This is a genomic window from Runella sp. R5_40, assembly GCF_057652295.1.
In genome coordinates, this window is record NZ_JBYFCH010000033.1 from 1 (window position 1) to 57,671 (window position 57,671).

Here is a 57,671-nt window from a genome sequence, read left to right on the forward strand (position 1 = left end):
CTCTGGTACTGTTTGTTAAAAATACTCAATCTTGAAATTTTACCATAGTACAAACCTAAAGGGCGACCCCGTCTGCACTCTCCACTCGACACTAAAAACAACCCATTTTTATCGCAGGGCTCTTCGATAAGAGGCGTTAACGCCGCCATTTCGACGAGTAATGGAATTGACATAAATCATTTTATTTGCACAATAATTGGATTTAATTGTATATTTCTAAACCTGTTTACGATGAAAACCTTTAATTCTTCTACCGAAAAAGAAGCGTATTACGCCAAACGCCGAAAGAAAGGCTTTGTCATTGGCGGAGTCGGAGCTGCCATTTTGGGCGGCGGATTTATTCTTCAGTACATTTTGTACATGACGGGCCACTCGTTTAATGGCGTCATGTATTCGCTCACTACCATTGGAATATGCCTCGTCATGTACGCTGCTGTTGAAATATTTGGGTGGTAAATTAGTCCATTGCTCCCTTTTTTTTGCTTTTACAGATAATTTTTTGGCATTTTGGAGTTCTAAAAGAAAAGACTACCGTGATGCCAAAAAGTTATATTGTTGTGGGGTGGATGTTGGGATGGATGCTGTTTTGTACCCCTGCGTGGGCACAGACCGAACGAACTACGTTACGGGCTATGCTTGCGCTGAAGACTCCCTCGTCTCAAAAAACATATTTAGTGACCGATGTGGGCAAAGAAGGAGAATGGCGCTACGACCCTAGCGACAAAGACTCTCCCGCCAACGGTGGAACGGTGCTGGAAAGCGCTAACCGAGCGGTGCAGGGACGATTCAAACGCCAATTTGACCCCAGCGCAGGAGTGCATATTGATTGGTTTTTGGACAAGTCGATGGCGACAATCAACGGCGCTTTGCTGGAGGCCGTGAAAGTGAGCGAACGGGTAAATTTTGGGCCTAAAGTCTATGTCATTGCCCCAATGGTGTTAACCCCCGATGCGCTGTGGTCGCCGCAGCGATTACGGTTGCATTTTCAAAATACGACCCTGCAAGCACAAAGTGGAGTGAAAGTCGTCAAAATCTTAGAACTGCGAGACATTCCCGAACTGGCGCTTTCAGGGGTTGTTTTTTTGGATGGTAACGTGAAAAAAGCACAAATTGCGCAACCTCTGAATGAAGGCGGCAACGCATTTTTGACCATTGTAGCCCCGTCTAATCGTACCACTTCTCGTTTGGAAATTGGCTCGTTGACCATCCAAAATATGCCCATGTGCGGTGTGAACATTGTCACACATAATGATGAAATGGACGAAGGATACCGCCGTGTTTTGGTAAAAGCATTTCGAGAAATCAATGGTTATAACGGGCTCAATATCCAGAATGATGGATTTGCGGTGTGGGGTTTCAACGTCAAAGGAGCACATCGTTCGGTGGTGATAGACTCGCTGTATGCCCTGCAAGACAATGAACCTTGGGGCGACGCGCCGATTGAAAAATCGTTTTATACCTTCACGTTTGAGAACCAAGTAGATCCGCAAGTTCATAAGCGAAAAGATACACTCTACATTAAAAACTTGTATGCCAAATACCCTTGTTCGTTGATTTTATACACCCAGGCAGTCAATAACGTACTGATTGACAACTACGTAATGGATGGTGTTCTTAGAAAGCCTGCGGTGGCCGATGAGAAAGCATACCCAACCATGCTACGAAAAAACTTGTCGTGGGTTGGTTCCAAACATACGTGGACATCGTTTAAAAGCCCGAAGAGTAGTTTTCGAGTCAAAAAATTGCGGATTCAGGACACCAATAAAGTGTTTATGAGCGAATCTTCCATCAGCGACATAACAGGTTTATGGCTCAACAAAGGCATTACGGGAGCCATATTTGATTCCGTAGAAACGGATGTTCGGATCAAACTCCACGGCGATGGCTATTACTTTGGCTTTCCCAATGTACCCGATGGTCGGCACCGAGTGGGGACGTTCATTAGTCATATTCCTGCCAAACGTAATTATGTACAGCCGTTGAGTGCCGATTTGACGATTGATAAATTACACATTGGAAATGGCTCAGGGGTAATTTTTGCGATGGGAAATGCTAAAATAGGAAGTATTACGCAAGACAACGATAGCCGTGGAATTTTTGAAAGTCGAGAAAATAGGTTTAAAAATACCGATATGTTGTACAATGGGTTTATTGTTGATAAGTGCCAAGCGACGGATATTCTGTGGCGTTTTAATTGGTTCGTTAACCAAAAACAATTGACGGACGAAGCGACCGTTCAGGCGGGAGAACGGTATGAGTTTAAGAATTTTACGGGCAACAATTACCTAGAATCACACACGACATTTACGGCTGCCAACGAAACTTCATCGTACGTAACTGCGTACCGCTACGATGGCGATGCGACGATTCAGCGCAACGTAGAGCAGTTTCTACAGTTTGTTGAATTTAATTGGACCAACGTCAAAATGAAATTGATTGATGGGGCGCCTAGCAATTTTGCACGGCGTTTTATGCCCACCAAATACACCGAAAAACCACTGCTTCTGAACCTGTCTCGTAAGCCTAGACCTGTGAAAGGCTGGAAGATGGATTGGAAAACCAGCGTGTTTACGCAATGCGTTATTGAATAACTGCCCATAAAAAAAGCTCCAATCGCCAAAACGATTGGAGCTTTTTAACAACTTCCCGAAAGTTGAAAACTTTCGGGAAGTTTGCCAGATTCCTAGTTAGGATAACCTGGGTTTTGTGGTTTCAAGTTAGGGTTGTTAAGCATTTCTTGCTTTCCTAACGGCAACAACAAGTGTTTTTCTTGCAAAGCTTGGTTCGAGCTTAGGTTTACGTGACCAACGAAGTTGTCGAAACCGTTTGTCTTCTCGTTATATACTTTACGAAGACGTACCATGTCAAACCATGTGATTTGCTCATAGCACAACTCGTGCCAACGCTCTCTCCAAACCGCCTCGCGGAAAGTAGTTTGCGTATAAGTACCAAGTGCAGGAGTCGTAAGTTGGGCACGATCTCTGATGCGTTTGAAGGCATCGTAAGCCGCTTGTGTAGGCGCTCCTAGTTCGTTTTGAGCCTCAGCAAAAATCAACAATACTTCGGCGTAGCGGATTTGAGGCACGTTCAAGTTGTTTTGACGAGTACCTGCTGTACCAGAAGTTCCGTTTGCTGTCCGGTTGAAGTGCTTGAAGATATAAGGGGCACCTAAGTCGAAACGAGCACCGTTTCCGTTGGTAAAATACGTAGTGTAGAAATACCCGTCTTGGTCTTTGGCACGCAAGTCACCTGCTTCATACGACTTGTAGAAGAACGAAGTAGGTACCGTACTTCCCGTTCCTGATGGACCGTTGTAGGTTACAGGTTTGAAGTTGGGGAACATATTGTCCATTGGGTTACCAGCTACCGACGTGTTGTATTGAAGCATGAAAAGGTGCTCAATACGGTTCTTTGTGCTTTCCTTGTGAACGTCCTCGTAGGTAGTGAAGAGGTTAATCGTTCCAGGGTTTGCATTGGCGTAAGTGATTACTTCCAACGCTTTGTCTGCCGCTAGTTTATAGTGAGACGCACCTTTGCTAAGTGGGAAGCCAGCCATTGTTAGATATACGCGAGACAACTGTGCTTTTACCGCCGCCAAGTTAGCGCGTCCGCTGGCATCCATCCAAGCCAAACCAGCACCTTCTGCTGCTACAAGGTCATCTACAATAAGCTTGTAAATTTCTTCTTGTGGTGCACGGCCTGGTTGGAAATCTTCCGAGCTTGCTGTTTGAGGTTTTGTTACCAATGGAATATCACCCCACAAACGTACCGCCGTGAAGTAAGCAGTCGCTCTCAAGAAGCGAGCTTCTCCCAATACCTTCTTTTTCTGCGCATCTGGCATCGTCGTGATACCAGGTACTTTATCAATTACTTGGTTAGCTTGCGCAATTACTTTGTACAAACCATTCCAATAGTTGACAACGTGCGCAGTGTTTCCGTCGTGAACCAACCCGTAAAGGTTGTTCAAGTCAGAGTTTTGCGCCGTTTCGGTAGTTGAAGTTCCCGTAAGAGCTTCCAACAATTGCCAGTTTGACGAGAAGATACCCGCACCATCGCCCATGAAACGCAAGTCAGCATAGACAGAGGCCAAAGCCGCTTCTGCGTGGTCTGGAATGGTATAGAAGTTATCGGGAGTAAGGTTTGAAGGGGCTTGTTCGCTCAAGAAATCCGAACAGCTCGAAGGCCCGATGAGAACGGCTCCGATAAGTGCGGCTTTTCCTAGGTTCTTTATAATGTTTAGTTGCATGATAATGTTCAATTTAAGTGAAAGAGTGTGAATTAGAAACCAACCTGAATACCCAACATGTAAGTAGTAGGTTTAGGGTAGTTGTGCCAAATCATCCCTTGTGAGAAAGCACTGTTACCGTCTCCTTGGTTGGTTGGCGTAACTTCTGGGTCACCAACAATCTTGTCTTTCAATGCCAAGAAGAAGTTTTGGGTAGTAGCATACACTCTTAGACGGCTCAACTTCAATTTGCTTGTTACGTGGCTAGGAACTGTGTAGCCCAACAAGAGGTTTCTACCACGAAGGAACGAACCATCTTTGATCCACCATGAGTCAACGTTAGTTACGTAACCTGCACGTGTGTCACGGATTTCAGCAATCATTGAGTTTTGGTTTTGTGGAGTCCATGCGCCCAATACCGAAGTATAGCTGTTTGCCAATGCCTGACGGTCTTCACTTGCGTGAAGGTTCATCATCATAACGTCGTTACCGTACGAGAATTGAAGTTCAAGGGTAAGGTCGAAGTTATTGTAACGGAATGTGTTTGTCATTGCACCCCATGATTTAGGGCTACCATTTCCGATGATGCTACGGTCAGCGTCAGTAATGGCTTTGTCACCGTTTACGTCAAGGTACTTGATGTCACCAGGAAGAATTGTCAAACCGTTACGGTAGCTAGTGTATTTAGCCGCTTCTTCGCGCTCAGACTCGCTCCATACGCCCAAACGAGTAAGTCCCCAGAACGAACCTACTGGCTCGCCAATACGGATGACGTTGGTTGGGTTGGTAAAGTTAGGACCACCTACGTTGAAGATGTCAGAAGGCGTTGCCAACGAAAGTACTTTGTTACGGTTAAATGAAATGTTGAAAGTTGTATTCCACTGGAATCCACCACGGTCGATGTTTACAGTGTTGATACCAAGTTCAAATCCTTTGTTTTGCATCGAACCAACGTTTTTACGGATAGTTCCGTAACCGCTTGTACGTGGTACTGGAGCATCCAAAAGCATGTCAGTTGTCTTACGATAGTAGTAGTCAGCTTCGATTGATACTTTTCCTTTGAAAAGAGAAATCTCTGCACCTACGTCAGCTTGAGCTGTTTTTTCCCAACGCAAGTCTGGGTTTGCCAAACGAGAAATACCTGTACCCGACACACGTGAGTCGTTATAGATAGTAGCATAGTTAGAGCTCAAAAGAGACAAAGAAGAGTAAGCTGGGATTTCTGAGTTACCTGTCAAACCGAAGCTAGTACGTAATTTCAAATTAGAAATAAACGAGTTGTTTTTCAAGAACTCTTCTTCAGACACACGCCATGCCAACGCTCCTGATGGGAAGAAGGCAAATTTGTGGTTTTCCCCGAATTTCGACGAACCGTCGGCACGTCCAGTCACTGTTACCAAGTATTTGTTGGCCAATGAGTAGTTGATACGTCCAAAGTATGAGTTAAACGCAAAACGAGACGCTCCTGAGCCTACGCCTGGGTTGGTCGCACCCGCACCCAAGTTATTAAATTCAAAATAATCGGTTGCGAAGTTGTTGATGCTGGCACTCATAGAGAAGAGGTTCGTTTCTTGCCACGAAATCCCCAAAAGGGCTGTCAACGAGTGCTTGTCACCAAACTGTTTGTTGTACGTCAAGTAGTTTTCCAACGACCAGAAGCTCTCTTTACGGTTGCTAGTAGAGGCGTTACCGTTACCACCGATGTTGAGCGTACGCGTTTGTGACTGGTTGTTTTCTTGTGTTTGTACGTTGACACCAAATACCGTACGCATTTCAAGACCTTTAGCAAGGTTGATGTTTGAGTACATGCTTCCTACCGTAGTTTGGGTATTTAGGATATACTTACGACCCATCAAACGGTGCAACGAACTCATGGTTCCTTCGGCGTATGGATAATCGCGGTTGTTGGCATAGGTTCCGTCAGCGTATTTAGTAGGCATGAACGGGAAGTCTTCCACAATCTGACGAGCTACGGCATCACCTTGATCGACAATGTTTTCGCTTTGGTTATTGTAGCTCAATGTACCCCCAACTTTCAACCATTTTTTGATTTGATCGTCGATGGTAAAACGTCCAGAATAACGCTTCATGTACGAAGTTTTGAGGAGCCCTTGGTCGTCGCGGTAGCCCAATGAGAATGAGTACTGCGTGCGCTCGTTACCACCGCTGAAACCCAACTGATGGTTTTGAGAAAGGCTATTTTGTGACGTTTCTTTGAACCAATCGGTATCGTAAAGTGGGTTACCGTTGCTGTCAAAGATACGTGGGTCAGTGCGGCGGAGTTTAGGGTTTAAGTACGCCCATTTACCCGCTGCCCAACCTGTTGGGTCATACTTAGCCATGTTTGCCCATGCCAAATCTTCAACGGCAAGGTATTCTTTGGCGTTGAGTACTTGCGGACGGTTTGGCCCGATGGTATTTACGCTGAAATCGGCATTGTAGGTAACAGTACCTTCACCTGCTTTTCCTTTTTTGGTAGTTACCAAGATAACCCCGTTGGCGCCACGTGCCCCGTAAATCGCCGTAGAAGAAGCATCTTTCAATACTTCTACCGACACGATGTCGTTCGGGTTGATGTAGTCAATCGCTGAGCTAAATTGGTTTTGGTTTCCTTGTGGAAGCATCACCCCGTCCACTACATAAAGTGGGTTGTTTGACGAGTTGATAGAGCTAAAACCACGAACACGAATCGTAGTACGACCACCTGGGCGACCAGAGTTAGTGTTTACTTGTACCCCTGGCATACGTCCCGAAAGGGCTTGAGTCAACGAAGGCGCAGGACGCTCCATGAGTTGCTCGGCTTTTACCGAACCTACGGCACCTGTTAAGTCAGATTTCTTCAACGTACCGTAACCGATAACGACGATTTCTTCAAGTACTTTGCTGTCCACTTTCATGGTCAGGTTAAGCACGTTTTGGTTGCCCACTAGTACCTCTTGTGGCTCATAACCAACAAAAGAGAGCACCAATGTTGCTTTTTCAGGTACATCAAGACGGAACTGACCGTTTGCGTCAGTTACAGTTCCTTTTTGAGTTCCTTTAATGACGATACTAACCCCTGGAAGAGGACTGTTGGTTTCATCCACAATTTTACCTGTGATGGCCTTGTCCACAGCAGTGGCTTCAACAAGAATGGCGTGATTCCGCGTTGGCACTCCTGCTACAGGAGCTGCATAAGCGAAATGGAGGCAGGAGAGAGATAATAGGAGGGGCGCCGAAGAATTTCGTGCCATCCTAACCACCCGCCGGTGTGGTTGTAGTTTTCTTTTCATACAAGTTAGAATTCTGTGCTGGTGTGAGCAGCGTTTAGGGTGGAAAATAGGTTAAAGATATAAACTATCACCTCATACAAGGGACAAAACTAGGCAAACTACTCTATTGTTTTATAAAAAAAGTGTTAATAGATATAGGTATAATTTAATAATTTTATTAACTGTATGTCTTTTTATTTCCCCCCTACTTTGCCTATTTTAAAATTTTATGGTTTAATAGATATGAGGGTGTTTTGGTATAAATAGTATAAGAAAAGAAGCTAATGGGTTAAGAAAGTACATTGATATACCTTATTTTGATAGTGTTTTGAGTGTATTGGTTCTGTATTGCTCAAAAGGCAACAAGCAAAGTCTAGTGCTGGGTGTAATATTCTGAATTTTATTCGTCAAATTATGTCTTTTAGTGAGTAAAATTAGATAGCATTTTTTGCAAAAAAAGGTTGCATATTTTGCAAAGTGTAAGGGTGGATTGATTAATTAGTAGTTAAAGTATAGAATATTGTACAAAATGAAGCTAAGGCAGGTGAAATAGGAAGTAGAAGAGATTTATAAGAGAGTAAATTTTGCTAAAATTGAAAATAGCACTAAATAATATATGTCTTATAATTGGAGTTTGTGTAGAATAATAACCTATTCAAAAAATACTGTTATATTGATTTTTAATGAAAAATTAGAGGAAAAGCCAGTAGTCATTTATCGTTTTTAACTAAACACAGGTTTTATATGAGGGTGAGGTTTGTCTTGTTGGTGGTTTTAATGGCATTTTTGAGGGTGGAACTAAAAGCCCAAGTGTCGATAGTGAAAATTCAATTAGAAACGCCCGAAAAAAATGGCAGAATGGTGAGTCTTCCTAATAGCCAAGGGGTTCAGAGAATTGTTGTGGTACAGGAAGGGAAAACGGCCGTTGTCCTCCGAACAGTGGATTCGACGGGGTATTTAGTAACGTATCAGTTTCAACAGATGAAGAAGGCTAGTTTGGTGTTCATCAGTTATTTTAAAAGTGAAACGACTCTAACAATGCAAAATATATTTCTGACCCCTAATGATACACTTGTATGTTTGGAAAGAAAAGGGCGGTTGGTTTTTGAAGGCAAAGGGTCAACGGTTGTGATCAATCGTTTTCTGCAAAAATACCAACTGTTGGAGCGGGATTCGTTGCAGCGGCGGCCATTGATGCGGAATGTTTCGGAAGAAATATACAGGAACCTTATGCGAGATATTGCCGACCGACAGTGGGCGGAGTATCAGGGCCTCCAACGTAGTATAGGCGAGGCTCAAAATGCGTTTGTTCAAGCAGCTATCGAAAGCCAGTATTATCATCGAGCCGCTTTTTACAATGCAACCAAAGATTGGACAGACGATATGTTTGATGACTTGCAAAGCATACGACAAGTGGAGAGTAGTCCCAAAAAATACAGAGAAGGTCTCTCTCCACGATTGAAATTATACATTGTTCCGCATGAAGATGCGTGGATGTCGCCCAACTACCGAAGCGCACTGTTGTCATTTTTGGGAGAAAAGTATGTGGTAGATGAACTTGCGCCTAAAGAGCCCTCAAAAATGATGGATTTTTATAATGATGCAGACAAAGCCCTCGCTAACTTACCCAAGACGCGGGAGGAAATTCTGAATTTGGCTTTAGCAGAAAAAGGTTTTTGGACATCGGAGTCAGAAAAAAGGCCTTTCATTGAACGTTTTGAGCGAGACTTTCCGCAGTCAAACCATTTGCCCAGTATTAAAATGCGGTATTGGAAGAATATACGAATGGTAGTAGGAACTCAAATTCCTTCGTTACCTGTCTTTGAACAAGACAGCACATCGACGACGCTTCAACGTCTTGTTGGGAAGAAAACCCTTTTACTACTTTGGAATACGTGGGAAGATAGCTGCCAAGCGGCACTTGCTGCATTCGGAACGTTAGGGCAAAAAATAAAACAAACAAATGTTCAGTTGGCTACGCTTTGCTCCAAAAATCGTTTTGAAAGTTGGAAAGATGCTTTGCGTAGCTATCCAATCAATAAGGCCAGTGAACATCATTTTTATGCTGATTATCTACTAGGAGATGTGCTAGAGGCAGTTTTTATGACTAAACGCCCATTGATGGTTCTACTGGATAAAGAAGGGAGATACTTGGATGCTGGAAGCCCCTTTGATGGTCAAAAAATAAGCCGATGGCTGAAAGAGTAATTGACTTACCAAGTTTTCAAATACTTGGTAAGTCGGTTACGCTAGGTTATAATTTCTTCAAAAAGAAGGCCGCAATGGCTTTGTTGACGTTGACCTGATTTTGGTGTTTCATAAAATGGTGGGTATCATCGACAATCACCAGGGTTTCGTGGTAAATGTCTTTGTCTTCTAATCGGCGAACAAGGTCGGTGCTCTGGCTAAAGCGTACATTGCGGTCGTCGTCGCCGTGAATGATAAGTACGGGCGATTTCCACGTATCCATATAAGCAATGGGTGATGATTTCCACGCCACTTCGAGGGCATATTGGGCGTCGGGCGCGCGGTCGTATTGGTCGGGAAGTACTAGGTTACGCGTACGCTCAATGGTGCGGTCATGTACGCCGTGGACATCCACGCCCGCGGCAAAAAGCTGTGAATCTTTACCCAACGCCATTGCGGTCAGAAATCCACCGTACGAGCCACCATACACCCCAATTCGCTTAGAATCGACTTGGCTTTGTTTCGCAAGCCATTCGCCAGCGGTCTTGATGTCAGTGTATTCCGAAGCACCATAACCGCCTCCATTTTTGGGGTTATGAAACTCAAATCCGTACCCAATTCCCAAACGATAATTGACCGAAAGAACCACAAATCCCAAACTCGCCAAGTACTGATTCATGGCGTAGGCATTGGCATAGTAGTCGGAATAGTGCCAACCAAGCAGCATTTGGCGAGGTGGCCCGCCGTGAACATAAACAATGGCTGGTTTTTTGGAAGGCCCTCCTGCTTTTTCAAAAAGCTGTGCATGAACGGTAAAGCCATCGGGGGTTTTGAAGGTAACTTGTTTGGGCGTCACCAATGCCGAAGCTGGATATTGAGCAGGAAGTTTATCGGCCGCGAGGAGCTGAGGAGTGGCTGAGGGAGAGGTAGCAAGTACGTGGGGCATGGGGGGGCGTTGGGAAGTAGCGCCAATGAATGCTATCGCTGCGCCATCGCCAGTTAAAACAGGCGACCATTCCAAGCCTGAGCCTGGGGTAACGACTTGCATATCGGCGCGGTCAACGGATACTTTTACCACGTGGCGGCGGTCGATGTCGAGCGGGTCAGTACCTGCATTGGCCGTAAATAACAGCGTTTTTTTGTCAGAACTCAGTTGAATGTGTTCACACATAAAATTGCCAGGAGTGAGTAAAAGGGGCGCACCTCCTGACTCGGCCAACGAGTACAAATGTGGCCAACCGTCGTGGTACGATAAAAAAACAATGCGGTTTGCCGCCCAGTGCAAATTGGTAGTACCGTGGGTGGTGGGAAAGGTACCGTTCAGGCGCTTGGGCGATGTCCAGAGGGGCGTAGCTTTTCCCGTAGTTAAGTCAAAGGTAAGAATCGACCACAGATTCGGGCGGCGGGCCAAAATAGAATCTGGTTTTCCTCCTGAACCATTGGTGCGAACAAAGGCCAATTTCTGTCCGTCGGGCGACCAGCGTGGCGATTGGTCACGCTTGAATTGCGGGTCAATCCACCGAATAGGCGTTTGGGCATCGGTATAGACACCAATAAACTGGTGATCGGTGCGGTTGGATTGGAAGGCTATGCGGCTACCGTCGGGCGACCAAACGGGCGAACTATTGGTGCCACGGGCCGTAAAAAGAACCGTGGCAGGAGCGGTGCCGTCGATGGGTACGGTGTAAATCTGCCCCCCTTTACTATAGGCTACTTTATCACTTTTGGGCGAAATGACGGGGTTTTCGCCTTCGCCTAGCGATTTGGGTTCCCCTCCCGAAAAAGGTATACTCCATACTTGGACTTTGGTAGGGACGGGATGAAAGCTAGGGTTGACGGGGAGGTCGTCGTTCCAGTTGGAACCGTGGTCGCCCCCGCGAACATAAATAACCCATTTCCCGTCGGGAGAAATTGCCACACTACTAAGTTCTTGCCCATCGTCTTGGAGATAATTAGTGAGACGGCGAGCGGTAAACGTTGGTCCTTCGGCGACGTAAATGTTGCGTTGACCTTGTTCGTTAAAGGCCCAAGCAATGCGAGCACCTGTGGCGGCAGCGGTGAGTTCGTTGGGAAACGGGTACGCTTTGAGGGCGTCCATGTCAAGTTGTTGGGCAAAAAGGGCCATCCAGCCACCCAAAATGAGGTGAATAAAGAGGGTGTAGAAAAATTTCATACGATTAGGTTTGCGATGTTTTCAAATGTACAAAATAAAGTAGTACCATCGGAGGTAAATTCAACCCTTTAGGAGGTAGTATGCGTAGCGGCTTTGCTGTATTTTAAAAATTAAGCCGTATTTTTCGGACTTATATGTCACCAAACTGATGAAAACGTTTCAAGTCATTTCTCCTGTCGATGGCTCGGTTTATTTAGAACGCGAGTACGTTACAGCTTCCCACATCGAAACAGTATTAACTACTGCCAAAGCTGCCCAAAAAGTATGGAAAGCCGTTCCTTTGTCGGAACGAATTGCCATTTGTGAACGAGCAGTTGCTTATTTTATCGAGCACGCCGACGCCATCGGTACTGAGCTAACGTGGCAGATGGGGCGCCCCATTGCTTACACGCCCAACGAAATCCGTCGAGGTTTTCAGGAGCGAGCGCGTTATATGATGCAAGCCGCTATAGGGGCTCTGTCTGACATATCGGTCTCTGAAAGAGACGGTTTTCAGCGTTTTATTCGCCGCGAAGCCCTCGGGACAGTCTTTGTTGTCGCTCCTTGGAACTACCCTTATTTGACCTCGGTCAATGTGGTTATTCCTGCTTTGTTGTCTGGAAATACCGTTATCCTGAAACATGCGCAACAAACACCCCTTTGCGCTGAGCGCTACGCCGAAGCCTTCAAAGCGGCGGGCTTGCCAGAAGGCGTGTTCCAATATATTCATACGACTCACGACTACGTAGCACGAATCATTGCCGATTCTCGCGTTGATTTTGTGGCGTTTACGGGTTCGGTATCGGGTGGGCATGCTGTGCAGCGAGCAGCGGCGGAGCGTTTTATTGGAACAGGGTTGGAGCTTGGTGGAAAAGATCCAGCCTACGTTCGAGCGGATGCTAACTTAGCGTTTGCGGTTGAGAATCTTGTGGACGGTGCTTTGTTCAATTCGGGGCAGTCATGCTGCGGAATTGAGCGTATTTACGTCCACGAAAAAGTCTATGATGAGTTTGTACACGGTGCGGTGGACTTGGTCAACAAATACATTTTAGGTAATCCGTTTGACGCAGGCACCCACCTTGGTCCGATGGTGCGTACGTCGGCGGCGGAGTTTGTGCGTGAGCAAATCCGCGAAGCGGTAAGCCAAGGTGCTGATGCACTGATTGATCCTTCGTTGTTTCCAAGCAATCAGGTGGGGACTCCTTATTTAGCACCTCAGTTGTTGGTCAATGTCAGTCACTCGATGCGTATTATGACGGAAGAAACGTTTGGCCCTGCCGTCGGAATTATGAAAGTAAGCAGCGATGAAGAGGCGATTGCGTTGATGAACGACAGTGACTACGGGCTTACGGCGTCGGTGTGGACGGGAGATGCGGATGCGGCACTTTTCATTGGCAATCAGATAGAAACAGGTACGTGGTTTATGAATCGTTGCGATTATCTCGACCCAGAATTGGCGTGGACAGGGGTGAAGGATTCGGGGCGTGGTTGTACTTTATCGGCCTTAGGTTACGAAGCGCTTACACGACCAAAGTCTTTCCATTTGCGCGTGGGAGGGTTTTAGTGGTAGGTAAATGAGCAGCAGCAGCATGCCACGAAAGTATAGCATCTTTAGCCCTGATTTTGAGTATATTGATATGAAAAAGTCAGGGCTGAAGCCTCGTTGGTATTCCTTTTTTAGCGACCCCAGTCTAAAGACATGGGGTTAAAAGAGGATTAGTGATAAAATGTCAAAAACAACTTCTATGAACCACGTTTTGAGAACAGAAAGAGATTATGACGTCGCTCTTCGTCGAATTGATCAAATTTTTGATGCAGCTCCAGGTACGCCAGAAGGTGACGAGGCTGAGTTACTTGTAGTTTTAATAAAAGATTATGAAAATAAATATCATCCCGTTCTACCTCCTGATCCAATTGAAGCAATAAAATTGACATTGGAAGAAAGAGGAATGAAAGCAAAAGATTTGGTAGGACTGATTGGTTCCAAAGGATATGTATCACAAATACTAAACCGAAAGAAACCACTAACGGCTGAAATAATGCGGATATTGAATCGACAATTAGGAATTCCTGCTGACATTTTACTTTCGTAGCCACAATAAGTCTTTATGAAACGACTTTTGTTACTTTTCTGGATAATTGTCTTGGCGGAAGTGGGGCAGGCTCAACAGCGCACCACCCTGTTTTTTGAAGGTTTAGGAACTGGGTTACTTACGTCGATTGGGGTTGACCAGTTGGTAAAAATCACCCCTTCTTACAAAATAGCCGTCAATGGAGCGCTTGGCTTTTTTCCACTCAATGGACGAAAAATGTATTCTGTTCCTGTTTCGGGGAGTTTATTGTTTGGAAGAGCATCTCATTTCTTTGAGCTGGGAATTGGAATGGCATATACGCAATTTAGACAGCATTGGAAAAACCCAATGATATTGTTGAATGATGCAGGCATGTATCCTACATCCGAGAAGTATCATGTGAATAAACTTGTAGAACGAGAACAGTATCTCTTCGTTACCACCCGTGTGGGGTATCGTTTTCAAAAGCCAGAAGGTGGATGGTTCTTTAAGGTTGGGATTACTCCATTAAGTTCTATTTTTTGGGAAGATAAAAGTATTTACAAGGGAGACAACCCATACCCTTCGATAACACATCGTAAAAGTTGGGGGAAAATCGACCGCACTTTTTTGCTGTTGGGTGGAGTGGGGGTAGGTTATACATTGAAATAAGTGATATACAAAGTGAAAAACACCATAAAAATCGGCCTTTTAGAGTGCGACCACGTTCGCGATGAATTTCGACACATTGCGGGAGACTATCGAAATATGTTCCCTGCTTTGTTTCTACCCCTTGCTCCCGAATGGGAGTTTACTTTTTATGACGTTTCCAACGGGCATTTTCCTGCATCAGTCGATGAGTGTGATGCGTACTTGAGCACAGGTTCTAAGTTTTCGGTCTATGACGACGAACCGTGGATTCATACCCTAAAGGCATTTGTAGCAGATTTGTATGCGCACCAAAAAATCTACGTAGGCGTTTGTTTTGGGCACCAACTTCTGGCGGAAGCATTGGGAGGGAAAGTACAAAAATCGTCGGTGGGTTGGTGCGTGGGTGTGCATCGGTTTACGGTTGACGGGTTACCTTTGGAGGAAAGTTATCCACAATGGATGCAGCCTTTTCAACAAAACGTCAATTTATTGATGATGTGCCAAGACCAAGTACAGGTGTTGCCTCCCGACGCGCAGGTACTTGCTACTGCTGCCGACTGCCCAGTGGCGATGTTTCAAGTAGGCCAACGGATGCTCGGAGTGCAAGCACATCCCGAATTTACGGTTCCTTACGAAGAAGCGTTGATGCGGTCGCGGGTAGAGCGAATTGGCGAAACCAAGACCCAACAAGGAATAGAAAGCTTATCCCAGCCCTTAGATAGTGCCTTGGTGGCGCGTTGGATTGTTGAGTTTGTGGCGTCAAGGTTGTAAAAAAAGCGCGAAAGCGCGTTATTTGCCGCTTTAATTTGTCATAACACCCCACTACATGGTTTTTGCGCAATTTCAAGTCAGCGAGCTGGCAGAGTTTCTCAAGTACGGTATTTCAGGATTGAGCGCGATTGCGTTTATTTTATCGTTTTTTTTGCTCAATCGTGAAAGTAGCCGTCCTAAGCCACGCCCCGAAATGCTGCGTTCGATTCGGATGTTTATGGGGCTGACGTTGGTGCTGGGGCTGGTGTCGGGCGTTGCGGCCATTATGAACCCCGAAAGCTCACCCAAACCAGAAAAAACAAAAACGACGACAACACCGACGAAAAAAGCCTCATTGATTAGTAAAATTACGAGTCCGCGCAAAGAGTGGGTCGTTGAGGTTTTTTATGATGCAGGAGCGAAACCATTGGCCGATCAACTGGCTGAGGAGTTGGCCGCTTATAAAGAATATGAGGTGAAAACAACGCAGTTGTCGTCATCACGAAAAAAAGAATTAAAAATAACCCGTAGTCAAATTCGTTACGAACTCGTTGAAAAAGAGACGGCTACGCAGTTGCAAAAACGTTTGGTTAAAATACTTCCCCAAGACGTAAGCCTCAGTCTAAAACAGATTACTTCATCGTCGCCCGATTATTTAAGCATCTTTGTATGCGATTAATGCGTAGAGAACGTTAAAAAGACCAACCGTTTGACTTTGTAGAAAAAAAGGTTGTTTGATTCGTAAAACTTTTAATTTTTAATACACCCATGATGAAAAAAACGCTCCTTACTGCGTCGCTCGTCGCTTGTGCTGCTGCTGCTTTTGCACAAGGTTATCCAAGTACTCCTCCTGCGGTTTCGCCCATGCCTATGAAACCCGAAATGACCGAAATTTGGGAGCCCGAAGTAGCGACTGTTACTCCAGCTAAAAACCTTGGCGAAGCACCTTCGGATGCTATCATCCTTTTTAATGGTAAAGACTTATCTCAGTGGGTTTCTGCCAAAGATGGTGGCCCTGCCCCTTGGAAAATTGTCAACGGCGATTACCTCGAAGTAGTGCCTAAAAGTGGTGACATCAAAACCAAAATGAAATTTGGTGATTGCCAGTTACACCTTGAGTTTAGCGCGCCTGATAAAGTAGAAGGCGTTGGACAAGGCCGTGGTAACAGTGGGGTTTTCTTCCAAGACCGTTATGAGCTGCAAATTTTGGATTCGTACCAAAACCGTACCTACCGTAACGGACAAGCAGGAAGTATTTACAAAGACCACGCGCCGCTTGTAAATCCAATGCGTAGCCCGTCGGAGTGGAACGTATATGATGTGGTATATACAGCACCGCGTTTCAAGCCAGATGGCCGTTTGGATTCACCTGCTCGTATCACCGTATTTTTGAATGGTGTGTTAGTACAAAATAATACCACCATCAACGGTTTGACGCTTTACATTGGCCTTCACCACTACCCAGAGGCGCATGGTGAAGATGTGATTCACCTCCAAGATCACAATAACGCGACTCAGTTCCGTAATATCTGGATTCGCAGACTGTAATCGTTACAAAAAAATACCTATGCAGCCCCGAAAAACGCATTTTTCGGGGCTGTCTTGTTTCATAACCTATCAATTTTAACCAACGATCATGATGAAAAAAATGCAGAGTATTGTGCTTTTGTTGTGGGCACTAACTAGCCAAGCCCAACAAGCGGAATATTGGCTTACAAAGGCAGATAAATCGGTTCTTTTTCAAAAACAACCCGAGAAGTTGTCGTTTGTTACGACGACTAACACGCTTCCCAGTATTTACGTTGACGACACCAAGACGTTTCAACAAATGGACGGTTTTGGCTATACGCTTACGGGAGGGAGTGCTCAGTTGCTGGCGGCGATGAAGCCTACTGAGCGTGCAAAATTGTTGAAAGAAATTTTTGCCACGGATCAAAACAACATTGGCGTGAGCTACTTACGCATTAGCATTGGAGCATCCGACCTGAGCGATCATGTGTTTACGTACAACGATTTACCCGCGGGCCAAACCGACCTCACACTGGCAAAGTTTACGTTGGCAGAAGAAAAAAAGGAACTGATTCCTGTGTTGAAAGAAATACTTGCAATAGCACCCTCGCTCAAAATTTTTGGCTCACCTTGGACGCCGCCCGCCTGGATGAAAACCAACGCGGCCTCGAAAGGAGGAAGTTTGAAGCCTGAATTTTACGATGTGTATGCCCGCTATTTGGTGAAGTATATTCAAGAAATGCAAAAAGAGGGGATTCGGATAGACGCAATGACGGTGCAAAATGAACCCCTCCACCCAGGCAACAATCCAAGCCTATTGATGCCGCAAGACGAACAAGCGGCATTCATTAAAAAGAGCCTTGGGCCAGTGTTTAGGAAGGCTAAAATTGCTACAAAAATCTTGATTTATGACCACAACGCCGACCGCCCTGATTATCCCATCAGCATTTTAAACGACCCAGAAGCGCGTCAGTACATCGATGGTTCGGCGTTTCATTTGTACGGTGGAAGCGTTGAAAGTTTACGGGATGTACACGAAGCCCACCCTGATAAAAACCTGTATTTCACAGAACAATGGATAGGTGCACCTGCCAATTTTGGAGGTGACTTGATGTGGCACCTTAAAAATTTGGTCATTGGCGCTCCTCGCAATTGGTGTAAGACGGTCTTAGAGTGGAATTTAGCGGCCGACCCACAGCAAAAACCTTATACCGAAGGTGGATGTACCGCTTGTTTGGGCGCCCTTACTATTGGCGAAACGATTGTTCGTAATCCAGCTTACTATATCATTGCGCACGCATCAAAATTTGTCCGACCCAATTCTGTGCGTATAGCATCAAACGTCACAATGAGCCTATCAAATGTCGCATTTAAGACACCAGATGGCAAAACGGTACTCATTGTTATCAATGAAAGTGATAAACCAATGACGTTTAATATTCGTCATAAAAACAAGCAAACAATGCCTACTTTGGAAGGTAAATCAGTTGCTACGTTTGTTTGGTAAATAATTAATAACTAATAACGGTGTGTGTAAGAGGAACGCTTAAAAGTGATTAGCTGGCGTATTGGAGCTGGTACTTTTTAGGCGTCATACCAAAGTGTTTTTGAAACATTTTGTTAAACTTGATGGCCGAATTACTACCATAGCCGACCATTTTGGCCACTTCATTGCACTTGAGCCCTTTACGGAGAAGTTTGCTGGCGTACTCCATGCGTTTTTCAAGGTAAAGTTGATAAAACCCTTTGCCGTAGATTTTCTTAAAAAGACTGCGGAATTGACTGGTCGCTATTTCTAACTGTGAAGCAATCTCCGTTTCCGCAGGGACGTTTTGGGTATGTTTTCGTTGAATATAATAGTCGTAAGCCCACTCAATTTTTTCACGTGTACTTAGGTGAGAAGATGGGATGGCGGATACTGATTCTTCCTTTGGTACATAACTAGCGGATGGAAATACAGAAGCTCCTCCTTTAAGGGACGACGAAAGTACAGGATGATAGACTAACTCAAACGAAATTTGTTTGGACAACAAGAATGAAAGAAGGGTCTGGGTGTCTTGTTGCTCAATCTGTAAACACACGGTTAAATCCTGATTTTTAGGAAGCTCATGGGCTGATGTGATAGGATGAGAGTTCATGGTTTTCAAAGTTTGGTGAAAAATAAGGCATAATCTATAATAGGTAGATGGATGACGTGGATTAGTATCTTTGGTCACATGAAACCAAAACTTTTTTTTACTATTTGTAAAAAATCTGATCTTGACATACCAAAAGAAATATGCCTATTATCTTGTCGTCCAATTAGATTTGAGGATATAAAAAACAAAAAGTCCCCAACAGGAAAATTCCGTTGGGGACTGAATAAGAGGGGGATAGTATAATTGAAGACAGGCAAGTTTATTTTTTTGACCCTCGTTTAATGGCCTGTAGCAGCGAGAACTCATCGTTGGTATCGCACGAAATTTCCCAAATCATGACACCACCGCATCCTCGGTCTTTGGCCAGCTTGGTTTTAAGTTCAATCGTATGAATACCGTTATAAAAAGCGCCTTTCCAGTAGTCATCGTAAGGACTTGCGCCGTCTTTTAACAAACCTTTGTAGTCGGGGCCATAATTTCCCATTCCTTTTTTAGAATAAAATGGTAGTCCCAGAATGGCTTTTTGGGCGGAAACTCCGCGTTCTTTTGTCCAATAATCTAAGCTTTTAACGGCCAAAGAATAAGGAGAATGGGCACGGATGTAGTTGGGGCCGTAGTCGTCGTCGTAAGCCATCACGTTGACCCAATCCATTTTATCAAGGGCTTCTTTTTTCATTCCATAGCCTTTTTTGCCGTATGAAATCACCGCCGCCGTCAGTTTTTTACCTTGAGCGTGGAGTGAATCACCGAGTTCGCTCATGAGGGCTACGTAATGGTCGGCTGAGGGGGAGTCTTCGTCGGGGTATTCCCAGTCTAAATCCACGCCATCTACTTTATAAGTACGAACAAATTTCATGACGTGCTGAACAAACGTATGACGACCTTCGGCGCGTTCGGCCATTTTGTGAAAGCGGGTATCATCGCCACCGCCGTCGCCAATACCCCAACCACCGATGGAGATAAACACTTGGATGTTGTGTTTGTGCAAATACCGTACTAAGCTGTGAAGTGCCTCGGGATTTCGGAGTGGTTCGAGGGAATCGCCCGTTTTGGCAGGAATTGCAAACGAAAAATTGACGTGGGTCAGAACATCCACGGGAATTTGTTCAGCAGGGATGTTGGGGACGTAATAGCCAATAACTTTAAAATCATTTGATTTTTTTTGAGCAAAAACGCCCAAACTTAGCGCTACCAAAGCGCTCGAAATAAAGGGTTTGATGTTCATAGAAACGGGATTTGTGAGAGGATAGTTGAAGATGAAATGGGTTTATACGCTCAAATTTAGCCTTTTTGGACGGAATTGGCTATTTCTTTCCTATTTCAATTGCATCGTCAACGTTTGTCCTTCTTTAAGCTGATGGTTTGCTTCAAAAGTTTTGGTTAGTTTACCAATTGAAAACTTTTCTAACGCAACGTCTCCGTTTAAACTGGAGAGTTTGATGCTAAAGCCATTTCCCATTTTTTTGCACTGAACGGTTCCGTAGGCATACCCATTTGACCAAAAGAAGGTCCCTTCTTGAGAATGAAAAGCCATCGTTTTTTTTACTCCCGAATACTGAAACCCTGAAAGAGCTAATACGGCCCCCCAGCTTGTCATGGCTCGTGCGTAGTGGTGACCACATTCGGCTTCATCAAAAGGGCTACGCTTAGCTCCGTCGTAACGGTCCCGTATATTTTTGATGCAGAGCAAACCCGACTCAGTCTGACCTTCGTAGAGCATTCCGATGGCAGCCGTATATTCAAATCCTGTCATGACTTCTGAAAAATAGGGAAATGGGATTTGCGGACGCTCACCACGCGGATAACTCGCCATCAACAAGGCGGCCTCGTCACCCAAGGCGTACGAACGCATATTGTTAAAATGATTCAGCATACTGGAGCGATAATTGTATTTGAGGATGCTTTGAAGCGTTTTTTGAGCATTTTCGGGCTTTATCAGATACCCAAGCCCATAGACGTGAGCCATGTATTGCCCAATGAGCTGGTCAACCAAACAGCCTTTCCCTAATTGATAGGGTGGGTCTTGGGTGTAAGCGCGGCCGCTGGCTACAGTTGCCATCAAGATTTGGTCTTTATGAGCTGCTGTCTGAACGATTTGTTCGTAATATTCTCCATTGAATAGACGTTCATCGGCAAACTTTTTTCCTCGTTCAAAAAGCTGCCGACATTCTGCGGCAAACATAGGTTCGTTCATCGCATTAGCCATTTCTTCCATCGCACGTAAGGCTCCCAAGTACCAAATTTGCATTTGAGGATTAGGACCATAATATTCTACGTCCATCGTATTGTGTTGACACCCTTCCATGACGCCATCTTTGTCGCCGTCCCAACCTCCTTTAAGCCACGCAAATTGTAAGCTGCGTTTAACTGCGGGATAAAATTGTCGGAGAAATGACGTGTCGCCAGATAGCTGCCAATCGCGATAGAAGCGCATGATGGTGCCCATCTGCCCATCGGCGGCGGCGGCTTTGTAGCGTTGGGCGTTGGTGGCTAGTGGTAACCCCACCCGAAAACTCATAAAACCAGTTTCATCGAGGGCGGGTCCAAACTCCGTTTTGCGCATAGTTTGGGCCAACTGGCCAAATAAAAACCCCGTTGCCTGTTCGTAATTCCATACGTGAGTGCAGGAGCCCTGACACGAGCCGTAGTTGTCCATGCAGCCTTCCCAGCCCATCATGGTGCCATCTTTGATTCGGAAAACAGTTTGTGAACGTAGCGTGCTGAGGTTGAAGAGAGCGGCTTCTTTCACTACCTCAGGTAGCTTGCTTTGCATAAAAGCCCTGACAAACTCAACGGTTTTTTGCTCCAGTTGGGGTAATCGTTCGGCGGCTTTTTGGGCTACGTCCCAAGCGTCGGTGTATTGGGTAGCATAGTAGTTGCCTATATTCTCAGACGACCAAGCAAAGCGGTTGGGAAAATGCCAAGTAATGTAAAATGTATAAACACGGCTTTGATTAGCAGGGATTTGCATCTTTACTGCTAGTGATGCCTGAGGGTCATTATCTACCAGTTTTTCCTTGTCAGTGAGTTCGCCATCAGCACTGAAATCATCCCAAAAATCCAGCAGGGCGTTTTCCCAGTCGTTGCTTCTGGACGAGCGTCGGTACGTGACTCCTGTTTGAGCGGGAGTTACCAGTGCCATTGTGCCCCATTGTTCTGCTGTTTTCTTGACGCTGTCGGAGTACATGAAAATTCCTTGCACTTGACCTGACGTACGGAAGCTATTTTGGTTGTTTTTGGCGCCAATCGGAATCAAATCACCTTTCCAATCCATCCGTGTTTTTGAGCCATCATTACCAATAAAATTACGCATTAAACCACATACCGATACCGTAATGGGCTGATTCGTGGTGTTTTTTACTTCGTATTTTAGTACGGCTAACGGCATTCCGCTGGCATCGGCATCGGTAGGAATCAAAGGGTTAAATGCTTTGAGCCGAACGCTGACGGGGAGGTTAGGGTCAGATAGATTGACTTGACCAAAAGGGTAAGTAGCATCAAACGAAGCGTTACGAAAACGCGGAATACCGTGGTTATCCACTGGGCGCCCCTCTTTGTCCTGATAATCGACGGGGTCGAGTGGACCCATTAGCCCTTTGGTATGCGTTTTACCGTTGGTTTCTCTAATAAAAATAGAAAAAAAAGGCACTCCATTTCCCATCTGCCCCCCACTAAATCCTTTGGCGGGTCGATTCATAATTTCCCAATCTCGGAGTTCGCCTTTGCCCGAAAGAGACACCGTTCCTGTGCCAATACCTCCGAGGGGAAGAGCGATTCGGTACAGGTGATTTTGGTCATAATGCTTCAAAATAGGTACATCTTGTGCGCATACTTGTGGAATAAAACTCCCCAAGAAAGCAATCAGAAAATAAGATTTCATTAGTGAAATGGGGGGATAAAATGTTACTTCTTCAACAACTCCTGCTCTAAGCGTTTGCCTGCTTCTTCATAGCCCGCCGCATTGGGATGAAGCCCGTCGGAGAAAAGGCTTTCATTGATTTTTCCATCTTTTTGTAAAAACACTTTACCAATGTCCGAAAAACCTACTTTTTCGGCTTTGCTCATGGCTTGGATGGCTTTGTTAAGCGTGGCTACGCGGGCCTCTTGTTCGCGACGAGGATAAATGCCCAAGAGCGTAATCTTGGCTTGGGGTTGACGTGTATGAATGGCTTGTACCAAAAAACGAAGACCTTGCACAATCTCGTCGTCGGTATTGAGCTGGAGGTTGTTGGTACCAATGTTGATGATAATTTTTTCGGGGGTAATGCCGTCAAACTCATCGTGATAGACCCGCCACAGCACGTTTTCGACGCGGTCCCAGCCAAAACCAAAGTTGCGAACTTGGTAGGGTTCTACGTATTTCTGCCACGAATCAGCCCCTTTGATGCGGTTGTTGAGCGGTTTTCCACCCCAATTGTGGGTAATTGAGTTGCCTATCAACACCACTTTAGGGGCGTCAGTTTGGTTCAATCGGAGCATATCATAATGGCGGTCTTCCCACACGTAGCTGCCTGGTTCGCGGTTTTGGCGGGTGGGAATTTGCGTTTTGAGTTTTCCAGCGGGTTCCTGCATAATTTCCCGAAGTTTTTTCTCATACGCCTCGGCGTAGCGCATCATCCCGATGTCGTTGGGGTGTGTCCCGTCCACCATTCCTTCGTGGTCGATGTTGATGTCGGAAATAGGCAACGAATACACGCCCGTAATTTTTTCGTTGGCTAATTGTGCCAAAGCTTCGCGCAGGTCTTTGTTGGCATCCTCAAACAAGGGTTGGCGGTGAGGCATTAAATAACCTTCGGTGTAGCCGTCGTGGTCGGTGAGCAAAATCGGCGTGTTGGGGTGCTTGGCACGAAGGGCTTTTACCGATTCGACGATTCTTTTTTGAAGTTCTTGGTGATCGACGATGGGGACAATCAAGTTCGGCAAACAATCCAACACAAATACTTTGGCGTCAAGCTCATTGATAAGGTCAATGACTTCTTTTTCCAAACGACCGTTGCCCGAAAATCCAAGATTGATGACCGTTCGGTCCAGCTTTCGAGACAAGATATTGGTCCATGCCATGCCTGGGCGGGTAGCGCAAGCGCCTTGGGCGATGGACGTTCCGTAAACCACAATCGGTTTTTCGAGGCGCTGAGGGAGTACTTTAAATAAACTGCCTTCGGGAACGCCAATTTCTAAATTGCGGACGCTGTTATAAAGAGGTAAAAAAAGTCGGTATTCGCGGCCGAGCTTATGGTAGTTGTCGTTGGGGCGAAGTTGGGCAAAAACGTACTGAACCGTGTCTTTGAAACTGTATTTCCCATTGGCCCACTGCCAATTTCCATCGCTGTCGATGCCGTACAAATCGACGCCACTCACACCCGTCGAGGGCATGTGGGGCATATTGATAGCACCCGTCACTTTGTAGCGAACGACGATTTGGTCAGCATTACTTATAAAACGAATCGAAAGCCCTGCGCTGTTACGCGAGAGGTTCCAAACAGCCTTGCGGACGTTGGCTTCGGCGCGCGGTGGAAAACGTTGGATGGTGTCGCGCATTTCGCTAGACCAGGCTTGGCCGTCGATGACGGGAAAAGTACTGTCGGAAGGTTTCCACCAAACCAATTTTGATTGGGCAGAGGCAAGAAAGGCGGTTAAACTGAATAGAAAGGTAATGAACAGGCGCATGGGCGGATGAATGAGGTAAGGGTTTAATTTCGGTAGCAATTTAAAGTAAAATACGCACTCAATAGTATTTACTAGGGGATGATGCGTATATTTTTAACGAACATCTTTTAACCTTCAACCTTTCTATTAAAACTAATGACGAAGTCTTCCCGTTACCCTTGGATTTTGGTCGGCCTGCTGTGGGTCGTTGCATTACTCAATTACATGGATCGCCAGATGTTGGCCACCATGCGGCCTTCCATGCAAATCGACATTGCAGAGCTTCAACAGGCAACTAATTTTGGCCGATTGATGGCCGTTTTTTTATGGGTATATGCGTTTATGAGCCCCGTAGCGGGAATGATCGGCGACCGATTGAATCGTAAGTGGTTGATTGTTGGAAGTTTGTTTGTTTGGTCGGGAGTGACATTTGCGATGGGGTATGCTACTTCTTTTTCGCAATTGTACGTTTTACGGGCCTTGATGGGGATTAGTGAGGCGCTTTACATGCCGACGGGCTTGGCCATGATTGCCGATTTTCACTCCTCACGTACCCGCTCAATGGCGATTGGAGTTCACCTTTCAGGAAACTACATGGGGCAAGCGCTGGGAGGCTTTGGGGCGACAATCGCTGATAAATTTTCGTGGAATACCGCTTTCCAGTCGTTTGGGATGCTTGGGATGGCGTATGCGGTGGTGTTGATTGTTTTTTTACGAGAAAAAAATAAAAGTGAACAAATCGAAGAAACGGCAAGCCTCAAAAATCAAGAAAAAGTACCATTGCTCAAAGGGCTCGGCGTACTGCTTGGAAACCCCGCTTTCTGGCTGATTTTGCTGCTTTTCTCGGTGCCAAGTTTGCCAGGATGGGCGGTGAAAAACTGGCTGCCTACGCTCTTTGCCGATAAGTTACACATAGAAATGGGGCAGGCTGGCCCACTTTCCACGATAACTACCTCCTTGTCGTCGTTGATTGGGGTCATCATTGGGGGATATTTATCCGACCGTTGGGTACAAAAGCATTTGCGGGGGCGTATTTATACAAGTATTATTGGTTTGGTGTTGACTATCCCTGCGTTGTTACTCATTGCCTATGGTACAACGATTACCCACGCGATTGCGGCAGGAATGTGTTTTGGTTTAGGTTTCGGGATGTTTGACGGAAATAACATGCCAATTTTGTGTCAATTCGTTTCGCCCAAATACCGTGCTACGGGCTATGGTTTTATGAACATGATGGGAATCATGGCGGGGGCACTTATCACCGAGTGGTTAGGCAAATCGACCGATTCAGGCGGCTTGGCAGGAGATTTTGCACTTTTGGCAGGGGTAGTGCTAGCGATTGTCGTGGTTCAACTTCTTTTCTTGCGCCCCAAAGTGCGTGATTTTGTGGACTAAAAAGGAATAATAATAATACCAAAATGCCCTTCTAAGTGTTTGTTCGCTCAGAAGGGCATTTTATTTAGGATGGGTTGTTTTAGGGCGTTATTTCAAACGTCCAAGCGTATTGACAAGGGATGTTGCTTGGATTGACAGAAGGGGTTATAATCCGTAACACGTTGTTTTTGTAGCTATACTTCACCTCCCCTTTAAATCCTAACAATCGAATGTTAGATGGTTTGGCAACATTCTGAATTACAATTTCGTCTTGCCATTTTCGCGTGATGGCGTACAACGTAGTCCCTTTTTTGGTAAAATAAACCTGCGAGTCTTTGGTGTACGGCGGGGCTTTTTCCCACTTGCGTGTTCCGTAAATGGCGTCTCCGTTTACATATAACCAATTGCCTATTTCGTGCAGGCGTTCTTGCATAATCACGGGAATGCGACCGTCGGCGGTGGGGCCGATGTTGAGCAGTAAATTGCCTCCACGGGCTACAATATCAATGAGTTGATGGACGAGCTGCTCGCCCGTTTGGTAGCTATCGAGATTTTCGTTGCGGTTGTATCCAAACGATTCTCCCATGCCTCGGCATTCTTCCCAAGGACGAACAAAGCCCGTTACCTCTTTGTTGTCAGCTCCGCCGTGCCCGTATTCGGAAGTGTAAAAACTCCCGTGTTGGCTTTTGGTGTCATTGCCCCAGCGGTCGTTGACAACAATGCTGTTTTTAACGGGGGATTCGTTGTAGAGCCACGCCAAAAACTCCTCGCTACGCCACGTTTTAGCAGGATGATCCCACTCGCCGTCGGTCCATAAGACATCGGGTTGGTACCGCGATACCAGGTCTTTCATTTGAGGAATCATGCGCTCGTTGACGTACTGATTGACGTTCGACTTATAGACAGGGTTAAACCACTCGTACAGTGAATAATAATATCCCATCCGAAGATTACGGGCTTTGACTGATTTGGCCAAATCGCCCGCCAAATCACGGTGAGGGCCTACATCAACGGCGTTCCAGTTCCACGACTGCGGGCTAGGCCACATCGTAAAACCTTCGTGGTGTTTGGAAGTGAGTACTACGTATTTAGCACCCGCTTGCTCAAACATTTTAGCCCAGTCGTCGGGGCTAAATAGTTCAGCTTTAAAGTCTTGGGCAAAATCCTGATACGTTTGATTGCCGTAGTTTTTTTTGTGAAATTCCACAAACTCAGGATGAATTTTGAGGTTAGGTGCAAAAAGCCGTTGCCAGTACCATTCCGAGTAGCCGCTCCCAAAGCCATCGGCGTTGGATTTTGTCGCCCACGCAGGAACAGAAAAGACGCCCCAGTGAATAAATATCCCAAACTTGGCGTCTTCAAACCACGTAGGCGTAGGGCGCTGGTCGAGGCTTTGCCAGTTGGGTTGGTATTGGGCAAACGTAAATTGAGTAAGAAAAAGAGAGAAAATGAATAATTTTTTCATCGAAGAAACAGAAAAATTATGTGTTTTCTGTGAGACTCTATCTGTGGCTTTCTGTGTGGAAAGCTATTTCTCACAAATGCAGACAGAGATAGGGCACGCAGAGGGGGGCTAAAAATAAGCCGCCACTCATGCGAGACGAGCGACGGCTTTTGGGGTTTGATTAAGCTTTTGGAAAATGGCTCTTGGCCATAAACACCTTGCCACCATCGTCGGCGAGAGTAACGGCATAGCTAAACCCGTGATGGAGAGAATAGGCGCCGTATTCGCCTTGCTTATTGATAGCGATAAAACCTACCTGAAAATCTTTGGCTTTGGTGGGGTTGATACGTACAATCCGCTCTACTGCAATTTTACAGGCTTCTTCGGGGCTTTTGCCTTGGCGCATCATTTCAACAATCAAAAAAGCGCCTGCTACGCGAAGCACTTCTTCGCCTTGACCAGAACCCGTAGCAGCACCTACTTCATTGTCCACGTACAGACCTGCCCCAATAATGGGCGAATCGCCGACGCGACCGCGCATTTTGAAACCCATGCCGCTGGTCGTACAAGCTCCCGAGAGGTTGCCCGTGGCGTCCATGGCAATGGTACCCATGGTGTCGTGGTTAAAGCTGCCATCGTCGAAAAAATTAGGTGCAAAAGGCCCGTGGCCAGCTTTGGTTTTTTGGCCTTTACCCTGTTGCTGTTCGATGTTGATAACAGGCTTATATTCTGATTTTTTAAGCCACTGTTTGTAGGTCTTTTCGGCGTCGGCCGACAGTTTACCTGATTCTTTCTGAAAACCACTTTCAAGGGCAAACTGAAGTGCTCCGTCGCCCACAAGCTGAACGTGAGGAGTCGTTTCCATCACTTTGCGAGCGACCGAAATCGGGTGTTTTATTTGCTCCAATGCCATTACTGACCCGCAGTTAAACTTGTCGTCCATGATGCTGGCGTCGAGCGTCACTTTGCCTTCGCGGTCGGGGTTGCCTCCCAAGCCAACGCAGCAATTGATGGTATCTTCAATCGAACGAGCACCTGCTTCAACCGCATCAAGGGCGCGGCTGTTGGGTTGTTTTAGTACTTTCCATGCCACCGCGTTGACGGGCAAGCCGCTGTCCCAAGTCGAAACGACGATGGGTTTGGTAACGACTGATGGCGATGATTTAGCAAATACTTTTCCCATTGATAAAAGGGGCATACTTAACGCCGACCAACGGAGGAAACTTCTTCTTGACTTCATGGTTTTAGGTTGATTTGGAACGTTTTACACCTGCAAGGTTTTCAAAAACCTTACAGGTGTGCTTGTTTGCTTACTTTGTTATTTTTATTGTCCAAGCGTAACTGCTAGGGACTTTTTGAGCCAATTTTTGAGGAACTTGAACCGTAATTTTGCCGTCTTTCTGAACCCATTTTAAGTTGTCAGGAAAACCCAAAAGGCTAATTTTTGACGTTTTGGTCAAGTTTATTTTTTCAAGGTCAAACGACAGCGGAAAGCTTTCTTTTTCGTCGGCGCAGTAAATGGCGTATGTCACATTGTCGCCTTTGTGCGTAAATACAAATTTCCCTTGTTTGCCAACCACATTGTCGCCGCGAGTTTCGTAAATCGCTTCCCCGTTTATCTTTATCCATTTGCCAATTTCTTCTAAACGCTGGTAGGCTTCGGCATCAAAATCACCTTCTGGGCTAGGAGCGATATTGAGTAGCAAATTGCCATTTTTTGAAACAATATCCGCCAAAATGTGAATTAACTTTCGCGCTGATTTGTAATTTTCTTTTGGTACATAGCTCCAAGAGTCGCCCATGGTCATACAAGTTTCCCACGGAATGGGCATATAGCTGTCAGGAATCTGATGCTCAGGTGTTACGTAGTTTTCAAACTCACCTGATACCGTTCTATCCACAACCAAAAGCCCAGGTTGTAACTCACGGCCACGTTTGGCGATTTTGGCCATGTCGATGTCTTGGTCAAAAGGAATGGTTTTTTGCCACGAAATGGTCGTGTCAATCGTGCTAAACGGACGAACCCAGCCGCCGTCGAGCCAAAGAATATCCACCTTTCCGTAGTCACTCATCAATTCCTCAATCTGGTTGTAGGTAAACTTCTTAAAGCTTTCCCACTTCTGAGGATACTTTTTGGGATGGTACGATGGGTTACGGTCTTTAGGCGGGAAATACGACCACCAATAATCATCGGTATGCCAATCGGGTTTTGAAAAATAAGCCCCCACCATAAAGCCTTCGTTGCGAAACGCCCCGAAAACTTCCTTGGCTACGTTGCTACGAGGGTTGGTGCTAAACGGTGATTTGGTAATTTTATAATCGGTGTATTTAGAATCAAACATACAGAACCCGTCGTGGTGTTTGGTGGTAAAAACCACGTACTTCATCCCCGCATTTTTGGCGGCAGTCGCCCATTTTTCAGGAGCAAATTGAGTGGGGTTAAACGTGTATTGGAGTCTTTCGTATGCTTTTTTGTACTCGTACCAATTGTCTTTGTACGGCCCACGGCGTTCGCACCATCCTTCGTCTTCGGGGCATAAGCTCCAGCTTTCCACGATGCCCCACTGACTGTACGTTCCCCAGTGCATGAGTAAGCCAAACTTTACATTTTGCCACTGTGCCAGTTTGGTTTTTACTTGAGGGTCAGAGGGTGCAATGTACTTGCTGTGGTTTTGTTCTGAGTGCTGCTGGGCCAAGGCGGTAAGGCTCAATAACGCGATTCCAATCGAGAAAAGTGATTTTTTCATAGGGCATAAAAGTCCCCAAGCCCCCAGAGGAGGCTTGAGAGATTGGGTGTTTATAAGTTAGGTATTGGGTGCATAAATGGCTAAAATTGAGCGGACTATGCTTTGAGTAAATGCGGGCGTTCTCGTTCAATTTTCAGGAGAAGTTCCCCAAAAAGTGTGTTGGCCCACGCAAACCACTTACGGGTAAACTTCGAGGCATCGTCTTTGTCGAACGACTCGTGCATGAAGCCAGTTCCTGCGTGGGTCGATTTCAAGAAACGAAGCTGGGCGGCTATTTCTTGGTCGTTGGTAGAGGTCATGGCCCGCATGATAATACTCATCGGCCAAATCTGATTCACCAGCGTGTGTGGACTGCCGATGCCTTCGGCTGCTTTTCCACGGAAGAAATAAGGGTTGGAGTCACTCAATATAAACCGCCGCGTATTTTGGTAAATCTTGTCATTGGCGTTTACAGCGCCCAAATAAGGCAAACCGAGTAAGTTGGGAACGTTGGCATCGTCTTGGAAAAGGCAGTTGCCAAATCCGTCCACTTCCATCGCGTACATTGGCCCAAAAGTTGGGTGGTTGATAATAGCGTGTTTTTTGATGGCCTGTTCGACTTCGTTGGCAAACGCACGGCATTCTTGGGCAAATGCAGCATTTTTATAAACGGTCTCCGCAATTTCGCCCAGTTGGCGAAACGAAACGACGGCAAATAGATTCGATGGAATCAAAAATGGGTACAATGTCGCGTCATCCGATGGCCTGAAGATACTGTGGATGAGTCCGTTGGGTTTGGTGTTGTTGCCATAGCCATTACCTGGGACAGTATCCGTTGACCACGAGGTGGTTCGTCCAAAACTGTAGCGGCCACGTCCTTTTAAGCGTTGTTGTTCGCGGCAGGTAGCAATGATAAGCTGAGCGGCTTTGAGCCATTTTTCGTCAAAAATACTCGTGTCTTGGGCGGTTTTCCAATAGTGATAGGCGAGCCGAACCGTATAACAAAGTGAGTCCAATTCCCACTTACGTTCGTGCAATTCGGGCTTCATATCGGTGTGGTCTTTCAACCATTCGCTATGCCCTGGGCCATCGTTAAAAGCATTGGCATACGGGTCAATCAAAATGCACTCTGTTTGGCGATTGACTACCCCCGCAATGAGTTTTTTCAACGATTCATCTTGCTTAATTAACGGCAAATAAGGCCATACCTGAGCGGTGCTGTCGCGTAGCCACATGGCATGAATATCGCCCGTAATCACAAACGTGTCGGGGCGGCCGTCTTTTATTTTATGATGAACGGTGGTGTCGAGCGTGTTGGGAAAGCAGTTTTCAAAGAGCCATGCCAATTCGGGGTCTTTGATGACGTTTTTCATGCGACTGATGGTAGCCTCAATCGTCGAACTGTTGAACTTACGCTGGGCAGCTGGTACGCGAACCGTCGGGAAGGAGTTCGCAAAAACAGCGGGAGCCATTAAAACTCCCGCGCCTGCCATTGAAGTGGTTTTAATAAAATGTCTGCGATTCAATGATGTCATGTGTGATAGGAACAGATCAATGGCATAAAAATAGTGCGAAACGCCGAAAAACGTGTGTAAAACTCGGAAAAATAAATGAAGTTTAAAAAAATATTTTAAAATATATGTTATTTTATTGTAAAAAAATCATTAAATAGTCGTCTATGGCTAGTTTTTGAGCATATGCTTATTTGTTAATCAAACTAATAGCCCAAATCTCTAATTAGACAGGCTTGAAATAGGGGCTTTTGACGAAGAATTTACTTTTTTCGACAGTTATATCTATCTTTAGCCCGCTTTCTTAAAAATATCCGTTTACTCAAAGACGATTGGCAAGGTTTTGGCCGTTAAGCTTTTGAGTACGTAAGACCGTTGAAGCATCGTGGGCATTATTACACAAAAATTCTATTCTAGTTCTGTTAAATCGTACGCTATCGCCAGTTTGTCAACCGCCTTGTGGCTGGGTGCCGAATCTGCTGAGGCTCAGACTTCTAACCAAAGTCGGAGAACAGCCGTTCAAGACACTAGCCGTGAGAACCGTCAAAGTCGGCGATTTCTGTACTCTCGTTGGGACGATCGCCCAAGCAATCGTTTCAATTATGTTCCTCCTCGTTCCTCACTTTTTTTACGTGAGCCTAAAAGCCTCACCAATGAGTTTCGATTAGACACCAACCGACGAATGTCGGTCTATGAGCGTATAGGTGATCCTAAAGCGCCGCCACTCAACTACCGTAATCCTCTGAGTATGACCTATGAGGATTTTCAGAAGTTGCAGGATCGTCGTGTTTTTAATTACCTCTGGCGTGATTATTCATCGAAGCAAGATGGAAAAGGGGCGTTGGGAGCCAAGGGCTTATTGCCTAAATTGGATTTGCCACCAGGGTTCGACCGAATCTTTGGCAGTAGTGGTATTGACTTTAAACCCAACGGCTTTGTGTTGTTGGATTTTGGCGTCATGCACCAAGAAACCGATAACCCGCTTATTCCCATTCGTCAGCGTCGGGCTACTAACTTTATTTTTAACGAACAAATCAACGTCAACTTCAATGGGAAGATTGGCGATAAATTGGGTTTGTTGACCAACTTCGATACCAAGTCGAGTTTCAATTTTGAAAATCAGCTGAAACTCGATTACCGTCCAGGTAAAGTGAACCAAAACCTGCCCAATGTGCCTAACATGCCCAACGGGGCGGGTTTGGGCCAAGGGGTACAGAATGGCTTAAATCAACAAGGGATGGGTGTCGGTCAAATGGGAACTGGCCCGCTTGATTATATTCCCGAAAACGAAAGTATTATTCAAGGTATTCAGGCAGGGAATGTCAACTGGCAAATTCCTTCTCAGTTGATTCCTGGGGTACAGAATTTGTTTGGAGCAAAAGTTGACCTTCGTTTTGGACGTTTAACCGCGACGGTCGTAGCTTCACAACAACGCTCTCGTCAGCAGTGTATTACATTGCGGGGAGGAGCCCAAAACCGTCAGTTTGAGATTCGTGCCGATGCTTACGACGAAAACCGCCACTTTTTCTTAGGACAATATTTTCGCGAGAACTACGAGCGTTGGTTGGGTAACTTGCCAATGATTATGTCGGGAGTAACAGTTACGCGTTTGGAAGTATATGTGACCAACCGTACCAACAACACCGAAACCCTGCGTAACCTTGTCGGTTTGTCTGATTTGGGTGAACCTAAGCCGTTTAATACCGCCAACCCGAACGTTCAACCGATTGCGGCAACGCGCCCGTTGGACAATAAATCGAATGGGTTGTACCAAAAAATTACGACAGATGCCAACGTACGCCAAGCCGACCAAACAAGTACGGCCATGGAGCAGTCGTACAACCTTCGCCGTGGCGATGACTATGATGTGTTGCGAGGAGCACGGCGTTTGAGTGAGCGGGAGTTTAAGTTTCATCCCGAACTGGGCTATATGTCGCTTTTGACACCCCTTCGGAACGATGAAATTTTGGCCGTTGCTTATGAATATACCCTTAACGGACAAAAATATAAAGTAGGGGAGTTGACCGAAGATTACCAGGCTCGTCCTGAAGACCAAATATTGGTATTGAAATTGTTGAAATCATCGACGATTCGTAACAATACCAATCACCCCATGTGGAATTTGATGATGAAAAACATCTATTCGCTCAATACCACACAATTGGGGAAACAGAATTTTCAACTTCGAGTCATTTATAAGGATGATATAACGGGGATGGATATTCCTAACTTACAGGAAGGGCCTATTGCCAATATCCCGTTGCTACGCGTGATGGGGCTTGATAAATTGAACCCCCTCAATGACCCCGTTTTGGACAATAACCGCAAACCTATTGGGGACGGAAACTTTGACTTTATTGACGGTACCACCGTTGATAGCCGTTACGGACGGATTATTTTTCCAGTGTTGGAGCCATTTGGAACAAATTTAGCCAAACAATTTACGGGCGATGAAGTGCTTGCCAACAAGTACGTTTTTAATGAACTCTATCGCTCTACCCAGATTGATGCACAGCAGATTACGGAGAAAAATAAGTATTTCTTGAAAGGTTCGTACCAAGGTTCGATGGGAGGGGCAACGGTGCCTTTGCCATTCGGGGTGTCCGAAAAATCGGTGATTGTGCGGGCGGGCGGCGTTCAACTTACGCCAGGCGTTGATTACATGGTCGAAGGACAGTCGGCGGTGCGAATTATGAACGAAAGTGTAATTAACTCAGGCCGTGATATTGAAGTTTGCTACGAACAGCCCGATTTGTTCCAAAACCAGATTCGTACCTTGTTAGGAACTCGTCTCAATTATACCATCAATCGCCACGTGCAAGTAGGGATGACGGCCATGCGCTTACGCGAAACGCCCGCAGGGTTTTTGACGCGTGCCGCTTTGGGCAACGACCCCGTCAGCAACAGCATTATTGGGGCCGACTTTACGTTCCGCAAAGACGCGCCGTTCTTGACAAAATTACTGGATAAACTGCCGTTGATTCAGACCAAAGAAATGTCAAGTATTCAGTTTCAGGGCGAGGTTGCGCAGTCATTTGCAGGTTTGCACCCACAGGTAAGGAATCGTATTGTGGTCGATGACTTTGAGTCGGCACGTACTCAGTACGACCTTACCCGCCAGCCAACCCGCTGGCGGATGGGAGGAACTCCTCAACAATTTCCTCAGGGAACACTCGCTAATCCGCTAGAATATGGGCACAATCGGGCAAAAATTTCTGCCTATTCCATTGATATTTCGTTTTCTCCCAATGCCCAGATTGGCCTTCCGCAACGACCCAATATTGTTCAAGAAGATTTTAACAACGTGTATGAGCGCTTGTTTACACCGCAAGAAATCTTCACAGGACGGGGCTTGTACTTAGTGAATTTGCCAGAAAATATTCTCGACGTTGCTTACTTCCCGAGCGAGCGTGGGCAGTACAACTATAACCCAGACCTTGATCCTGACGGGCGCTTGCGCAATCCCCGTAAGAACTTTGGGGCTATTACCCGTGCCATTGGATCTGATGTGGACTTTGACAATGCCAACGTCGAAATCTTGGAATTTTGGATGATGGATCCATTCAAAGAAGGGGTGAATGGGGTTGTGAAAGATGGCTTTGTTAACAAAAATAACGTAACGGGAGGGAAGCTGTTTTTTAACTTGGGAGAAATCTCAGAGGACGTGATGAAAAACGGGCGTTATGACTTCGAGAATGGCTTGCCTGTTGGAGAGAAAACAACGACTCCTACGGCAACTCAACCAACTGCAACGGTAGCTCAGACCCCTTGGGGATACAGCACTCGTCAACAGTTTATTATTAATGCCTTTACCAATCAGCCTGGCGCGCGTGAGAAGCAAGATATTGGGCTAGATGGTTTGAATAACGCCGAAGAACGTACCTTCTTTAATAATTATCTTCAAAGTTTACCTGCCGATTTAAAGACAGAAGCCCGTCAAAGAATTGCGGCTGACCCCTCGGGTGACGACTTTGAGTTTTATTTTAGTGCCAAAGCCGATAGCGCCAATAAGAAAATTGTAGAGCGTTATAAAAATTACATGGGGACGGAAAACAATACCCCTGAGTTTGAACGTACTAACGCGATTACCGAAGCGGCTACTAACTTACCCGACGGAGAAGACCTCAATACCGACAATACCATCAACGACCAAGAAGCGTATTATGAGTATGAGGTTGATCTAAAACCTGGCCAACTCGACGTTGGGAAACCGTACATCGTCGATAAAGTAACCGCTTCCAACGGGGCAGGAGACAATGTTAACTGGTATTTGTTCCGTATTCCCGTACGCGAGTTTACGCGCAAGGTGGGTAATATCAACGGGTTTAAATCCATTCGATTTATTCGTCTGTACATGACAGATTGGGATAATCCTGTGGTACTTCGCTTTGCTCAACTTCAAATGGTGGCAACGCAATACCGTAAATATACAGGCGACCTCAATGCCAAAGGTTTGCAAGAAGTGCCTGAGCCTTACGATGCTCAATTTAAGATTGCGACCGTAAGTGCCGAAGAAAACAGCTCGAAGGTAGTAGCAGGCTCAGATACGAAGAAACAAATCTATGCTGTGCCTCCAGGTTGGCAGCGTGACGTCGATTATACCACGCCGAACCAACGTCCATTGAACGAACAAGCCATGAGCTTGTGCGTGACCAACCTTCGTGATGGTGATTCTCGGGCGGCGTTCAAAAACGTGACAAGTCAAAACATGCTTTTCCGTGAGCGTTTGAAAATGTTTGTCCACATGCACAACGATCAAGACGAAGACGGTCAAGTGTCGGCTTTCTTGCGTTTGGGAACGGATGTGACGGAGCATTATTATGAAGTTGAAGTAACGAAATTACGCGCGACTCGCCCGAATACTGATATTCCAGAGCAAGTATGGCCTGAGCAAAACGAGATTGACATAGAAATGAAATGGCTCATTGAAGCCAAACAAGAGCGCGACAGACAAACGGCTCCTTCGCTGACCGTACCTTATACCATTACCAAAACCGATGCGTTAGGACGAATCTATCGAATTACGGTAGTAGGACGGCCCGATTTGAGTAATATCATGGTGACCATGATTGGCTTGCGAAACCCGCGTTCGGATGACCAGGCGGCGAAAAGTTTCTGTATTTGGGTGAATGAATTGCACGTGCAAGGGTTTGAAAACCAATCGGGAACGGCAGCTATCGCTAGGGCTGATATTAAACTGGCAGATTTGGGTACGATTCAAGTAGCTGGCAAATGGACAACCTTTGGTTTTGGTGGGGTTCAGCAAAAACTCGCTGACCGCTCTCGTGACAACACCACGGAGTTTAGCTTGTCGTCGGCGTTGGCTTTGGATAAGTTTTTACCACAGCAATGGGGCTTTAAAATTCCTGTGTATGTCAACTACGACCTGCGCGAAGTACGTCCTCATTTTAACCCTTACGACCCTGATACACCTCTGGCGACTTCGTTGGCCAATTATGCTGAGAATGACCCCCGCAGGATGCAGCTAGAAAATTCGGCAGTCGAAAAAATGGAACGACGGGGGATCAACTTCTCAAACGTCCGAAAGACAAAAGTAGGGCCGAATGCCAAACGGCATCTCTGGGACATTGAAAACTTCTCGTTTACCTATGCTTTCAATGAGCAAACGCGCCGCAGTAGTTTGTTGGCAGATTATACCCAACGCCAATACCGAGGTGGAGTAGTGTACCAATACAGTTTCCCGCAAAAACCTTGGGCGCCGTTCAAGACTGTAAAAAGCCTCGAACGTCCTTACCTAGAGTTGTTGAAAGAGTTTAATCTTTCGTTGTTGCCAACCCAAGTGGCAGTGCGTTTCGATGCCGACCGTAGTTTTGTTCGGACGTTGTACCGAACAGGTGATTTGACGTCATTGGGGCAGTCTCCGTTGTACGAAAAATACTTCTTGTTCAATCGTTCGTACGATGTGTCGTGGAACTTGACCAAGAGCATCATGTTATCCTACAGTGCGTTGGCCAATGCCGTGGTGGATGAGCCTCAAGGTGACATTGATACGCGAGCAAAGCAAGATTCAATTTGGAACAATTTGCGCCGATTTGGACGGACTAAAAACTTTGACCAAAAACTACGTCTGACTTACCGCTTGCCGTTGGATAAAATCCCGTTGCTCGACTGGATGACGGCTGATTATAGCCATAATATTGGTTATCAATACCAAGCCAATTCACTCGGAATCAGCGATACACTAGGTGTTTTTTACGGAAATACCATTCGGAATAGCTTAGACCGAAGCATTCGTGGGAAAGTCGATTTTGTGATGTTGTACAACAAACTTCGCTACTTACGTTTTGCCAATACACCGTCGCCTAAGCGGAAAAACTTTGCGCGTAGCCCAGGGGATGATGAAGAAATAAATCGTGAACCGAGCAAATTGCTGAAAAACATTACGCGCTTGTTGATGACGGTGCGTGGTATCGACGTAGATTATTCGCGCCAGGAAACGACGACATTGCCAGGGTTTTTGCCCGATGACCCTAACCGATTTGGGTTAGATGCGGCCATGAATGCCCCTGGATTACCTTTTGTATTGGGAAGTCAGGACCGTAATTTCCACCGAGAAGCTGCCGATAAAGGTTGGTTGACAAAAAGTACGATGCTCAACTTACCGTTTATGCAGACGCTCAATCGGACGTTCCGAATGAACACCCGTTTGGAACCGTTCAAAGATTTTCGGGTTCAAATTTCGGCGACCTTAACGCGAGGGGATGACTATCGAGAGTTTTATCGGCCATCGACTCCAGGTGGGCCTTACGAAGTCCAAAGCCCGATTCGTAACGGTAATTTCCAAATGTCATTTATGTCGTTCCGAACGGCTTTTGCCAAAATTAATAGCGATAATACGTCACCTATTTTCGACCGCTTCAAAGCCTATCGCGAAGATTTTGTGACGATTTTGACCGAAAAGCGCCTGCGTGAGAATCCTAATGCTACGTTGGGTGAATACAATGTTAATTCACAAGATGTACTGATTGCGGCGTTTTTTGCGGCTTACAATGGTAAAGATCCGAAGAAAGACCCCTCAAAAGTACGTACCAACCCATTCCTTGGTTTCCCAATGCCAAACTGGCGAGTGGACTACAACGGGTTGTCGCAGTTGGGGGCTTTCAAAAAGATATTTAGCTCATTTACCTTGGAGCATAGCTATCAATCGACGTATAGCGTGGGGAATTTTACGTCATCACTCGACTATCAGTCGATGTATGTCAACCTTGCCGTGATGAACTATCCGTTGGCAATCTTACCAGGAGATAATGGTCAAGCCATTCCTGTGTTTGTGATGAGTACGATTTCACTATCGGAGAAATTTGCGCCTTTGATTGGGATTCGTGCCCGTACGCAGAATAAGATTGACATGCAGTTTAGCTACAACCAAGACCGTAACGTGGCACTCAATTTGTCGAACTCACAAGTGGCAGAGCTGTTTAACCGTGACATAACGGCAACGATTGGTTTCACGCGCAACAACGTACGAATTCCGTTCCGTATCAATGGGGAATTTAAGAAGTTGAAAAATGATTTGCAGTTCCGCTGTAGCTTTACCATCAGAGATACACGGGCGATTCAGCGCCGTTTTGAAGAGCCTCCTACGGCTACTCAAGGAAATTATAACTTCCAGTTGCGCCCGCAGTTGAACTATACAGTGAGCAAATTGTGGAGCTTACAGTTTTATTTCGACCGTACGTTTAACAACCCGTATGTACTTAACTCGTATCGCCGCTCGGTTACTTCTGGTGGTATTCAAGTACGATTCAATGTCGCAGAGCTGTAGTAAATACATGTGAGGTAGGTTGCTCACAACCTACCGTTTGACCTAAACAAAAAGCCCTCCGAAAGTTTTGATGCTTTCGGAGGGCTTTTTGTTTGTAGGATTTCCCGCTGTTGTTGTATCTTTTCCTTTTTGTCACCCCGACGAAGGAGGGGGCTAACTCTTTTAAAGGTGTTATCTCAACGACCATCGGGGTTGTGAGCAACCCCGAACACAGCGAGGTTGTGAGTAATCCCGAACACAGCGAGGTTGTGAGTAATCCCGAACACGGCGAGGTTGTGAGCAACCTCGCTCACATTAGTCGGCTAACTCAAAAATAACTTCGATTTCGATGGCGGCCATGCGCGGCAATGAACCCATGCCTACGGCACTCCGCGCGCCTACGCCGCGCTCATCTCCCCAGATTTCAGCGAACAGTTCGCTGCAACCGTTCATGACGTAAGCGTGTTGTTCAAACTCAGGAATGGCGTTAATCATACCCAAGATTTTTACTACTTTATTGATTTTATCGAGGCTACCAAACTGCGAACGAAGCGTCGAAAGAAGTAAATAGCCTGTTTTACGAGCAGCTTCTTTGGCTTCGTCGGCGGTTAAGTCTCTGCCTACTTTTCCCGCAATCAGACTACCGTCAAGTTCCAAGGAGATGTGTCCAGAGATATACGCTAAATTTCCTGTGACAACGACAGGCGTGTAAACACCCCCTTTGGCTGGCGGAGGTGGTAAAGTAATTCCAAGTTTTGCGAGATTTTGTTCGGCAGTCATAAAAAAATAGTATGGTTGTTAGAAATAGTTACTTTTATTCGTTGATGAGTTGGGTTCCTGCACTGCCATCATTGACGGCCGTAGCAAGTTGGTCGGCATGACAAATGGTTACTTTGGCCACGCCATTTTGGAGGGCGGCAAAGGCATTGTCAAGTTTGGGAATCATTCCTTTATTGATTACCCCTTCGGCTTTGTAAGCTTGGTAGGCACTTGGGGCAATTTGAGGAATGACGGCGTCATCGTTGGTAGGGTCAGACAAGACGCCTTTTTTCTCAAAACAATACACCAAGTTTACTTCAAACTGGGCCGCTAAGGCTACTGCCACCGACGAAGCCATGGTATCGGCGTTGGTGTTGAGCATACTTCCCGAAGCAGGGTCGAAGGTCAAAGGGGCAATGATAGGCACCAGGCCACCACGGAGAAAGGCGGACAGTTGGTCGCTATTCACCGCTGCGACGTCGCCCACAAACCCGTAGTCGATTTCTTTTACGGGGCGTTTACGGGCCTTGATAACGGCCGCATCAGCACCCGTGAGCCCAATGGCATTACTGTCTTTTTGTTGGAGTTTTCCAACGATGGTTTTGTTTACCAAACCTCCATAGACCATCGTGACGACGTTCAGCATGGCTTCGTCGGTAATGCGTCGGCCATCGACCATCAAGGTTTCGATGCCTAACTTTTCGGCCACTTGGGTCGCGATTTTGCCGCCACCGTGGATTAATATTTTGTGTTGAGGCAAGCTCGCAAACGACGACAAAAAGCGATCGAGGGCTTCATGATTATCAATGACGTTGCCGCCTATTTTAATTACTAGCAATTTTTCCATAAACTTGACATCTAATTTGGTCGGCAAATTACTGAAATTCCTACGACTCACGCCCCACTATTCGTCAGTATCTCCCTTATGATTCACAAAACCCGTGGCATAGCACTCAATTTCCTTCGTTACCGCGAAACGTCGATTATTGCCAAAATCTACACGGAAGAGTTTGGTATTCAAAGCTATATCGTAAACGGCGTAAGGTCAGCCAAGTCCAAAACCAACCGAATTGCGTTGTTTCAGCCACTGACTTTGCTCGACTTGGTGGTGTACCATAAGAGTAAAGAACAAACCATCCACCGTCTATCCGAAATTAAATGTAGTTTGCCATTTAAAAGTCTCCCGTTTGATTTTGTAAAATCGAGTATTGCGCTTTTTATCACCGAACTTTTGGTTAAAACACTCAGAGAGGAAGAAACTAATAGTCCTTTGTTTGAATTTCTTAGCGAATCCATCACTTATTTGGAAGAAACGACGACGGGATACGAAAATTTTCACCTTCAATTTTTGGCAAAATTTGCGTTTTTTCTAGGTTTTGGACCCGAAACGGTCAAGGAAATTGAGGAGCAACTGGCGGAGAATTTATATCCATATACCCTCGAACCCGAAATGCGAGAGGCAGTACAAGTGTTTATACATTTACCCTACGAAGCCAGAGTCCATTTAGACCGCCTTCAACGTAGCAAATTGCTAGACGCACTCATTTTTTTCTACAAAGTCCACTTGGAAGGGTTAGGAGAAATCAAGTCACTGGATGTCCTTCGGGAGTTGATGCGTTAGTTATTGGGTTTTCGGTTTACTGTTTGTGGTTTTGGGTTTACGGTTTTGGGTTTTTCCAAAAATAAAAACTTCAACCTCTAAACCCCAAACTTACAAACTGTAAACTTACAAACCGACAAACTACTTCTTCCCCCTTCCTTCTTCGCCAGGGTAGAGGGTTTGGACGATGTCGCTTTGCCAGTATTCTTTGGTGGTCGCATCCATTAAGGTGAGTTTTCCGTGAAAAGCGGCGCCTGTATCAATGTTCCAAATGTTGGCACGGTGCATGGGCAAATCAGTGTGGTAATTGAGGGTTGGCGTGTGGCCAATAAAAATTTCTTTGAAGCGCTTAAAACGCTTAGGATAAAGCGTTGAAGAAAGGTTTTTATCCATGCTGACTGCCGTTTCCCACAAGGTACGATCCCAGCAGCAAACGGTTTCATCCTCTTCTTGTTCGGGGCCATACACCGACGTAAAGCCACCGTGTACAAACAAACGGTTTTGAGAATCAATGTAGTAGTATTTCATCTGACTAAAAAAAGCCAAATGAGCCAGCTTTGCTTCAATGTTGTAGCGTTGATAACTTTTGGCCGTGCTACTTCCGCCGTGTAGCAACCAATGGTGCGGGGCAAGGCCCATTTCAAGCCAGCCCTCACACCATAAATCGTGGTTTCCTTTGATGAAAATACAGGGTTGTTTTGACGAAATTTTCATCAAAAAATCAATGACTTGGGCCGATTCGCTCCAGCCATCGACATAATCACCCAAAAAAACGAGCGTATCCTCGGTCGTGACAGTAGCGCGTTGCATTACTTGCTGTAACGCACGTAAACCACCGTGTATGTCACCTATGACCAAGGTTCTTTTCATATAAAATAAGATTAAGCGCCAAAGCCGCTAATCAAAGCCGCAACAAACAAGACGCCAAGAATTAATAACAAGAGTTCGATAAAACCTAGAACAAGTCCTGCAATGGCCCAGCCTCTTCCTCCGAGTTGCCCGTTGCTATGACGAACGCGGCTGAGGCCAATAAAGCCTAGAACAATGGCCGCGACCATTCCAATTAAAAATAGCCAACCCGTGGCAAATAAACCTACTATGCCAAGAATGGCGGCTAGAAATGAGGCGACTGATACCCCGTCGGTTTTAGCGGCTTTGGGTTGTGTATGTTTTAAAACGCCCATTTTTGTGAGCTTACGTTCTACCACTCGCTGGGCTATGCGTTGTTTTAATGATACTTTTTTAGGCTGGAAGGTAGTGCTTGTGGTAGAAGCGACCTCTGTTGAAGCAGCTACTATTTCAGTAGGAGCGACTTCTTCGGGGATGGTTGGAGTACTATCTTCCTGCGGTGCAGAAGCAAGGGCTTCGGAAATTAGTTCAGGGGTATGAGTTTGTACTTGTCCCTTTTGTGGGCTTGAGTGATACTCAAAAGTAGGAGCGGGGATGAAAGTGACGTATGCCCGCTTTTGGCAGGATGCAAGTAGTACAACGAGTGTAAAAAGGTAAAAGAGATTTTTCATTGAGGTTGAAAAGAGTTTAGAAAAATGGGAGATGAATGGTAGCAATTATACGTAAAACCCCCCTTGAATCAAAAAGTAAAATTGTTTCTTTGAGATTAATCAGTGAAAATTTTTTGAGAAGACAATAAAAATGAAACTGGTTAAACCAGCACATAATCAAAAAGTTAAGGGGAATTACTTGCGACTTTTGACCCTTTTTTACGTGCTCTAAAAAGGAAAAGTGTCAAAAAATTGTATTTTTCAAGGAATTAATTTGAACTTTAATAATTTTTTAATTTTTTTTTAAGGAAACCATTGCAAATATTAAAAATGTATTTACCTTTGTAACGGAAACCTTAAAAACATCACAAAAAATGAAAAAGGCATTTGCATTCTTATTTGTTGCTGGTATGATGACTCTAGCAGCATGTGGCGGTAAAACTGAAGAAGCTGCTACTACTGACACTACAGCTGCTGCTGCAGTTGACACTACTGCTGCTGTTGATACTACTGCTGCTGTTGATACTACTGCTGCTGATACTTCAGCTGCGAAATAATTTTCGCCGCAACAAACGAGTACAACAAATGAAAGCTTTGCGAACCTTCGCGAAGCTTTCGTCGTTTTTATAGCATGATGAAAACGATTGCTGAAAAAATCCGACTCCTTCGCCTCGAAAAAGGCTTTTCGCAAGAAAATGTGGCCGACATGCTCGGTATCTCCACCACAGCCTATGGGGATATTGAACGAGCTAAAACCGACTTGACCCTTTCACGGCTTCAAAGTATTGCCCACGTATTTTCGACTTCATTGGGGCATTTAATGGGCGAAGAAGATGCTATTACTTCCCAAATTCAGCAGCTAGAGCTTGAAAAACTGAAAATGGAGAATGAAAAGCTACGCCTTGAAAATCAGCTATTAAAAGAAAAATTGGCAGGAAGAATCATCGTAGATTTACTGCGCGAACGTACGCAAGTACCCGCCGAGCGACAACGGATTGGTTTTTAAGCCAAGAAATAATAAATCCCTACCCCGACGCTTGTTCACGTCGGGGTATTTTTTTAGGTTTAGGGCGTAAAACCAATAAACCTATGATGAATCTCGCCGAAATTGCTGGAAAAAACCGCGTTATCGTTGAAAAAGTAACTCCTGAGCTAGACGGGGGACAGTTTTATATCAAAGCCGTTCCCAACGAAGTGATTCAGGTAGAAGCCGATATTTTTTGTGATGGCCACGATAAAACGGCCGCACGCCTCTGTTTTAAGCATCAATCTGAAAAAAAATGGTCTGAAGTACCCATGCGGTTTGTTAATAACGACCGTTGGGAAGGGCAATTTATCGCCGAAAAAGAAGGAGACTATCTTTATACCATCGAAGCGTGGGTAGATCATCTCGCGTCGTGGGAGCACGAAATTACCCTCAAAATTCGCGATGCGCAGCACGTCAATAGTGAACTGTTGGTGGGGGCGAGTTTGTTGGAAAAAATCGTAAAAAATGCCTCCAAAGAAGATAAAAAAGCGATTCAGGAAGCGATAAAGGCATTTAGAGACGAAAAACGCTACAACGAAGCGGTGCTGTTGGCCATTGGCGAGCAAATGGCCGAATGGATAGAAAAGTACGCGTACCGTGAAAATGTGACTCGGTATAAAGAACTGCGCCTATGGGTTGACCGTCCGAGAGCAGGCTTTTCAACGTGGTATTCGATGTTTCCGCGTTCGGCGGCCAAAGAACCTGGGCAGCACGGAACCTTCCGCGATGTGATAGATTTGTTGCCTCGCATCGAACGTATGGGCTTTGATGTGCTTTATTTGCCGCCCATTCACCCGATTGGGATGCAGTTTCGGAAGGGGAAAAATAACAATGTGTTGTGCCAGCCTAATGAACCAGGGGTTCCGTACGGCATAGGTTCTGAACTGGGGGGGCACGATGCAATTCATCCCGACTTGGGAACACTTGATGATTTTAAAGCCTTGGTAGCGGCGTGTAAAGCCCACGGAATGGAGATTGCGATGGACTTAGCGATTCAGTGTTCACCCGACCACCCGTGGGCCAAAAATCACCCCGAATGGTTTAAGATTCGTCCTGATGGAACGATTCAATATGCCGAAAATCCACCAAAAAAATACCAAGATATTTATCCCATCAATTTTGAAACCGAAGCTTGGGAGAGCTTATGGTTGGAGCTTCGTCGCATTATTTTTGTGTGGGCCGAGTGGGGCGTGCGCATTATTCGGGTGGATAATCCCCACACCAAAGCGTTTGCGTTTTGGGATTGGGTGATTGCTGAAACCAAGAGAAAATATCCCGATATGATATTTTTGGCAGAAGCGTTTACGCGTCCAAAAGTAATGCAGCGATTGGCTAAAGGTGGTTATAATCAGTCTTATACGTACTACACGTGGCGAACATCGAAGGAGGAGCTGATAGCGTACATGACCGAGCTAACGCAAACAGAAATGAAACACTATTTCCGTCCAAATTTCTGGCCAAACACACACGACATCAACCCGCCATTGTTACAGTCAGGACATGAGCCAAATTTCTTGATTCGCTATTTTATGGCCGCAACGCTGTCGTCGAATTACGGAATTTTTGGCCCTACCTATGAATTTATGGTACATGAGGCTTTTCCAGGAAAAGAGGAGTATTGGAATTCCGAAAAATACGAAATCAAACACTGGGATTGGAATCATACCAATAAACTTACCTACGTCATAACGCAAGTAAACCGCGCCCGAAAAGAGAATGCGGCTTTGCAACAAACCAATAATATTACGTTTTGTGACATCAATGACGACCAATTGTTGGCCTATCTCAAAACGCATCCTGATGGCAATCGTATTTTGTGCGTGGTGAATTTGGACGGGTATAACCGTCGAGGTAATACGGTGCGGATTCCGTTGCATAAAATTGGGAAAGCAGGTTGGGAAGATTTCATTGTCCACGATTTGCTAACGGGGTCCAAGTACGTTTGGAAAGGGGAGTATAACTACATCGAACTTGACCCGTATTTGTTACCTTTCCATTTATTCCGAATAGAAGATTTGTAATTTTTTTAACCTAAGTTCATGCGTTTACAACAAGCGTATTCTGCCGAGCATTTTCGGGAAGAAGCCCATCGACTCGTTGACCAGCTCGCGGATTATTTAGCTGCTGCGCAAAGTCAGCAACTTGAGACGGTCATTCCCTACCAGTCGCCCGAGGAAAATTTTCTTTTCTGGCAACAGAATGCTCAAGAAGGCGCAGGGGCGTCGTCCGATTTTTTTGCAGAGGTAATCCAGCGTTCTACCCATTTGCACCATCCACGGTACATGGGGCACCAAGTGTCACCGCCGTTGCCGATGGCAGCCATGGCGGGAATGCTGACCAGCTTGTTGAACAACGGCATGGCGGTCTATGAAATGGGATTGGTGTCCAACCCCCTTGAGCGCATTTTGAGTGAATTGTTGACGCATAAAATTGGCTTTGGGGCGGAGGCCAGCGGGCTATTGACTTCGGGAGGGACGTTGGCGAACCTCACTGCGCTGCTCACCGCTCGCGCTACCCAGACAGAAGTATGGGAAAACGGCCACGAACAACCTTTGGCGGTCTTGGTGTCAGAAGAAGCACATTACTGCATCGACCGCGCGGCAAGAACCATGGGGATGGGAAGTGGCGGTATCATCAAAATTCCGACCAACGCGCGTTTTCAGATGCGAACCGAGTTGTTGGAAGCGTATTACCAAAAAGCGGTTCAAAGTGGCCGAAAAGTGATTGCAGTCGTTGGAAGTGCTTGTTCGACTTCAACAGGCGCTTACGACGACTTAGTAGCCATTGCCGATTTTTGTGAAAAACACCAATTATGGTTCCATGTGGACGGAGCACACGGCGGAGCAGTGGTTTTTTCCGAACGCTATAAACCATTGGTCAAGGGCATTGAGCGAGCCGATTCGGTGGTGATTGATTGGCACAAAATGCTATTAACCCCCGCTTTGGCAACGGCCTTACTCTTTAAGAGAAACCAAGATTCGTTTCAAACATTTCACCAAAAAGCGCAGTATTTGTGGGCAAATCAAGGCGCGCAAGAATGGTTTAACTCAGGTAAGCGAACCTTTGAGTGTACAAAGCTCATGATGAGTGTAAAAATATACGCCATTCTCAAAACCTACGGAGAGGAGATTTTTACTGAAAACGTAGAGACATTACACGACCTTGCCGTTCGTTTTGCGCAACTCGTACACGAACGGCAAGGTTTTGAATTGGCCTTAGCACCCGAAAGCAACATCGTGTGTTTTCGGTTTGTGGGAGAGGGACGCACAGCGGAGCAAATCCAAATGTTGAATGCCGCCATTCGCCAAAAACTGCTGGAAGAAGGAGCTTTTTATATTGTTCAAACAACGCTTCGCGACAAATTGTACTTGCGGGTTTCGTTGATGAACCCCCTGACGACTGAGAACGATTTGACGGCTTTGCTAGACACGATTGAGCGTTTGGCGATGAAAATGTAGGGTAGCTATTGTAAAGAAAGAAAATATTGTTGTATTTTTCTGAAAACCAACGATATGGACGCTAGCTCTTACGACACTATTGCCAACGAATACCGCGATTCGAAGCAATTGGACTTCCGCAAATACATTGAAGAATATACCCTTGAGCAACTGCTTGGTGATGCAACTGCGCTAAACATTCTTGACTTAGCTTGTGGGGAGGGTATCTACACTCGTAAACTTAAAAAACGGGGGGCTGCCACCATTTTGGGCGTGGACCTATCCACTCGGATGATTGAACTCGCGCAAGAAACGGAGGCTAAAGCGCCTTTGGGCTGTGACTATTTGGTGCAAGACGCGCTAACAATGTCATTAGAGCGTCAATTTGATGTGGTGGTGGGCATGTATTTGCTGAATTACGCGCAATCGGCCGATGACTTACACCAGTTTTGCCAAGTAGTGTACGAACATCTTCCGTCTTCGGGTCGATTTGTGGGATTCAATGACAATCCCCACAATGAACTTCAGCATTATCCTAATTATCGCAAGTACGGTTTTGTAAAAGAATCGACTAGCCAACGAAACGAAGGTGATTTTGTGAGGTATCGAATGTTCAATTTAGATGGGACGGAGTTTAGCTTCAATAACTTCTATTTTCATCCCCTTACTTATGAACGTGCTTTTGCCAAGGCAGGTTTTCGGGATTTTCAGTGGCAAGGTCCTTTTTTAGACCCATCACAAGCCTCATCTGACTACTGGTATGAGTTCATGACTCATCCGCCCTTGATTGGTTTCTCGGCGGTGAAATAGGGAGGCAAAATTAGGCTAGATTCAAACAATTCAAAGTTATCTTGGAAATTTTGACGATGAAAAGACCAAGGGTTTCTTGGGATGCTTTGTGGTAAAAGGGATCAAAACCAAAATTTGTGGAGCAACTTGTATTGCACGTAGCAAAAAAAAGCACTTAACATTTCTGCTAAGTGCTTGATTGAGAGGCTCTCGAAGCTGGGCTCGAACCAGCGACCCTCTGATTAACAGTCAGATGCTCTAACCGACTGAGCTATTCGAGAGTTTGACCGTTATCGTTTCCGATTTTGGTGGTGCAAAAGTAGTAGCTTCTGCAATTAGACGCAAGAGTTTTTTGATATTTTTTTGCTGTTTTTTTGATTAAACAGCCTTTTGCTCTTAAAATCAGTCAATTATACACGCTCTAAAATGAGCTCTTTGATGCGTTGGGCATCTCCTTTGGTGAAGTTTTCAATCACAATTTCGGGCCTTGCACGAGGAATAACGCGAATAGTGGCAAAAAACATGCCGCTGTCAATCTCTACGCCTGAAATGTCGCTGTAAAACACAAACTGCTCGGTGCCGCCAATGAGCTTCTTTAATTTGAAGCTTACTCCTTTGTCGGTCAGGTGTACTTCGTTGGGGCGAACAGGGTCTTTGATGCTACTTGATTTGAATATTTCGTTCATTTGGTCATTAAAATTACGGTGTTGACTATGTTAGTTTGGGACGTAAACGATTTTTTTTGTTTCAAAAAAATCTTCCTCAAAAAAGTCTTGTAAGTTGTAGATTTTGTATTTGCGCTTGAGCTCGCTCATTTCTTCGTCTAAATCTCCCCCCTTTAAAGCCAATACGCCGTTGGAGATAGAATGAACGTGGTTGCGACTAATTTTATTTTTGACCCAGCCGTGTAAAGGCGTAATTCGGGCTACAGCACGCGTAACAACAAAATCATAGTCGCTATCGGCTTGTTCGGCGCGGCAGTGTTCGGCACGGACATTGGTGAGGTTAAGCGCTTCCGCCACGGCTTCTACCACTTTTATCTTTTTACCAATGCTGTCAACTAAATGAAATTCGGCTTCTGGAAACATGATGGCCAACGGTATCCCAGGAAAACCACCTCCAGTACCTACGTCTAGGATGTTGGCAAATTCGGCAAATTGTACCACTTTGGCAATCGCCAGCGAATGCAAAACATGGCGCTCATAAAGATTTTCAACGTCTTGCCGTGAGATAACGTTGATTTGGGCGTTCCAAAGAGCGTATAAGTCCTTCAAACGAGCAAAACGGTCGTGTTGAGAAGGAGTGAGTTGGGGAAAATATTTTTCGATGATTTCCATAATCAAATGGCTTACCGCCAGCGTACTTTTTTGCGTCGATTGGTCCACATCACCACCGACATAACGATGTAATAAATAAATAAAACAAAATCCATAAATGGAATCGCAAACCAGCCTACAGATTTGTACAGCTTACGCGAAGCAATTCCTAAAACAATCCATTGGGATAATAGGCGTATTCCAAAAATAGCGGCAATGATAATAATATAGCCTAATTGCAAAGGTGGAAACGATACGCCTCCCCAGATTCCTAAACCAATAAAGAACACCCAACTGAGCACATGTGTTCCCGATAAAACTGATAGCCGAACTTTATTGGGAAATTTGTAGTACTTACTTACGGAGAGGTGGCGTTTCTTTTGCCAGTACCACGCCGCCCAAGTACTTTTGGGAATAGATACCATAAAGGCGTCGGGGTCAAGGCAAACTGCGGTGTTTTGGGCAGTTGCTATTTCGTTCATCAAAAGGTCATCGTCTCCTCCCGTTACCCGCAAGTGGCTATAAAAGCCTTTGTTTTGAAGAAATAGTGACTTACGGTACATCAAATTCCGCCCAACACCCATGTAGGGTTTTCCCGCCAAGGCCAAGGATAGGTACTGAACCGCCACGTAAAATGTTTCAAAGCGAATAAGTCGGTTGAGAAACCCAGGCTGCTTTTCGTAAGGGGAAAAACCTACAACGATTTGTTTGTCCGAAGTCAAACACGCAACCATCCCCTTAATCCACTGGTCGGTGGTAGGGCGACAGTCGGCATCGGTCAATAAAATAATGTCATGTTTGGCACTGCGTATGGCCGTTGTGATGGCGTATTTTTTAGGAGTGACGTGGTCGTATTCCTGCTCAATGTGCAAAAAACGAACACGTTTCCACGCTTGGGCTTCTGTTTCGGCAAAATCAACCGTACCATCCCAAGAGCGATCATCCATGACAATCACTTCATAGTTGGGGTAGTCTTGTTCATTAAGCATTGGGAGCAATGCACGTAAGTTGTCGAGTTCGTTGTGTGCACATACTACGACAGATACCGCAGGAAGCTGGGCAGGGGGCTCGGTAGAGCGCCTAAAGAGCAGTCGTGTAAAAACGCCCAAAACGTAATAAAGCTGAACGACGACCACGGCGCCGAATATGCCTAACGATAGATTAACAACGGGATGTGAAGACCAATCAGGGAAATAAAGTATATCCATGCATTCTCAATAAGTGCGCAAATATAACGGGGTATTTTGGCATACAGAAAGTTGCGGAACTAGATAAACCAATATTGACCTTTATTTTTGCAGAAAAAGTGCACCAAGTGCGCAAAAAATTAATCAAACTAACACGGATGAAATTTGACTTAGTGACCAACGACCCGCATTCAAAAGCCCGCGCGGGGGTTGTGCATACTGACCACGGGGCGATTCAGACGCCTATTTTTATGCCAGTAGGTACGGCGGGAACGGTGAAGGCGGTACACCAACGCGAATTAAAAGAAGACATCAAGGCGCAAATAATTTTGGGGAATACCTACCACTTGTATTTGCGTCCAGGACTGGATATATTGGAAAAAGCAGGAGGGTTACACAAATTTAACGGTTGGGATTTTCCTATTTTGACTGATAGTGGAGGATACCAAGTGTATTCGTTGGCAGGAACGGGGCGTAAGATTACCGAAGAAGGCGTGAAATTTAAGTCGCACATCGACGGGTCTTTGCACTTTTTTACGCCCGAAAGCGTCATGGATATTCAGCGGAGAATCGGAGCCGATATTATCATGGCATTTGACGAATGTACCCCTTACCCGTGTGACTTCTCCTACGCAAGGAAGTCTATGGAAATGACGCATCGCTGGCTGCAACGCTGCTGCGAGCGATTTGATGCTACGGAGTCGATGTATGGTTATAGCCAGACGTTGTTCCCGATTGTTCAGGGAAGTACGTACAAAGACTTGCGACGTCAATCGGCCGAATTTATTGCGAGCATGGGGCGGGAAGGAAACGCCATTGGTGGGTTATCGGTAGGAGAACCCGCCGAAGATATGTACGAAATGACGGAGTTGGTGTGTGATATTTTACCCAAAGACAAACCTCGGTATTTGATGGGGGTAGGAACACCCGAAAATATCTTAGAGTGCATTGCCCTTGGTATCGACATGTTCGACTGTGTGCTTCCTACGCGCAATGCCCGCCACGGTATTTTGTACACCACGCAGGGAGTGATTAATATCCGAAATGAGAAATGGAAGGATGATTTTAGTCCAATTGACGAAACATTGGGCGGTTATGTGAGTTCTTTTTATTCAAAGAGTTACCTTCGCCACCTGATTAAATCGGAAGAAATCTTAGGTTCGCAAATTGCCAGTGTGCACAACCTAACTTTCTACTTGTGGCTTGTGGGTCAGGCTCGTGAGCAAATTTTGGCAGGTACCTTTGCCCAGTGGAAGAACGAAATTTTAAAGAAAATAAACCAGCGGCTTTGAAAATTGGGCAAAAAGAATTTTCTTTAGAAAGCCAAAACATTTTTGAAATAAAAATTGAATCTCTACTTTTGTTGTCGAATTTGGTTCGGAAAGACTATTTTTGCCGTAGTAGAAGTCATTAAGATAAAGATAAACGTATCCCCCTTATTCAACATTACAAAAAGGTTTATTATGAAAAAAGTATTTCTGCTTGTCACGTTCTTAGTGTTGGGAACATGCTTGCTTGAGGCCCAAGCACAGTATAATCCGAAAGCTCCTTATGAAGGTCCCTACAAAATGAACACTTGGTCATTAGGAGTATATGCGGGTCCAAGTCAGTTCTATGGTGACTTGCGTGAGTATGACTTTTGGCCCGTTGGGACGAACAATTTCGATAGCCAGTCGGAACGTGGAACCATGCACGTGGGTCTAACACTTGGCAAACAACTTACCTACCTTTTTGGAGCACGCCTCGATGTAGGTGGAGGTAACCTCAAGGGGATGAAACGCCGTATTTACCAGTCGTACTTCAATGCAAACTATTTCCAAGCGGATGTAGCTGCAACGGTTAACTTGAAAGGGTTGCTCTTTGGCCCTACCAAGATGAAGCGTTGGAAAATGGATGTTTATGGTGGTGCAGGCCAAATTTGGTTCCGTTCAACGGCTTATCAGTTAGGTTCAGGTCGTTTGCAACGTCGTTCGGATGATTCTCCGACTTTGCGTAACAACATCACTGAATTGAACAAAAAAGCTTCTGCTTACACGCAGGAGTGGGTGATTCCTGTAGGGTTCACTACTTCGTATGAACTGACGAAAAACCTTGATTTAGGTTTGGATTTCCGTTTGAACAACGTCAATACTGAAAAATTAGACGCTACCGTGGGCGGTGACCCATCGGCTATCTATGATGGCGGAGAAGGTGGACGTTTGTACCAAGGAGGAACTGCTACCAGTTTCTTAGGAACACCTAAAGGAAATTCGGCGCTTGATAAGTATGGTTTCTTTGCGATTAGCTTGACGTACAAATTGGGTAAAAACCCACTTCGTGTAGAAAAGAAAAATGGCAAATGGGCGTATGATTTTAATGCTTTGGATGCAGGAAAAGGCTTTTACCACTTGCGTTATACCGATCCTAAGTTGTTGGTTAAACCACCAAAAATCCTTTCATTGGCCGAAATCGATTCAATTGCTAAAGCTAATAAGCCAAAAGAAATCGACCCTCGTTTGTTGATAGATACCGACAACGATGGTGTGTCTGATTACTTCGATAAAGAGCCAAATACACCTGCTGGAAGTATCGTAACGGGTGCTGGTCAGAAAATTGATTTCGACAAATACGTGAAAGATGCCCTGCCAGGTATGGCTTGTTCAGAAATCTTTGCCAACGTATTGTTTGATACTGACAAAGCCATCATCAAACCTGAATTCTACGACTTGTTGAACAAAGTAGTAGAGTTGATGAACAAAACACAATGCCGCCTCCAAATGGCTGGTCACGCCGACCGTCGTGCATCTGACCGCTACAATGTAGCCTTGTCTGAGCGCCGCGTAAATGCTGTGAAGCAGTACTTGTCACAGGCAGGATTGAAAGATCCAAACCGCATTGTGGTGGACGCTTACGGTGCATTCAAACCAATCGCTGATAATGGTACAGTAGATGGATTGAAGAAAAACCGTCGCGTTGAATTGAAATTGATGCCATAGACGCACAAAATAGCATAATTTGAAACAGCCCTGGCCCGCAATGTCAGGGCTGTTTCATTTGGTACTCAGTGGAGTAGTATGCTATATTTGTGGATTGATTAAAGAACAAAATGTATCAACAACTCCTCAGGAAAGAAAATCAGATAGCTGTCATTGGTTTGGGGTATGTAGGTTTGCCTATTGCCCTCGAATTTGCGAAGTATTTTCGGGTCATTGGTTTTGACATTAACCATAGCCGTGTTGAGCTGATGCAACGTGGTATTGACCCTTCACAAGAACTAGAGGCGTCGGTGTTTGATGGGAAGGATATTGTTTTTACCTCAAATCTGGAAGATTTGCGGCAAGCCCAATTTTTTGTGGTAGCAGTTCCGACACCCGTTGACGATTATAAAGTTCCTGACTTAAAACCTTTAATTGGCGCATCGCACACCATTGGCAAAGTTCTAAAAAAGGGAGATTATGTGATTTATGAATCAACTGTCTATCCTGGTTGTACGGAGGAAGATTGTTTGCCTATTTTGGAAAAAGAATCTGGGTTGAAACTTGGAGAAGATTTTAAAATAGGCTACTCGCCTGAGCGAATTAACCCAGGAGATAAAGAACGGACTATTGATAAAATTCTGAAAATTGTGTCGGGGAGTGATGCCGAAGCGTTAGAAGAAATTGCCCAAGTCTATGGCCAAATTATTTCAGCAGGTATTTATAAAGCCCCGACAATTAAAGTTGCCGAAGCAGCCAAAGTGATTGAAAATACCCAACGAGATTTGAACATTTCGCTGATGAACGAGTTGGCGATTATCTTTGACCGTATGGGGATAGATACCAAAGATGTGATAGAAGCGGCGGGAACGAAATGGAATTTTATCAAATTTTATCCAGGCCTGGTAGGAGGGCATTGCATTGGTGTTGACCCTTATTATTTGCTTTATAAAGCCAAAAAATTAGGTTACGACCCGCAAGTCATTCACAGTGGGCGTCGTATTAATGACGGAATGCCTGCCTTTATCGCCAAGCGTTTGATACAAATGCTGATTCAGAAAAGTAAGAGCCCCCAAAACGCGAAGGTGCTGGTGATGGGAATTACTTTCAAAGAAAATGTGTCAGACATCCGTAATTCAAAAATAGCGGACTTAATCAAAGAATTGATGAGCTTTTCGGTCAATGTACACATCGTTGACCCGTACGCTTCTCCCAATGAAGTAGCGCACGAATATGGCCTTACGCTGATGGACAAGCCCTCAAACGATTATGATGCGGTGATTGTGTCGGTGGGGCATAATGAATACAAAGTACTGGGTATTGATTACTTTAAACAAATCATGAAAGAAGCGCCCATTCTGATGGATTTGAAAGGAATGTATCGAAATACGGACGAGAAAATAACTTATTGGAGACTTTAACTTCAGTTGATTGCTGGTAGTCCATAGTTGATAGTCCATGGTCCACGGTTGATGGCTTACAGTGATTTTCTGTTGGCTGATGACCACCGACTGTTGACTATCGACCATAGACCATCGAATTAACTGCCAACTTTAAACAAAATGTACGATTATCTAATTGTTGGTGCTGGATTATTTGGAAACGTTTGGGCGCACGAAGCCACTAAACGCGGGAAAAAATGCTTGGTCATTGACCGCCGAAACCACATAGGTGGGAACACTTACTGCGAAAATGTAGAAGGAATCAATGTGCACTACTACGGCGCGCATATTTTCCATACCAACGACAAAGAGATTTGGGACTACGTGAATTCGTTTGTGGAGTTTAATCGCTACACCAATTCGCCCGTTGCTAATTACAACGGGGAGTTGTACAATTTGCCGTTTAATATGAACACCTTTTACCAAATGTGGAAGGTGAAAACGCCTGAAGAAGCAAAAGCTAAAATTCAGGAGCAAATTGAGGCGGCGAATATCAAAGACCCTCAAAACTTGGAAGAACAAGCCATTTCGTTGGTAGGAACAGACATCTACGAAAAACTCATTAAAAGCTATACCGAAAAGCAATGGGGGCGTAAATGCGTGGATTTACCCGCTTTTATCATTAAGCGCTTGCCCGTTCGCTTTACGTTTGACAATAACTACTTCAATGATCGCTACCAAGGAATCCCGATTGGTGGATACAACAAGTTGAACGAAGCCCTGCTGGAAGGAACTGATGTGCGTTTGGGCGTAGATTTTTTTCAGAATCGTGCTGAGCTCGAGGCGTTGGCAAAACAAGTGGTTTATACGGGCCAATTGGATGAGTATTTCGGGTTTCAATTAGGGTATTTGGAGTACCGTAGCTTGCGTTTTGAGCACCAAACGCTGGATACTGCTAACCACCAAGGAAATGCCGTGGTGAACTATACTGACGGCGAAACAGCGTTTACGCGAATCATCGAACACAAGCATTTTGAGTTTGGAACGCAAGAAAAAACGGTGATTACGCACGAATATCCGCAAGAGTGGACGCCAGGGCAGGAGCCTTATTATCCTGTCAATGACGATAAAAACGACCGTTTGTTGAGAGAATACCGCAAATTGGCAGAAGCTGAAACCAATGTAATTTTTGGTGGACGCCTAGCAGAATACCGCTACTACGATATGCACCAAGTGATTGGCTCGGCTTTAGTGAAAGTACGTAAACACTTTGGTGAATAAAACAGGGGTGTTTTACCCAACAAAAAAGCGGAGCAAATACTTGTTCCGCTTTTTTGTTGGACAATTTTCTGATTATAGAAAAGTAAGCTGCTGATATTCGGGGTGGCGTTGGATGTAGGTTTTGATAAACGGACAAAGCACGCGCACTTTTAAATGGTGTTTCTGTGCGTAATCCAATACGTGTTTAGCCAAGCCTGACCCAATCCCTTTCCCCTCCAATGATGGAGGTACTTCGGTATGATAAAAGGTGATTTGCTCATCTTCGGTTTGGGCATAATCGACAAAAGCGACTTGTCCATCAATCCACCATTCAAAGCGGTTTTCTTCGGTATTATTTACAATAGGGACGTTCATTTGTTTTTATTTTAAGTTATCAGCCCAGTTGAAGCGGTCACTTGGTGAAAACTTCCATGGCGCCTGATTAGTTTCAAGGTTGTTAAACATGGCGTTCCATGAGCTAGGTGCTTGGGCTTCGTCCATGATTTTGTAACGGCGCAATTGAAGGATAATGTCCAACGGACTAATAAGAACGGGGCATTCCTGAACGCAGGCGTTGCAGGTTGTGCAGGCCAAAATCTCTTCTTCGGAGATATAACCACCGAGCAGACTTTTGCCATCGTCTTTAAATTCGCCACCGTTGGCCAGCATGATTTTACCTACATCTTCCAAACGGTCGCGGGTATCCATCATGATTTTGCGCGGTGACAGGGCTTTACCTGTCATATTGGCGGGGCAAGAAGATGTGCAGCGCCCGCATTCGGTACACGAATAGGCATCCATCAAGTTTTTCCAACTCAAATCGGTAACGTCTTTTGCGCCAAAACGGCCGATTTCGGCGGGTGCCTCGGTGGCGTCAGGCTGGTCTAAACCGAGCATGATTTTTACCTCTTTGGTGATTTCTGGCATATTTTGCATTTCTCCTTTGGAGGTGAGATTGGCAAAATAGGTATTGGGAAAAGCCAAAAAGATGTGAAGGTGCTTAGAGTAGGTTACGTATAAGGCAAAGGCGAAAATTCCTAAAATATGGAACCACCAAGCCCCCCGTTCAATGGCAATGAGG

At 45.4% G+C, this 57,671-nt stretch carries 42 protein-coding genes and 1 tRNA gene (1 of these 43 running past the window's edge); 22 read left to right on the top strand and 21 right to left on the bottom strand.

Features of this window, described 5'->3' with window-relative positions; all coding sequences use genetic code 11:
* Window positions 1-231 precede the first annotated feature (231 nt).
* The gene (locus AC23N5_RS29305; RefSeq protein ID WP_183975225.1) at window positions 232-456 is read left to right on the top strand and encodes a hypothetical protein; all 225 of its coding nucleotides are present in this window, start codon (window positions 232-234) and stop codon (window positions 454-456) included.
* A gap of 80 nt (window positions 457-536) precedes the next feature.
* Window positions 537-2,591 carry a hypothetical protein gene (locus tag AC23N5_RS29310; RefSeq protein ID WP_487758248.1) on the top strand — a complete coding sequence of 685 codons (2,055 nt, stop codon included), beginning with the start codon at window positions 537-539 and terminating at the stop codon, window positions 2,589-2,591.
* 92 nt (window positions 2,592-2,683) lie between these two features.
* Here AC23N5_RS29310 and AC23N5_RS29315 read toward each other — a convergent pair whose 3' ends face one another.
* On the bottom strand, window positions 2,684-4,246 hold the full coding sequence (locus AC23N5_RS29315; protein ID WP_183975221.1) for a RagB/SusD family nutrient uptake outer membrane protein: 1,563 nt from the start codon (window positions 4,244-4,246) through the stop codon (window positions 2,684-2,686).
* Between the two features lie 32 nt (window positions 4,247-4,278).
* On the bottom strand, window positions 4,279-7,458 hold the full coding sequence (locus AC23N5_RS29320) for a SusC/RagA family TonB-linked outer membrane protein (RefSeq protein ID WP_487758249.1): 3,180 nt from the start codon (window positions 7,456-7,458) through the stop codon (window positions 4,279-4,281).
* Between the two features lie 762 nt (window positions 7,459-8,220).
* Here AC23N5_RS29320 and AC23N5_RS29325 point away from each other — a divergent pair.
* Window positions 8,221-9,684 (top strand): TlpA family protein disulfide reductase, encoded by a 1,464-nt coding sequence (locus AC23N5_RS29325; RefSeq protein WP_487758250.1) that lies wholly within the window; start codon window positions 8,221-8,223, stop codon window positions 9,682-9,684.
* Between the two features lie 46 nt (window positions 9,685-9,730).
* On the opposite strand, the gene AC23N5_RS29330 is transcribed toward AC23N5_RS29325, so the two are convergent.
* Complete coding sequence (locus AC23N5_RS29330; RefSeq protein ID WP_487758251.1) at window positions 9,731-11,836, bottom strand: S9 family peptidase; 2,106 nt, start codon at window positions 11,834-11,836, stop codon at window positions 9,731-9,733.
* 148 nt (window positions 11,837-11,984) lie between these two features.
* Between AC23N5_RS29330 and AC23N5_RS29335 the strand changes: the two genes are divergently transcribed.
* The 7 genes from AC23N5_RS29335 (at window position 11,985) to AC23N5_RS29365 (ending at window position 18,283) form a co-directional block, all read left to right on the top strand.
* Window positions 11,985-13,379 (top strand): aldehyde dehydrogenase family protein, encoded by a 1,395-nt coding sequence (locus AC23N5_RS29335; protein WP_487758252.1) that lies wholly within the window; start codon window positions 11,985-11,987, stop codon window positions 13,377-13,379.
* A 163-nt stretch (window positions 13,380-13,542) separates the two neighbouring features.
* Window positions 13,543-13,908, top strand: a complete 366-nt coding sequence (locus AC23N5_RS29340; protein WP_487758253.1) for a helix-turn-helix domain-containing protein — start codon at window positions 13,543-13,545, stop codon at window positions 13,906-13,908.
* Window positions 13,909-13,923: 15 nt separating this feature from the next.
* Complete coding sequence (locus tag AC23N5_RS29345) at window positions 13,924-14,538, top strand: hypothetical protein (protein ID WP_487758254.1); 615 nt, start codon at window positions 13,924-13,926, stop codon at window positions 14,536-14,538.
* Window positions 14,539-14,550: 12 nt separating this feature from the next.
* Window positions 14,551-15,288 (top strand): glutamine amidotransferase-related protein, encoded by a 738-nt coding sequence (locus AC23N5_RS29350; RefSeq protein ID WP_487758255.1) that lies wholly within the window; start codon window positions 14,551-14,553, stop codon window positions 15,286-15,288.
* 55 nt (window positions 15,289-15,343) lie between these two features.
* Window positions 15,344-15,946: a hypothetical protein gene (locus tag AC23N5_RS29355; protein WP_183975209.1), complete on the top strand. Its 603-nt coding sequence runs from the start codon at window positions 15,344-15,346 to the stop codon at window positions 15,944-15,946.
* Window positions 15,947-16,038: 92 nt separating this feature from the next.
* Window positions 16,039-16,815: a 3-keto-disaccharide hydrolase gene (locus AC23N5_RS29360; protein WP_183975744.1), complete on the top strand. Its 777-nt coding sequence runs from the start codon at window positions 16,039-16,041 to the stop codon at window positions 16,813-16,815.
* Window positions 16,816-16,906: 91 nt separating this feature from the next.
* The gene (locus AC23N5_RS29365; protein WP_487758283.1) at window positions 16,907-18,283 is read left to right on the top strand and encodes a glycoside hydrolase family 30 protein; all 1,377 of its coding nucleotides are present in this window, start codon (window positions 16,907-16,909) and stop codon (window positions 18,281-18,283) included.
* A 49-nt stretch (window positions 18,284-18,332) separates the two neighbouring features.
* On the opposite strand, the gene AC23N5_RS29370 is transcribed toward AC23N5_RS29365, so the two are convergent.
* The 4 genes from AC23N5_RS29370 to AC23N5_RS29385 form a co-directional block, all read right to left on the bottom strand.
* Entirely contained in the window at window positions 18,333-18,914 is a 582-nt protein-coding gene (locus AC23N5_RS29370; RefSeq protein WP_487758256.1) for a helix-turn-helix transcriptional regulator, read from the bottom strand.
* A gap of 259 nt (window positions 18,915-19,173) precedes the next feature.
* Complete coding sequence (locus AC23N5_RS29375; protein ID WP_487758257.1) at window positions 19,174-20,139, bottom strand: glycosyl hydrolase family 18 protein; 966 nt, start codon at window positions 20,137-20,139, stop codon at window positions 19,174-19,176.
* A gap of 90 nt (window positions 20,140-20,229) precedes the next feature.
* A complete protein-coding gene (locus tag AC23N5_RS29380) occupies window positions 20,230-22,794 on the bottom strand; it encodes a GH116 family glycosyl-hydrolase (RefSeq protein ID WP_487758258.1) in 2,565 nt (854 codons plus the stop codon).
* Window positions 22,795-22,817: 23 nt separating this feature from the next.
* Window positions 22,818-24,581, bottom strand: a complete 1,764-nt coding sequence (locus AC23N5_RS29385) for an SGNH/GDSL hydrolase family protein (protein ID WP_487758259.1) — start codon at window positions 24,579-24,581, stop codon at window positions 22,818-22,820.
* Between the two features lie 135 nt (window positions 24,582-24,716).
* Here AC23N5_RS29385 and AC23N5_RS29390 point away from each other — a divergent pair, with 135 nt between their 5' ends.
* Window positions 24,717-25,955: an MFS transporter gene (locus AC23N5_RS29390; protein WP_487758260.1), complete on the top strand. Its 1,239-nt coding sequence runs from the start codon at window positions 24,717-24,719 to the stop codon at window positions 25,953-25,955.
* A 79-nt stretch (window positions 25,956-26,034) separates the two neighbouring features.
* On the opposite strand, the gene AC23N5_RS29395 is transcribed toward AC23N5_RS29390, so the two are convergent.
* The 4 genes from AC23N5_RS29395 to AC23N5_RS29410 all read right to left on the bottom strand — a co-directional run bounded on the left by AC23N5_RS29395 (window position 26,035) and on the right by AC23N5_RS29410 (window position 31,639).
* Entirely contained in the window at window positions 26,035-27,399 is a 1,365-nt protein-coding gene (locus AC23N5_RS29395; RefSeq protein WP_487758261.1) for an alpha-L-fucosidase, read from the bottom strand.
* A gap of 160 nt (window positions 27,400-27,559) precedes the next feature.
* Window positions 27,560-28,618: an isoaspartyl peptidase/L-asparaginase family protein gene (locus tag AC23N5_RS29400; protein ID WP_183975193.1), complete on the bottom strand. Its 1,059-nt coding sequence runs from the start codon at window positions 28,616-28,618 to the stop codon at window positions 27,560-27,562.
* Between the two features lie 70 nt (window positions 28,619-28,688).
* On the bottom strand, window positions 28,689-30,125 hold the full coding sequence (locus AC23N5_RS29405) for an alpha-L-fucosidase (protein WP_487758262.1): 1,437 nt from the start codon (window positions 30,123-30,125) through the stop codon (window positions 28,689-28,691).
* Window positions 30,126-30,220: 95 nt separating this feature from the next.
* Window positions 30,221-31,639, bottom strand: a complete 1,419-nt coding sequence (locus tag AC23N5_RS29410) for a glycoside hydrolase family 125 protein (RefSeq protein ID WP_487758263.1) — start codon at window positions 31,637-31,639, stop codon at window positions 30,221-30,223.
* Window positions 31,640-32,000: 361 nt separating this feature from the next.
* Between AC23N5_RS29410 and sov the strand changes: the two genes are divergently transcribed.
* Complete coding sequence (gene sov / locus AC23N5_RS29415) at window positions 32,001-39,401, top strand: T9SS outer membrane translocon Sov/SprA (RefSeq protein WP_487758264.1); 7,401 nt, start codon at window positions 32,001-32,003, stop codon at window positions 39,399-39,401.
* Between the two features lie 294 nt (window positions 39,402-39,695).
* On the opposite strand, the gene AC23N5_RS29420 is transcribed toward sov, so the two are convergent.
* Both AC23N5_RS29420 and argB read right to left on the bottom strand, forming a co-directional pair.
* Window positions 39,696-40,160 (bottom strand): RidA family protein, encoded by a 465-nt coding sequence (locus tag AC23N5_RS29420; protein ID WP_028522147.1) that lies wholly within the window; start codon window positions 40,158-40,160, stop codon window positions 39,696-39,698.
* Between the two features lie 34 nt (window positions 40,161-40,194).
* On the bottom strand, window positions 40,195-40,986 hold the full coding sequence (argB, locus tag AC23N5_RS29425; RefSeq protein ID WP_487758265.1) for an acetylglutamate kinase: 792 nt from the start codon (window positions 40,984-40,986) through the stop codon (window positions 40,195-40,197).
* A 78-nt stretch (window positions 40,987-41,064) separates the two neighbouring features.
* Here argB and recO point away from each other — a divergent pair, with 78 nt between their 5' ends.
* The gene (gene recO, locus AC23N5_RS29430) at window positions 41,065-41,760 is read left to right on the top strand and encodes a DNA repair protein RecO (protein WP_183975183.1); all 696 of its coding nucleotides are present in this window, start codon (window positions 41,065-41,067) and stop codon (window positions 41,758-41,760) included.
* Window positions 41,761-41,880: 120 nt separating this feature from the next.
* Here the strand turns inward: recO and AC23N5_RS29435 are convergent, their stop codons facing one another.
* Window positions 41,881-42,609 (bottom strand): metallophosphoesterase family protein, encoded by a 729-nt coding sequence (locus AC23N5_RS29435; protein ID WP_487758266.1) that lies wholly within the window; start codon window positions 42,607-42,609, stop codon window positions 41,881-41,883.
* A gap of 11 nt (window positions 42,610-42,620) precedes the next feature.
* Entirely contained in the window at window positions 42,621-43,259 is a 639-nt protein-coding gene (locus AC23N5_RS29440; RefSeq protein WP_487758267.1) for a DUF4190 domain-containing protein, read from the bottom strand.
* A 353-nt stretch (window positions 43,260-43,612) separates the two neighbouring features.
* Between AC23N5_RS29440 and AC23N5_RS29445 the strand changes: the two genes are divergently transcribed.
* From AC23N5_RS29445 to AC23N5_RS29465, 5 genes are all read left to right on the top strand, one after another.
* Window positions 43,613-43,795, top strand: coding sequence for a hypothetical protein (locus tag AC23N5_RS29445; protein ID WP_028522143.1), 183 nt, complete (start codon window positions 43,613-43,615; stop codon window positions 43,793-43,795).
* A gap of 74 nt (window positions 43,796-43,869) precedes the next feature.
* On the top strand, window positions 43,870-44,244 hold the full coding sequence (locus AC23N5_RS29450) for a helix-turn-helix domain-containing protein (RefSeq protein ID WP_487758268.1): 375 nt from the start codon (window positions 43,870-43,872) through the stop codon (window positions 44,242-44,244).
* Window positions 44,245-44,327: 83 nt separating this feature from the next.
* Window positions 44,328-46,286, top strand: coding sequence for an alpha-1,4-glucan--maltose-1-phosphate maltosyltransferase (locus AC23N5_RS29455; protein WP_487758269.1), 1,959 nt, complete (start codon window positions 44,328-44,330; stop codon window positions 46,284-46,286).
* Window positions 46,287-46,304: 18 nt separating this feature from the next.
* The gene (locus AC23N5_RS29460) at window positions 46,305-47,723 is read left to right on the top strand and encodes a pyridoxal phosphate-dependent decarboxylase family protein (protein WP_487758270.1); all 1,419 of its coding nucleotides are present in this window, start codon (window positions 46,305-46,307) and stop codon (window positions 47,721-47,723) included.
* A 54-nt stretch (window positions 47,724-47,777) separates the two neighbouring features.
* Window positions 47,778-48,512 (top strand): class I SAM-dependent methyltransferase, encoded by a 735-nt coding sequence (locus AC23N5_RS29465; RefSeq protein ID WP_487758271.1) that lies wholly within the window; start codon window positions 47,778-47,780, stop codon window positions 48,510-48,512.
* Between the two features lie 186 nt (window positions 48,513-48,698).
* On the opposite strand, the gene AC23N5_RS29470 is transcribed toward AC23N5_RS29465, so the two are convergent.
* The 4 genes from AC23N5_RS29470 to AC23N5_RS29485 all read right to left on the bottom strand — a co-directional run bounded on the left by AC23N5_RS29470 (window position 48,699) and on the right by AC23N5_RS29485 (window position 51,015).
* Window positions 48,699-48,772: transfer RNA gene (locus tag AC23N5_RS29470), tRNA-Asn, on the bottom strand.
* 129 nt (window positions 48,773-48,901) lie between these two features.
* Complete coding sequence (locus tag AC23N5_RS29475; protein ID WP_028522138.1) at window positions 48,902-49,177, bottom strand: PH domain-containing protein; 276 nt, start codon at window positions 49,175-49,177, stop codon at window positions 48,902-48,904.
* A 30-nt stretch (window positions 49,178-49,207) separates the two neighbouring features.
* Entirely contained in the window at window positions 49,208-49,828 is a 621-nt protein-coding gene (gene rsmG, locus AC23N5_RS29480; RefSeq protein WP_487758272.1) for a 16S rRNA (guanine(527)-N(7))-methyltransferase RsmG, read from the bottom strand.
* An 11-nt stretch (window positions 49,829-49,839) separates the two neighbouring features.
* Window positions 49,840-51,015, bottom strand: coding sequence for a glycosyltransferase (locus AC23N5_RS29485; RefSeq protein WP_487758273.1), 1,176 nt, complete (start codon window positions 51,013-51,015; stop codon window positions 49,840-49,842).
* A gap of 137 nt (window positions 51,016-51,152) precedes the next feature.
* Between AC23N5_RS29485 and tgt the strand changes: the two genes are divergently transcribed.
* From tgt to glf, 4 genes are all read left to right on the top strand, one after another.
* Entirely contained in the window at window positions 51,153-52,286 is a 1,134-nt protein-coding gene (gene tgt, locus AC23N5_RS29490) for a tRNA guanosine(34) transglycosylase Tgt (protein ID WP_183975164.1), read from the top strand.
* A gap of 171 nt (window positions 52,287-52,457) precedes the next feature.
* Complete coding sequence (locus tag AC23N5_RS29495; RefSeq protein ID WP_122933911.1) at window positions 52,458-53,969, top strand: OmpA family protein; 1,512 nt, start codon at window positions 52,458-52,460, stop codon at window positions 53,967-53,969.
* 110 nt (window positions 53,970-54,079) lie between these two features.
* Window positions 54,080-55,369, top strand: a complete 1,290-nt coding sequence (locus tag AC23N5_RS29500; RefSeq protein ID WP_487758274.1) for a nucleotide sugar dehydrogenase — start codon at window positions 54,080-54,082, stop codon at window positions 55,367-55,369.
* A gap of 141 nt (window positions 55,370-55,510) precedes the next feature.
* Window positions 55,511-56,611 carry a UDP-galactopyranose mutase gene (glf, locus tag AC23N5_RS29505; RefSeq protein ID WP_487758275.1) on the top strand — a complete coding sequence of 367 codons (1,101 nt, stop codon included), beginning with the start codon at window positions 55,511-55,513 and terminating at the stop codon, window positions 56,609-56,611.
* A 72-nt stretch (window positions 56,612-56,683) separates the two neighbouring features.
* Here the strand turns inward: glf and AC23N5_RS29510 are convergent, their stop codons facing one another.
* Complete coding sequence (locus AC23N5_RS29510; RefSeq protein WP_183975150.1) at window positions 56,684-56,965, bottom strand: GNAT family N-acetyltransferase; 282 nt, start codon at window positions 56,963-56,965, stop codon at window positions 56,684-56,686.
* Window positions 56,966-56,971: 6 nt separating this feature from the next.
* Window positions 56,972-57,671 carry the 3' portion of a 4Fe-4S dicluster domain-containing protein gene (locus AC23N5_RS29515; protein ID WP_487758276.1) on the bottom strand. 632 nt of this gene lie beyond the right edge of the window, so 700 of the gene's 1,332 nt are visible here — the last part of the coding sequence; its start codon lies off the right edge, out of view — the gene reads right to left on this strand; it ends in the stop codon at window positions 56,972-56,974.

Excerpts from the sequence above, each read along its gene's own strand:
- AC23N5_RS29410 (WP_487758263.1), bottom strand. The coding sequence starts at position 31,639 with ATGACATCATTGAATCGCAGACATTTTATTAAAACCACTTCAATGGCA.
- AC23N5_RS29370 (WP_487758256.1), bottom strand. The coding sequence starts at position 18,914 with ATGAACTCTCATCCTATCACATCAGCCCATGAGCTTCCTAAAAATCAG.
- AC23N5_RS29510 (WP_183975150.1), bottom strand. The coding sequence starts at position 56,965 with ATGAACGTCCCTATTGTAAATAATACCGAAGAAAACCGCTTTGAATGG.
- AC23N5_RS29495 (WP_122933911.1), top strand. The coding sequence starts at position 52,458 with ATGAAAAAAGTATTTCTGCTTGTCACGTTCTTAGTGTTGGGAACATGC.
- AC23N5_RS29485 (WP_487758273.1), bottom strand. The coding sequence starts at position 51,015 with ATGGATATACTTTATTTCCCTGATTGGTCTTCACATCCCGTTGTTAAT.
- AC23N5_RS29465 (WP_487758271.1), top strand. The coding sequence starts at position 47,778 with ATGGACGCTAGCTCTTACGACACTATTGCCAACGAATACCGCGATTCG.
- AC23N5_RS29360 (WP_183975744.1), top strand. The coding sequence starts at position 16,039 with ATGAAAAAAACGCTCCTTACTGCGTCGCTCGTCGCTTGTGCTGCTGCT.
- AC23N5_RS29435 (WP_487758266.1), bottom strand. The coding sequence starts at position 42,609 with ATGAAAAGAACCTTGGTCATAGGTGACATACACGGTGGTTTACGTGCG.
- AC23N5_RS29460 (WP_487758270.1), top strand. The coding sequence starts at position 46,305 with ATGCGTTTACAACAAGCGTATTCTGCCGAGCATTTTCGGGAAGAAGCC.
- AC23N5_RS29395 (WP_487758261.1), bottom strand. The coding sequence starts at position 27,399 with ATGAAAAAATTATTCATTTTCTCTCTTTTTCTTACTCAATTTACGTTT.
- AC23N5_RS29455 (WP_487758269.1), top strand. The coding sequence starts at position 44,328 with ATGATGAATCTCGCCGAAATTGCTGGAAAAAACCGCGTTATCGTTGAA.
- AC23N5_RS29400 (WP_183975193.1), bottom strand. The coding sequence starts at position 28,618 with ATGAAGTCAAGAAGAAGTTTCCTCCGTTGGTCGGCGTTAAGTATGCCC.
- AC23N5_RS29315 (WP_183975221.1), bottom strand. The coding sequence starts at position 4,246 with ATGCAACTAAACATTATAAAGAACCTAGGAAAAGCCGCACTTATCGGA.
- AC23N5_RS29365 (WP_487758283.1), top strand. The coding sequence starts at position 16,907 with ATGAAAAAAATGCAGAGTATTGTGCTTTTGTTGTGGGCACTAACTAGC.
- AC23N5_RS29375 (WP_487758257.1), bottom strand. The coding sequence starts at position 20,139 with ATGAACATCAAACCCTTTATTTCGAGCGCTTTGGTAGCGCTAAGTTTG.
- AC23N5_RS29325 (WP_487758250.1), top strand. The coding sequence starts at position 8,221 with ATGAGGGTGAGGTTTGTCTTGTTGGTGGTTTTAATGGCATTTTTGAGG.
- AC23N5_RS29420 (WP_028522147.1), bottom strand. The coding sequence starts at position 40,160 with ATGACTGCCGAACAAAATCTCGCAAAACTTGGAATTACTTTACCACCT.
- recO (WP_183975183.1), top strand. The coding sequence starts at position 41,065 with ATGATTCACAAAACCCGTGGCATAGCACTCAATTTCCTTCGTTACCGC.
- AC23N5_RS29440 (WP_487758267.1), bottom strand. The coding sequence starts at position 43,259 with ATGAAAAATCTCTTTTACCTTTTTACACTCGTTGTACTACTTGCATCC.
- AC23N5_RS29380 (WP_487758258.1), bottom strand. The coding sequence starts at position 22,794 with ATGAAATCTTATTTTCTGATTGCTTTCTTGGGGAGTTTTATTCCACAA.
- glf (WP_487758275.1), top strand. The coding sequence starts at position 55,511 with ATGTACGATTATCTAATTGTTGGTGCTGGATTATTTGGAAACGTTTGG.
- AC23N5_RS29355 (WP_183975209.1), top strand. The coding sequence starts at position 15,344 with ATGGTTTTTGCGCAATTTCAAGTCAGCGAGCTGGCAGAGTTTCTCAAG.
- AC23N5_RS29450 (WP_487758268.1), top strand. The coding sequence starts at position 43,870 with ATGATGAAAACGATTGCTGAAAAAATCCGACTCCTTCGCCTCGAAAAA.
- AC23N5_RS29310 (WP_487758248.1), top strand. The coding sequence starts at position 537 with ATGCCAAAAAGTTATATTGTTGTGGGGTGGATGTTGGGATGGATGCTG.
- AC23N5_RS29390 (WP_487758260.1), top strand. The coding sequence starts at position 24,717 with ATGACGAAGTCTTCCCGTTACCCTTGGATTTTGGTCGGCCTGCTGTGG.
- AC23N5_RS29445 (WP_028522143.1), top strand. The coding sequence starts at position 43,613 with ATGAAAAAGGCATTTGCATTCTTATTTGTTGCTGGTATGATGACTCTA.
- AC23N5_RS29330 (WP_487758251.1), bottom strand. The coding sequence starts at position 11,836 with ATGAAATTTTTCTACACCCTCTTTATTCACCTCATTTTGGGTGGCTGG.
- AC23N5_RS29335 (WP_487758252.1), top strand. The coding sequence starts at position 11,985 with ATGAAAACGTTTCAAGTCATTTCTCCTGTCGATGGCTCGGTTTATTTA.
- AC23N5_RS29500 (WP_487758274.1), top strand. The coding sequence starts at position 54,080 with ATGTATCAACAACTCCTCAGGAAAGAAAATCAGATAGCTGTCATTGGT.
- AC23N5_RS29320 (WP_487758249.1), bottom strand. The coding sequence starts at position 7,458 with ATGGCACGAAATTCTTCGGCGCCCCTCCTATTATCTCTCTCCTGCCTC.
- AC23N5_RS29405 (WP_487758262.1), bottom strand. The coding sequence starts at position 30,125 with ATGAAAAAATCACTTTTCTCGATTGGAATCGCGTTATTGAGCCTTACC.
- tgt (WP_183975164.1), top strand. The coding sequence starts at position 51,153 with ATGAAATTTGACTTAGTGACCAACGACCCGCATTCAAAAGCCCGCGCG.
- AC23N5_RS29305 (WP_183975225.1), top strand. The coding sequence starts at position 232 with ATGAAAACCTTTAATTCTTCTACCGAAAAAGAAGCGTATTACGCCAAA.
- AC23N5_RS29345 (WP_487758254.1), top strand. The coding sequence starts at position 13,924 with ATGAAACGACTTTTGTTACTTTTCTGGATAATTGTCTTGGCGGAAGTG.
- AC23N5_RS29385 (WP_487758259.1), bottom strand. The coding sequence starts at position 24,581 with ATGCGCCTGTTCATTACCTTTCTATTCAGTTTAACCGCCTTTCTTGCC.
- AC23N5_RS29340 (WP_487758253.1), top strand. The coding sequence starts at position 13,543 with ATGTCAAAAACAACTTCTATGAACCACGTTTTGAGAACAGAAAGAGAT.
- argB (WP_487758265.1), bottom strand. The coding sequence starts at position 40,986 with ATGGAAAAATTGCTAGTAATTAAAATAGGCGGCAACGTCATTGATAAT.
- rsmG (WP_487758272.1), bottom strand. The coding sequence starts at position 49,828 with ATGGAAATCATCGAAAAATATTTTCCCCAACTCACTCCTTCTCAACAC.
- AC23N5_RS29475 (WP_028522138.1), bottom strand. The coding sequence starts at position 49,177 with ATGAACGAAATATTCAAATCAAGTAGCATCAAAGACCCTGTTCGCCCC.